Below are 57,096 nucleotides of genomic sequence, written 5' to 3' on the forward strand. Positions count from 1 at the left end.
GACTGCCGTTAGTCTTCCCCACGCCCGTGGGGGTGTTTCCTCAAGAGCCTGCGCGTTGAGCGTGTGGAGTGGGTCTTCCCCACGCCCGTGGGGGTGTTTCTGCGGCACGCGGATCGTCCACCGGGCGAGGGATGTCTTCCCCACGCCCGTGGGGGTGTTTCACCCCACTGCGGTGCGGGTGCCCGTGTTCTACGGTCTTCCCCACGCCCGTGGGGGTGTTTCTTGGCCGGTGTGGTCGTAGGCCTCGACACGATAGTCTTCCCCACGCCCGTGGGGGTGTTTCTGCTGTAAGTACGTTAGGCTCCGACCTGCGACGGTCTTCCCCACGCCCGTGGGGGTGTTTCTCCAGTTCGGGACCAGCGAAGGCCAGGCTCTGGGTCTTCCCCACGCCCGTGGGGGTGTTTCCGTCGCCATCGACGCCGACTCGTGGGCCTGGAGGTCTTCCCCACGCCCGTGGGGGTGTTTCTCAGCGTGGAGATTTCTCGGAACGCGGTATCGAGTCTTCCCCACGCCCGTGGGGGTGTTTCCACGTGACGGACCCAAGCTGGGGGTGGCTGGGCGTCTTCCCCACGCCCGTGGGGGTGTTTCCACGATGACGGCGGAGAGGAAAAGGTTTCTGCGGTCTTCCCCACGCCCGTGGGGGTGTTTCTCCATCGCCAAAGCCATGGGCATGGCCGAAGAGGTCTTCCCCACGCCCGTGGGGGTGTTTCTGACGTCAGAGACGATGTGCTGCCCGAGGCCAGGTCTTCCCCACGCCCGTGGGGGTGTTTCTGCCTGCGAGTCAAACGGCATGGCTTACTCCGTGTCTTCCCCACGCCCGTGGGGGTGTTTCCCCAGAGGGTGGCGGCGGATCGGTCCAGGGGGAGTCTTCCCCACGCCCGTGGGGGTGTTTCCTGCGCAGTTGCCCGCCCAGAGCCGCTTACAGAGTCTTCCCCACGCCCGTGGGGGTGTTTCCAGCGTCCTCAAAGCCCTCCCGCCCGGCGCAGGGTCTTCCCCACGCCCGTGGGGGTGTTTCTGCGCCGCCAGGCCGAGGGCGAGCAGCCATGACGTCTTCCCCACGCCCGTGGGGGTGTTTCCTTTGCAGGCGGCCAAACCGGCTGCTATTTTGCGTCTTCCCCACGCCCGTGGGGGTGTTTCTGTGGTCGGATGAAACCACAGGCGAGTGGGAGTGTCTTCCCCACGCCCGTGGGGGTGTTTCGGTGTTTCTGCCGCAGTGGATCAGAGGATTGACGTCTTCCCCACGCCCGTGGGGGTGTTTCTGTCCTGACTCTTCAGCTTCTCCTCGTCCGCCAGTCTTCCCCACGCCCGTGGGGGTGTTTCCTGAGTTCGTGCCGCGCATAAGCGTATTCTTCGGTCTTCCCCACGCCCGTGGGGGTGTTTCCGCCGTGCGAGTTCTGATTGGTTGTATCCGGCAGTCTTCCCCACGCCCGTGGGGGTGTTTCTTCCGCGCATTCCCCTGGCTGCTGATGGCCCTGGTCTTCCCCACGCCCGTGGGGGTGTTTCCATCGACACGGTGACCGTCTCCGCGGCGGCCTTGTCTTCCCCACGCCCGTGGGGGTGTTTCCTCGATACTCGTCAGCGGTACATGCAGCATGTGGTCTTCCCCACGTCCGTGGGGGTGTTTCTGACTGGCAGCGCCTTTGGGCGATCTTCCTTTGGTCTTCCCCATGTCCGTGGGGGTGTTTCCGAGTTTCGGCGCCAGGCGGCCCGCAAGGGGTAGTCTTCCCCACGTCCGTGGGGGTGTTTCCAGCACCGTGGGCTGGCTGTCTTCCTCCCCGGTGTCTTCCCCACATCCGTGGGGGTGTTTCATCTCTTCTTTTAATCGCCGCTGCTCATCCAATGTCTTCCCCACATCCGTGGGGGTGTTTCATGCGTTCCCTGCACCTGCGGGGATGAACTCGCAGGTGACCTTGCCCGCGTCGGTGGTTATCCTTACTCCAGATTCGGGTCGGACATGCGGGGTGACTCGTGAAATTAGTGGTTCAGGGCGTTCTGCTCATGCTGGCCGCCATAGGGCTGGCTGCAGCCTCGGTGGATCTGGCGGTGTTGGTTTTGTTTGCCGCCCTGGGCGTGATCGTTACGGGCTTGGTCCGGGCGTTGTTGACATAAGTGGGTGTCGGTGGTGCACGGGTTCGAACCGGACATCTCGCGCGGGGCGCTTTGCCTCCCCCAGGGAGGATCACCACCACACCCGATATCGAGCATAGCTTGCGGCCCTTACATGCCTCAACTTCATATTCCACGCCCGTCCGGCCACCTCGTTCAGAGGCAGGTAGTCACCATGGACTTGAGCCGGTCCAGTACCTCAAAGCCATGCATGTCGGGGAGTTCGAGGTCGAGAAAATCAGACGGGGTTTGTAGGCGGCGGCCGGATCGAGTCCAAGCAGCATCGTGATATAAAGTCGGCTACCCAAGCCCTGGGCACTCTCCACCAATGCCGGTGAAAGCGGATACCTAAAGCTGATGAAGATACCCAGGCTGAAAGCACTCAATGGGCTCGACCGCGATCTGCAACAGTCGCTGCTAAGCCAGATCCGCGACCTCTGGACCCACACCTCCACTGCCCTGGAGGGCAACACCCTCACCCTGGGCGAGACCAAGTTCGTCATCGAGGAGGGGCTGACGGTTTCCGGCAAGCCGCTGAAGGATCACCAAGAGGTGATGGGGCATGCGCGGGCGATCGAACTGATCTATCAGGGGTTGGACGGGACAGTCACCGAGTCGTGCCTGTTCGATCTGCACAGGGCGGTGCAATCGGAAGCCGTGGCTGACATCTACAAACCCTGCGGCGCCTGGAAGGTGGAGCCGAACGGGACCTATGCAGTCACCGAGGAGGAGCGCCAGACCTTCATTGAATACGCTGCACCCGAAGATGTCCCCACGCTGATGGCCGAGTGGTTGGCCGAGCTCAATCGGCTCGCCGTCGAACCCTTGAGTGAGACGGACGCGGTCAATGCCTATGCCCGGCTGCACCTGGGGTTCGTGCATTTGCATCCGTTCTGGGACGGCAACGGGCGCATGGCCCGCCTGTTGAGTAACATCCCGGTCTTGCGTTCCGGCCACCCGCCGGTGGTGATCGACGTGCGCGACCGCAAGGAGTACATCGACATTCTGGCCCAATACGAACTGGCGAGCGGGCAGCTCACAGCCGCGACCGGCGTTTGGCCTGCCGAGGCCCAAGGGCGTTCCTTCCGGGCTTTTTGCCGGCGGTCCTATCAGACGACGCGGCACCTGGTCGAACAGGCGAGCGATCAGCAAGCGAGGCGCAATCGTAGGCATAAAGGCGGGGATGCGGGTTGAGGCCTACAAGGCGCGCTCCATCATGGAGGGGCCTCAGTCTGGATGCTTAGATCCAGTCCGGCATCTCGCCACCGCCGTCCCCATCATGGCCTGATCGGTTATCATTGCTGCGTACCTGCCGTAATGGCGCATCACGTGGTATATCCGCCATGTCCCTACCACTGTCTGGTCCCATCCGTCTGGGTCTGATGGCCCCCCTGACCGGGATTGCCGGTCTTTATGGCGAGGAAATTTGCCGGGCGGCCAGGATTGCCGTAGATGAGGTCAACAGGGCTGGAGGTGTCTTCGGTCGTCCTCTGGAACTGGTGATCGAGGACGACGGTAGCCTGCCTGAAACGGCGGTGCCCGCGGCCGAGCGTCTGGTGGATGAACATGGCTGTGTGGCCATGATCGGCAATCTCCTGTCCAATTCCCGTATTGCCGTGGCCTGCCGGGTGGCCACGCCCCGACGCGTGCCCTTGCTGAACTTTTCCTTCTACGAGGGGAGTATTTGCGAGCCCTTTTTCTTCAGTTTTTCCGTCCTGCCCAATCAACAGATCGAGCCGATGGTTCCCTTCATGGCCCGGCGCCATGGTTCGAAGATGTTTTTTGCGGGCCATAATTATGAGTGGCCCCGTGGCTCCATCGATGCTGCCAAGCAGGTCCTGCTCGCATTGGGTGGGGATGTGGTGGGGGAGGAGTACCTCCCCTTCGACGTGAGTGAGCAGGAACTGGCGATTTTGCTGGAGCAGGTCAGCCGCTCAGGTGCCGATGTGTTCGTGCCCTATTTTGCCGGCCAGGATCAGGTCAGGCTGTTCCGACGTTGCGCGGCCATCGGTCTGAATCGGCGCATGGCCCTGGTCTCCGGCCATTTCGATGAAATCATGGCAGGCCAGCTTTCCCGGGAGGCACGCCAGGGGCTTTATGCCGTCAACAGTTATTTCATGTCGGTGGATACCCAAGCCAACCGTGACGTCCTCCAACGCCTGTCTGACTTGCCGGATGTGACCGGCATCTGGCCTCGGGGTAATGGTGTGCTGACCCACTTTGGCGAAGGTGTCTACGTTTGCGTGCATGCCTTCGCTCAGGCGGTGCAGCGAGCCGGCGGACTGACGCCCGAGGCATTGTGCGCAGCCCTGGGGCGGGTGCGGGTGTCGGCGCCCCAGGGTGACGTGAGTATGGACCCGGAGCTTCGCCATGCCCAGGTCAACAGCTACCTGGCGCGCTGCAACGCCAATGGCGGCTTCAGCGTCATTGAAAGCTTTGGCGGGATATCACCGTTGATTCCTGAACGCTACCAGCCATCTTCCCGGCTGCTCGGTTCGCAGCCGCAGACACTGCTTGGGCAGTTTATCTCCGCCCCGGCACCTGATGGCCATGCAGATGCCGGATTGGCACAACACATCCTTGCCTGGGCGGATATCGCCATCCTGACGGCGGATGCGCAGGGGATGCTGACCCACGTCAACCGGCGGGCCTGTGAACTGTTCGGCTATGAGGAGGGAGAGTTGGTCGGGCAGTCGGTGCATCTGCTGGTACCGCCGCATATGCGGGAGCGGCATGCGCAGTTTTACCAGCAGTTCCTTGATGGTCCCGAGGAAAAACGTCGCATGTCGGAACGTGCGGAAATCACGGGATACCACAAGGATGGCAGTTTCCTTTCCCTGGAGGCTTCCATCGCCAAGTTCCATGAGCATGGTGTCTGGAATCTGGTAGTGACCGTACTGGATATCTCGGCCCGCAAGCGGGCGGAGAAAGAGCTGCTCTGGCGTGCCACCCATGACGTACTTACCGGCCTTCCCAACCGGTCCCTGATGCATGAGCGTGTGGGAAATGCACTGGAACGCTCTCGCCGCCATGGCCTGAATGTGGCCATGCTGCATCTGGGGCTGGATGGGTTCAAGCTGATCAATGACAGTCATGACCGGCAGACCGGGGATGCCCTGCTGATGGCGGTCAGTCGCCGCTTGCTGGACCAGGTCCGTCCCGGCGATACGGTGGCTCGGCTGGCCGGGGATGAGTTTGCGATCCTGGCGGAACAGGTGGGGCAGCCGGCGGCCATTGCCGGTCTGGCGGAGCGTCTCAATGAGGCGATGCGTCAGCCGTTCGAGCTCAACGGGGTGCCGGTGGTCGTGACCGCCAGCATCGGGGTGGCCACGGGGCAGGGCAGCACCCACAGTGCCGACGACGTGATGCGTTGCGCGGAGACGGCGCTGCATGCCCTCAAGCAACAGGGGCGTGATGGTTGGCAGTTTTTCAATGACTACCAGCATCATCAGGCCCTGCAGCGGCTGAATGTGACCCTGGGATTGCGGATGGCTATCGACAATCAGGAGTTGCAGGCCCGGTTTCAGCCCATCCTGTCGTCGGATCGTGGACGGATCGTCGGTGCCGAGTTGTTGCTGCGCTGGTTTCCTCCGCAAGGGGAGGTCTCTCCGGCGGTCTTCATTCCCATCGCCGAGATGAGCGGTGTCATTCTGCCCATCGGTCTTTGGGTATTTCGGACCGGGTGTCTGGCCGAGGTGGAGTGGCGCCGTCGCTGGGGGACGGCGGCCCCGTATGTCTCCATCAACCTCTCCGCCCGTCAGTTGAGCGATGAGTCGCTGGTGGATGACATGCGCTGCGTGCTTCAGGAAACCGAGGCCGATCCGGTGCGCATCGTCCTGGAAGTGACGGAGACGGCGTTGATGGCGGATATCGACGCCAATCTTCGGGTGCTTCGCCGGTTGGCGGAACTGGGGTTGCGGCTGGCCGTGGATGATTTCGGCACGGGTTATTCCTCTTTGGCCCAGCTCACCCGTCTGCCGGTGAGCATTCTGAAGATTGATCGTGCCTTTGTGGATGGGATCGAGACCCGTCATGAGAGCCGCGCCGTGGTCAGGGCCGTCATCGGCCTGGGACGATCCCTGGGGTTGGCGCTGGTGGCGGAAGGAGTGGAAACCCAGGGGCAGCATCTGGAGTTGCTGAACGGGGGATGCGGGCTGTTTCAGGGATATCTGTTTCATCCTCCCATGAGGCCGGAGGATTTCGTCCGTCTGATGGATGCGCAGTCCGATTTTGAGCATGGGGAGGATCAGGGTACGGAAAGTTTCGTGCTGTATGTCAGCCGTACCGTCGAACCGTTGGGTGACGAGTCCTTGCAGGCAATTTTGCGGACTGCGCGCATAGCCAACGCCCGGTCCGGCGTGACCGGATTTCTGATCTATCAGGATGGCCAGTTCATGCAGATGCTGGAGGGGCCCAGGGCACAGGTGGAGGCGACGATGGCACGAATCCGTCTGGATCCTCGGCATGAAGATGTCCACATCGTGGCGGAGGGAGATATCCGTACACGGGTCTTCTCGGACTGGAGCATGGGGTTTCAGGACATGTCCCGGTCAAGCGGGGAACCGGATTTCAGCCAGTGGCAGCGGCGCACCATCAGCCTGCTGGAACTGGCCGAGGATGCCCATACCTGCTATGCCTATATATCAGCGTTTGCCGGCAAGGCCGATACCGGTGTGGAGGGAGGGTCTCCGACGGATGCGGAAACATCATGACCAAGGGAGTGTTGCACTCGCTTAGCCAGAGGAGGAATGTTTAGAATAGATATAAATTTTAATGTCAAACGGTTGCTATGCGTGCATGATGACGACAGTGGACGGTTTCCTGCCTGGGGTGTTTTGAGTGAGTCACTCCCGCACCAGCGGGGATCCGGTCACGGGCTGAAAGTTCTGGACTCCCGCCTTCGCGGGAGTGACGCCAGGAGGGTTGTTCAGTATTTCCCTTTTTGGGCCAATGAAGCCCGCAAAGAATACCCGATACTTGCCGAGAAGAGCCTATCCCATGTGGAACAACCTGACCATCCGCACGCGCTTGATCAGTGTTACGGTGATCCTTCTGATTCTGATCGGTGTCGCTGTCTTGTTCATCTCCAGTCAGGGTGCCGGCAGCATGGGATACACGTTGGTGGACCATACCCTGAGGATGAAGATCGAGGGGGACATCTGGTCTGCGGGCAACCACGTTACCAGTGAGTGGGGCGCGCTGCGTCTGGTGGACGGAAAGCTGGTGGATGCCCAGGGCCAGCCGATCAACGATCGCCTTGAGGTGGTGGACAGGCTGAGTCAGGAGTTGGGTGTACTGGCGACGGTATTTGCCCGGGACGGCAGGGACTTTACCCGGGTGACTACCAGCGTTCGTCTGCCCGATGGGCGCCGTGCGGTGGGTACGCAACTGGGACAGGCCAGTTCGGCGTTCGCACCGGTTTCGGCAGGTCAACGCTATATCGGTGAGGCGCAGATCCTGGGGGCGGCCCATCTTACGGTCTATGAACCGATCAAGGATGCCTCCAATCAGGTCATCGGCATCCTGTTCCTGGGCATTCCGCGACAGCAAATCGATGCCATCGTCAGTCAGGGCGTGAACCAGATGGTGGCTCGCCTGGTGCTGGGCATCTTGTTGCTGGTGGCGGGGGGCGTGGTGGTCGCTGTCTTCCTGGCCCGGCTCATCGTCGGCCCCATTGTCCGATTATCCGATGCCCTGCACGATATTTCCCGGGGGGAGGGTGATCTGACCCGGCAGCTGGAGGCGAGAGGGCGGGATGAGTTGTCCGACCTTGCCAGGGCCTTCAATGAATTTGTCGGCAAGATCCGCGACCTGGTCCGGCAGGCAGGCGCCGCCTCCAGCCAGTTGGCGGCGGCAGCAGAGCAACTGTCCAGCACCACGGAAGAGACCCGTGGGCAGGTGCGTCGGCAGCATTCTGAAACCGATCAGGTGGCCACTGCCATGAACCAGATGACCGCCACGGTGCATGAGGTGTCCCGCAATGCTTCCGAAGCGGCGCATGCGGCCGCTTCCACGCGTCAGGAGGCTGTCGCGGGGGAAAGGGAGGTCAAGGAGACGATCCGCGCCATCGAGGCCTTGGCCAGGGAGGTGGAGAATGCCTCCCAGGTCATTACCCGATTGTCCGAGGACAGTGATGATATCGGCAAGGTGCTGGAAGTGATTCGGGACATTGCCGAACAGACCAATCTGCTGGCCCTGAATGCAGCCATTGAGGCTGCCCGGGCCGGTGAGCAGGGTAGGGGCTTTGCGGTGGTGGCCGATGAAGTGAGAACCCTGGCCAGTCGTACCCAGACCTCCACCACGGAGATCCAGGCCATGATCGAGCGGCTGCAGTCGGGCGCCTCGGGTGCCGTGAAAGCCATGGAGGATGGCCGGGGCAAGGCGCGTCAGAGCGTGACCCAGGCCGCCCGGGCCGGTGAGTCGCTCAAGGCCATCAGCGGCGCCGTCAATAACATCAATGACATGAATGCCCAGATCGCCAGTGCCGCCGAGGAGCAGTCGGCGGTGACCGAGGAGATCAACCGCAATATCATCAATATCGCCCAGGCCGTGGAACAGACTTCGTCCGGTTCCGATCAGATCGCCCTGGCCAGCGACGAGTTGGCCAGGCTGGCGGCGGAACTGCAGAGCCTGGTGGGGCGTTTCAAGGTTTGATCATTTACGCGGCAATACCGGGATTGCCGTCCACACCCTTGAGTACCGGTTCATTGAGGTCGGTGATGCGCACGGTCTGATGATCCCGCAGATAATCGGCCACCACGTCCCAGATCTTGCGGCCGGTGTCACCCATCGGCTGTTCCTGCACGCTGGCCCAGCCCGCCACCACGTAGGTGCCGTTCGGGTCGACGGGCTTGCCGTCCAGTTCCATGGCCGTGATGCGTTCGCCGATCTCCCGGGTGGGGTCGATGGCGTAGCGCAGCCCGCCCACGCGCACCATGTCCCCGCCCTGTTGGTAGAACGGATCCTTGTTGAACAGGTTGTCGGCCACGTCTTCCAGGATGGTCTTGATCATCTCGCCGCTCATCTCGTTGCGGGTCACCGCCGGGTAGGTGAGGCCGGTCTGGTCCATCACGTGTTCGAAGGTGATGGGCATGCCCGGCAGCACGGTGGTGCCCCAGCGGAAGCCGGGAGAAAACGAGATCTGGGCATCCACCTGTTCCATCAGGGCATCGCAGATGAGCTGGTCGAAGGTGCCGTTGAAGTTGCCCCGGCGGTAGAGCAGATCGTCGCTGACGGCCAGTGTCTCGCCGAGCTTGTCCGCCATGCGGAAGGTGTCGCCGTCGTAGGTGACGGTGCGGTTGCGCAGGTTGTCGATATACCGGCCCATTTCCGGGTCGGGGTCGATCAGGTCGGCGAACACCGGCAGCAGGTGGTAGCGGTAACCCTCGATCCGGCCGTTGGCGAAGTTCAGGTCCAGGATGGCGAGGAATTTGCCGTTGGAGCCGCCGTTGGTGACCAGGCAGGTGCCGCCGTCGGGGGTTCTGACCTCCAGGGGGGCGGGGACCGCGTCATGGGTGTGGCCGCCCATGATGGCGTCGATGCCGTTGACCAGGCCGGCCATCTTGATGTCCACGTCCATGCCGTTGTGGGACAGCACCACCACCACCTCGGCCCCCTCGGCGCGTGCCTGATCGACGCTGTCCTGCATCTCCCGGTGCCGGATGCCGAAGGACCACTCCGGTATCAGGTGTCTGGGGTTGGCGATGGGGGTGTAGGGGAAGGCCTGGCCGATCACTGCCACGTTGACACCGTTGATCTCGCGGATCACATAGGGTTTGAAGACCCGCTCCTCCCAGTCCACGTCCACCACGTTCTGGGCTACGAAGTCGATGCGGCCGGCAAAGTCGTTCCGCAGGATCTCCTGGACTCGCTCGGCACCGAAGGTGTATTCCCAGTGACCGGTCATGATGTCCACCCCAAGCAGCAGTTGGGCGTCCACCATGTCCTGGGCTCGGGTCCAGACTCCGGTGCCTGAGCCGCCGCCCCAGGTATCGCCGCCATCCAGCAGCAGGGTGCCGGGACGCTGGGCGCGGATGTGCTTGACCAGGGTGGCCAGATGGGCGAATCCGCCGACGCGCCCGTACTGTTCCGCCAGACGGGTAAAATCCAGGTGGGTATAGGCATGGGACCAGAGGTTGGGGTGTTCCAGGCCGTAGTGATTCAGCAGATGCCGGCCCACCAGGTGAGGGGGGCGGCCCTGCATTTCGCCGATGCCCAGGTTGACGTGGGGCTCGCGAAAGTACACGGGCAGCAACTGGCCGTGGCAGTCGGTGTAGTGCAGCAGCGAGACATTACCGTAGGGGCGCAGCTCATAGGGGTTGCCGGTGGTATCCGCTTGCGGCAGGGCGGCGCCGTTGCCGCGGCCGCACGCGGTCAGGGCGAAGCCGGCCATGCCCGCGGCACTCAGTATCTGGAGAAATTCTCTGCGGGTCAGGTTCATGCCTTCTCCTCACACGATGATTGAACGTGGGCCGGCGGGTCCCGGCCAAAAGAAAGCCCGGCTTAACCGGGCATGCTGAATCTGGCAGGTGTTGTTTAAGGACGCACTGAACAAGTTCCCTTCCGTCACTCCCGCTCTCCACGTCACTCCCGCGAAAGCGGGAGTCCAGGGCTTGCCACCCTGCGACTGGATTCCCGCTTGCGCGGGAATGACCTATTCAGAACATCTTTAGGTGTTCCTGCTTGGACCTGTGCCGGTCACCCGGGTCTGGTCTCTACTGCTCCTCTTTGGTGGTGGTCCCGATCAGACCGGGACCCTTGGCGCGACAAACCTCCTGCGTACTGCGTTTTTTTTATGGCTGATCTTCTGTGTATCAGCTGATGCGGACTTCGGTGGTATCCGATTCGCCGTTGTTGTCTACCCAGGACAGCGTCAGGGTATCGCCGGCGGCGGCTCCTTCGAACTGGAAGGACAGATAGGGATTGCGGGAAATGGCCGGACCCCAGTTGGCGGTCAGTACGTGCTTGCCGTTGCACTCGGCCTTGACCTCGGTAATGAAATGGGCCGGAATCGTGTTGCCCCCCTGGTCGCGGCGCTGGCCGGTTTCCATGGGGTGACTGATGAGGGCGCGTACATTGGTGACGCCGCCTTCGATCTGAGCTCGGACTCGGATGCTGGACATGGTGCTTTCTCCTGCGAATTCGCCTTGATGCCGCGGTTGTCGGGCGCTCTTAGCCGCCGCAACCGCCGATGGTGACCTTGACCTCTTTGGTGCCGCTGTAGAGCTGGCCGTTGGCCTTGAGTACTGCGACGATATCGGAGGTTTCGCCCATCTTGATCCGGGTGGCGACGAAGGCCCTGGTGCCTTCACCCAGCTTGTAGCTGGAGGTCAGGGGGGCATTGTTGGCGACCGCCAGGATGGCAATGTCGGTGACACCGGTCAGGCTGGATTCTACGGTGATCGGGACCACCGCACCGTTTTCGGCGATATCCGGTGCACGGATGGTGATGTCACCACTGCTGTGACTGTCCGAGCCTAGGGCGGATTTCAGGGCATCGCTCAGGGAGTTGGCCTGAAAGGCGGCCTTGGGCCAGTCGGCGAGTACGGTACTTGGGGTCAGCAGGCCGGCGCCCACGGCGACACCCACGGTGCCCGCCGCGAGGGTGCCCTTGAGAAACACTCGACGCTTGCTGTTCATGCGGTCTCCTCCACTCACACTCACGACTCTTTACATGGTTGGAGATGCCCTGTTTCGACGCGGGGTCTTGCCGCGGGCTCTCTGGGGATACAGCCTACCTAACTAAATCTTTTTTACAAGTACTTTTTGGTTATATGGGGCTTGATGTGCCTCAATGCTCAAGCCCCGGCTCAGCGATCGTCCACAAACCGTAACGCGATGGTGCGTTTGCTCCTGACCCGCTCTTCCGCGTGGGGGGTCAGATCCCGCGCAGTCAGGGCCATGTCCAGTTGCCTGACGGTCTCACGATATTGACCATGATGGAAATAATATTCCGCCATACTTTCATGACTGACCGCATCCCGGCCCAGGCGTGAGGCGGCATCGGCCTTGAGGCGCAGCAGCTCGGGGGCCTTGGCCTCGGCCGATAGCAGGCCATCGGCCACCTGTACGGCCCGGCTGTACTCTCCGGCCCCGATCAGGGCCTGCACATAGGTCTGGGTGATCGGCAGGTGCCTGGGGTAGATGTCGTCCAGTCTTTTCAGGATCTCCAGGGCAGCACGGTGGTTCGCGGGTCTGGCCGCCATGTGTGCCTCTGCCCGGGCCAGTTCCAGAAAGAGATCCGCGCCTTCCTGTCCTGATACATCCTGGAGTGCCTTGATGGCCTGTTCGGTCTGGCCGCGCTGGATGAGCGCGATGGCATGGCCGTAGACCCTGGCTGCATCACTGCTGTTACCGTTCCGATCGCGGGTGTAGAGATCAATGATCCGACCCGGGTCCTGCAGGGCCTGGACCCGGGCACGGATCATGCGAAAGGCCTGGGCATCGGTGCGAAAGTCGCCTTCATATTGGTCGGCCCTGAGCCGACTGTCGGTGATGCGATTGCTGGTGACGGGGTGGGTGCGCAGATACTCCGGTACCGCCTCTCCGGCACCGCCGCTGAGTTGCAGCATGCGTTCGAAGAAGCCGGGCATGGCCTGGGGGTCGTAGTCTGCCGCCGCCAGAATGCCGATGCCGATCCGGTCCGCTTCTTGTTCGTTGGCTCGGGTGAAGTTGATCCGGGCCTGAACGCCGCCGGCCATGCCGCCGATGATGGCCGCCTGGCCCACTTCCGGGGCATAGGCACTGGCGATGATGCCGGCCAGAATCGCTAACCCCGTGGCCAGGTCGATACGGGTGCTGCCCGCATAGGCCCGGGCGATATGGCGCTGGGTGACATGGGCGATTTCATGGGCGATGACCGCGGCCAGTTCCCCTTCGTTGCGGGCGGCGTCGATCAGCCCGGTGTTGACGCCGATGATGCCCCCCGGCATCGCGAAGGCGTTGATGCGCGGATCTTCCACCACCAGGAAGGTGAAATTGGGGTGGGCATCGGGGGCACTGGAGACCAGACGTTGCCCGAGGGCTTCCACATAGCCCAGCAGGACCGGGTCTTTGCTCAGAGGCAGGGTGCGGCGCACTTCCCTGAGCAGGGTGCGTCCCAGTTGCTGTTCCTGGGAGGGTGAGAGCAGGGCGGATGAGGGATCCCCGATCTCCGGCAGATTGATGCCCGCCCGGACCGGGGCGATGATGATGAGCAGGAGCAGGCAGAGCCCCGCGGCCATGAGCCCACGCCAGCCGTCGGCTCCCGATTTGCGGTTGGGGGCCGATCGGTCCGGCATGGGGGGCGAGCCTGCTACTTGCCCAGGCCGGGGGCCGAGGCGTAGGCGTTCATGGTGGTGCGGTTTTCCCATAGTTTCGGCATAAGCATGGCCTCCGGCAGCATGAAACGCTTGGACTGGTCCACCGGGATGGTCCGTGCAATCCGAACCACATCCCCATAGCGGATCTTGAACAACTGCCCTGAGTGGGGGCCGTCAGTCCGGCGCGCGATCATGCTGTCATCAAAGAGCCGATGCACGTAGAGGTTGGCGGGGCGCAGGCGCCGATGTTCGTCACGCAAGGTGACAGCATACTGGGTATCGGCGGCAAAATGCTTCTTGTCCACGATGAGGGCTCCTCCGCTTTGGGCGGCCGGGCTGGTGTTGGGGAACACTATCATGCGTGTTTCCGGTGAGACAGCGGCCTGATTTCTTCGTTCAGTGGTTGTGGGAATTGTTCTCATATTCTTCTTTTCGCATAAGCTGGAAGTTTAGAAGAATATAGCTATATTGTTATTGATGATAAGCAAATAATTTTATGTCCGCCCCGGGGTGTCCTATCAAGGGACGGCTTGAACTGGCCATTCCCGTGTAAGCGGGAATCCAGCGGCGGACTAGAAGCCCTGGACTCCCGCTTTCGCGGGAGTGACGAGGTAGGAGGGGCGGGAGCGGCGTGGATTTTCGCGGGAGTGACGGCAGAGGAGGAACTTCCCCAAGTCGTTCTGGTAGGCGGATAAAAAATACTGAAGTTTTCCCTGTCCGATAACGGGAAATTTCGTGAGATGATCGGGGCGGGCGCCGGCAGGACCCCATCGGGGGCGTCGGCGAAGAGACCCCAGACCACTTGATAGACGAGGAGAAAATCGAGATGTCCGATTTTGACCAGGAACTGGATGCCTCCGGGCTGAACTGCCCCCTGCCCATCCTGCGTGCCAAGAAATCCCTGGCATCCATGGACAGCGGCCAGGTATTGCGGATCATCGCCACCGATCCGGGTTCCGTGAAGGATTTCGAGGCCTTTGCCAAGCAGACCGGCAATGAATTGCTTGAACACCGGGATGAGGGCGGCAAGTTCCTGTTCCTGATACGTAAGTCCTGATCCGCGGCGCCGTCCTGCCGCGCCCCGGCTGCGGCAGGACGTACACCTCGGGCTTTATCAAGGCATAACGGAGGGGATGCCTCGTGTCTGAGAAGAAGTTGGCCATCATCGCCACCAAGGGGACCCTGGACTGGGCCTACCCGCCTTTCATCCTGGCTTCCACCGCAGCCGCCCTGGGTTACCAGGTGCAGGTGTTCTTCACCTTTTATGGCCTACAACTGCTCAAAAAGAGCCCCGATCTGAAAGTGACCTCATTGGGTAATCCCGGCATGCCCATGCCGTTGCCGATGCCGGTCCTGCTGCAGGCCCTGCCCGGTATGCAGGCCATGATGACCTACATGATGAAGCAGAAGATGAAGTCCAAGGGCGTGGCCGGCGTGGAAGAACTGCGCGCGATGTGTCAGGAGGCGGACGTCAAGATGATCGCCTGCCAGATGACGGTGGATCTGTTCGACATGTCTCGGGATGACTTCATTGATGGCGTGGAATACGGCGGTGCCGCCACCTTCTTCGAGTTTGCGGGCGAGTCCGACATCTGTCTGTTCGTCTAGCCGCGATCCTTTGTACTCCCTGTGGGCGCGGTCCTCGGCCGCAGGCGGGGGCGGGACACTGAACCGAATCCATTGACGTCGGTGGGTCGGGTTCCCGCACCGGAGGCCCGTGATCGGCGCGTCAACGAGAAAATGAACTACACTCGCTGAACGCTAATGGTTGACAATTTTGCTTGGGTGTAAGGATATCTCTCCGGGCAATGAAAGACGAGGTATGCCATGGCTACTTACGCCGAAATGCAACAGGTATTCGACGACATCCGCAGCGATTTTCGCTACGACCATGAGCTCAACGGGTGTCTGAACTGCGGGATCTGCACCGCCACCTGCCCGTCGGCACAGTTCTACGACTACAGCCCCCGGGAGATCGTGCAGCTTCTGTGGACCGAGAACGTGGAGCAGGTGTACGACGCCATGCAGGAGAAGATCTGGGCCTGTGCTCAGTGCATGACCTGCGCCGCCCGCTGTCCCTTCAAGAATTCTCCCGGTGGCCTGGTGGCCATCATGCGGGAGGTGGCCATCAAGCACGAGATGCAGTCCGCCAAGGACGTACTGAGGCCCTTCGGTCGGGTGATGCTCAAGCTCATCACCACCGGCAACCAGCTCTCCCCGGACATGATCCAGCCGGATCACTTTCCCGACTGGGGTCCGAACATCCAGAAGGTGGACGGCGACCTGCGCATCCTGCGCAAGGCCATCCCCATGAAGACCCTGCAGACCACGGACACCGCCTGGGAAATCTCCCTGAAGACCTCGGTGGAGATGTACACCATTTGGGAGATGACCGGGGTACTCAAGTCCCTGGAACTGATGGATGAGAACCTGTTTGACGTGATTGAGGACTTTATCGAAGAGAAGAGGGAGGAATACGAGGAATGGCTCGAAGAACAAGAAGAAGACTGAGCCGGACCGGTGGGAAGTTCTGAAAAAGCCCTCGCCGTGATTCCGTCAAGGTTTCTTGCCGTGATTCCCGTGAAGGCCCTTTACCGTCACTCCCGCGAAGGCGGGAGTCCAGGGTTTTCAGTTTGTCACTGGATTCCCGCTTTCGCGGGAATGACGGGCGAGGGGTTGCGGGAATGACGTGCGGGAGGGTGCGGGGATGACGCGCGGGAGGGTGCGGGGATGACGCGCGGGAGGGTGCGGGGATGACGGGCGGAGGATTTGCGAGGGTGACCTATGCGGAGTTTATGCGAATGACTTATTCGGAATATCCCTTGCCTAAGTACCAAAGTCGAGCGTAGTAGAGGAGTGGCACACATGACTTCCAAGAAGAAAGATCATACCCCCGGCGGGCATAATGCCTCCGCCGAGGGGACCGGCCCCGGGGCCATGAAGCCCGGGTTTCACAATACCGACGGCCAGGGCGTGGCCGGCCACGGCGCCTTCTTCCAGCAGACCCAGCTGTCCCGCGATGAGGCCGTCCAGGCCACCGACTGGGTCCGCAAGCACGTGGCCCGTCGCACCGTCGACCTGGGTGATCGCATGGACGATGTGCGCGAGCACATGTATGAGTTGGAAAAGGAAGGCCACATCATCATCCACCGGGTGGAGGACCAGCATGACCCCAAGATGGTCAAGACCCTGTTCGGCTGGGACAAGAAGATTCCTACCCGCCAGCTCTGGCACCACAAGTCCTGCGGCCAGTGCGGCAACATCCCCGGCTACCCCACCTCCCTGCTGTGGTTCATGAACGAGTTCGGCTTCGTGCCCGGCAAGGACTACCTGGACGAGACCGACCAGACCTCCTGCACCGCCTGGAACTACCACGGTTCCGGCATCGGCAACGTGGAGTCCCTGGCGGCGGTGTTCCTACGCAATTTCCACCAAGCCTATGTCTCCGGCAAGCCCCATGGTCACGGGCCGGGTCATTTCTATCCCCTGGTCCACTGCGGGACTTCCTTCGGCAATTACAAGGAGATCCGCAAGTACCTGGTCGAATCCCCCCAGTTGCGGGAGAAGGTCACGAAGATCCTGGACAAGCTGGGGCGGCTGGTGGACGGCAAGCTGGTGATCCCCGAGGAGATCATCCACTACTCGGAATGGGTACACGTGATGCGTCATCGCATCGCCTCGGAGCTGCAGAAGATTGATGTCTCACATATCCGCACCACCGCCCATGTGGCCTGCCATTATTACAAGATGATCCACGAGGATGCCGTCTACGACGCCGACGTCCTGGGCGGCAATCGTACCGCCATCATCACTTCCATGGCCCAGGCCCTGGGCGCCCAGGTAATCGACTATTCCACCTGGTACGACTGTTGCGGCTTTGGCTTTCGGCACATCATCTCCGAGCGGGAGTTCACCCGTTCCTTCACCATGAACCGCAAGATCCGCGTGGCCCGGGAAGAGGCCAATGCCGATGTCATGCTGGCCAACGACACCGGTTGTGTCACCACCATGGACAAGAACCAGTGGATCGGCAAGGCCCATGATCAGGACTTCCAGATCCCCATCATGGCCGAGGTGCAGTTCGCCGCCCTGGCCTGCGGGGCGGACCCCCTCAAGATCGTGCAGCTGCAGTGGCATGCCTCACCCTGTGAGGACCTGGTGGAGAAGATGGGCATTTCCTGGTCCGAGGCCAAGAAGAATTTCCAGGCCTATTTGAAGGAAGTCGAGCAGGGCAATATCGAATATCTCTACAAACCCGAACTCGCTTATGGGGGTAACGCGTGATGCAGGATACCGTTCTGATCGTCGGTGCGGGACCGGCCGGCCTGTCCGCGGCGGCCCAGGTGGCCGGTGTCGGTTACAAGGCCGTGCTGGTGGAAAAGGAAGACGTGCTGGGCGGCGCCCCTATCATCTCCGGCTATGCCCGGCTGGTCCCCTCCGGTGAATGGGCCAAGGACGCCATCGGGCGCATGGTCAAGCGGGTGGAAGATGATGCCAACGTCGCCATCCACAAGGGCACCAAGGTGACGGAGTTGAACGGGGAGCCGGGCAAGTTCACTGCCAAGCTGAGCAACGGCAAGAGCGTCAAGGCCGGTGCCGTGGTGCTGGCCACCGGTTTCACCCACTTTGATTCCGTGAACAAGCCCGAGTGGGGCTTCGGCACCTTCCCGGACGTGGTCACCACCACCCAAGTGGAGCAGATGGTAACCGCCGGCAAGATCGCCTGTCCCTCCGATGGCCGTACCCCGGAGCGGGTGGCCATCCTGCTGTGCGTGGGCTCCCGCGACCGGCAGATCGGGCGCGAGTGGTGTTCCAAGATCTGTTGTACCGTCTCGACCAATCTGGCCATGGAGATCAAGGAGCTCTCGCCCAAGACCCAGGTGTTCGTTTATTACATGGACATCCGCACCTTCGGCCTTTACGAGGACCGCTTCTACTGGAAATCCCAGGAGGAATTCCGCACCAAGTTCATCAAGGCCCGTATTGCCGAAGTCACCGCCGCGCCCGATGGCCGGCTGCTGTTGAAGGGAGAGGACACCCTGGTGAAGCGCCCCATCGTCATTCCCTTCGACATGGTGGTGCATGCGGTGGGCATGGACCCCAACATGGACAATCCGGAGATCGCGGAGGTGTTCGGCGTGAGTCTGGAGAATCACGGCTTTATCGAACGCGGCGAGCATTACACCAATACCTGCGGCACCACCCGTCCCGGCATCTATTCCTGCGGGGCCGCCTACGGACCGGAGACCATCGATGACTCCATCTCCCAGGGCATGGCCGCCGGTGCCCGCGCCATTGCGGACCTGCATGGTCTGACGCGCAAGGCGGGCTGAGGTGCTGATGAATCAGTCCATCACCCCGGCGCCCCTGTCCATCCGCCTGGATGAGAAGGTGGCGGCCGTCAAGCTGGCGGCCCTGCTGGAGGACATGAGCGAGCGGGGCGGGGTGGAGAACTACCTGACCGCCCTGGGCAGCAAGCATGCCCTGTTCGCCCAGGCCCTGCCCCGGGTCCGTCCCGCGGCCCTGGTTCCGGAGCTGCCCCTGCTGTTGTTGGAATGTGTCTTTCCGGCCCGGCGGCGACTGGGGCCAGTGTTGCGGCAGATGCCTCGGGAGGCCCTGGCCGGGGCCGTGCTGGAGCTGGTTTACGGCCGAGGCGGTCTGCTCAGGCGCCTGGAGGGCTTCTGTGACCGTCTGCCGGTGCCGGAGCGCAAGCTGCGGCGGGCGGCCTGGGACCTGGGGGCGGAACTGCTGCATTTCCGGGAACCGGAAACGATCCCCCTCATGACCCGCTGGGTCTGGGACACCCAGACCATGAGCGGTGCGGTGCGGGAGTTCGTGCCGGGCAGCGACAGTCTGCAGACCCTGCCCCTGGCGATGACACCGGAGGCCCTGGAGGGGGTGCGTCAGTGGTTTGCCGCACACCTCTCCGCCAGCGGTTTCTACCGGGATCTACCCTTCATCACGGACCTGATCCTGGCTCGGGCCTACGCGGACTACGTGCGTTCCGTTTCCGGGGGGCTGGGCATCCTGCAGGGGGACTTCGGCGCCAGACAGGACCCGATGGAACTGGTGGTCAAACTGCTGGGTATCGACGAGCGGCGCGGCGCGATGGCCGCCGCGGGTCAAGAGACTTGGCATCAGGCGGGTCCGGCCTGACCCATGATGCATGAAGTGTTGCGGAGAAAAGCATGGCGATTCACGAAAAATCCCTGATCGAACCGGAGCGGCTGCTCCGCCACGATACCCTGGTGGTGGACGGTGTGGATGTTTCCGGTCACTGGAATACTATGATCACGCCCCGGACCATCACCGATTACGATGATGACTTCGAGGCCGTCATCCAGCGCTACCCGGGTGCCGAGAACGTACACCGCTGCTGGCAGTGCGGTTCCTGCACCAATTCCTGCACCATGTACGCCCAGAACGTGCAGTTTAATCCCCGCTACTGGATCTATGCGGTGCGTACCGGACTCAAGGAGGAGATCATCAAGGACAAGGACATCATCTGGCAGTGCGTATCCTGCAACAAGTGTACGAGCATCTGCCCCAAGGACGTACGCCCGGAAGGGGTGATGAAGGCCCTGTCACACTGGCTGGAGGACGAGGGCCACACGCCCAAGTCACCGTCCCGGGTCTTCGACGAGGAGTTCACCGAGCAGATCTATGCCCGTGGCCGCATCGAGGACAGTCTGGTGTTGCTGAATTTCTTCAGGAAAACCGGCCAACCCCTGGTGCCCCAGTGGCTGCGTGTGTTCGGTGTGCGTCTGATGCGGCATCTGCCGGTAGGTCTGGGGATGCGCTTTGCGCGCAATTTCTTCTTTGCCCCCAGAACTCGGTCCTGGGGACGCACCGGCGAGGTGCTCAAGCAGTATGTGCGTGAACAGAAGGAGGCCACCCATGGCTAAGGCTAAGGTTGCGTACTATCCCGGCTGCGCCCTGGAAGGCTCCGCCGGCCCCTATGACAAGTCCACCCGGGTGCTGGTGAAGGCGCTGGACATGGAGATGGTCAACCTCAAGGACTACAACTGCTGCGGTGCCATGGAGGTGAAGAACATCCATCCCATGCTGCAGACCTATCTGTCCGCCCGCAATCTGGCCATCGCCACCGAGCAGATGGGGCTGAACACGGTGATGGCCCCCTGCAACGGCTGTTACCACAACCTGAAGAAGGCCGAGTACGAGACTGCTACCTCCGAAAAAACCATGGAGACGGTGCAGGACCTGGCCCGCAAGGCGGGCGACCCGGTGTACAAGGGAGATGTTCGCACGGTGCATCTGTTGGAGTGGCTGATGGAAGAGAAAGGGCCTGAAGGCATCAAGGACCGGATGAAGAAGAGCCTGAACGGCATTCGCATCGCCAACTACTACGGCTGCATGTACACCCGTCCCCGGCAGATCTTTCCGGAGAAGGATCAGGGGCCGGGTTCCGAGTCCACCTACAAGCCGCATTTCATGGATGACCTGCTGGAGGCCGTTGGTGGGGCGAACATGGATTTTCCGCTGAAGACGGCCTGTTGCGGCGGTGCGCATACCTTGTCGGATTCCGACACCTCCACCCAGTTGGTGCTGAATCTCTTGCAGGCGGCGGAGGATTCGGGGGCCGAGGTGATCGCCACTGAATGTCCCACCTGTCACTCGGGCCTGGAGATGCACCAGGTGCGCGCGGAGACCGAGTTTGGTATCAAGACCCATGTGAAGATCGTCTACTTCACCCAGCTGCTGGGCCTGTCCATGGGGCTGTCCCCGCGCAAGCTGGGGATTCACGAGAATGTCAGTGATTCCATCGGTTTTCTGAAGGACAAGGGAGTCATTTAGGGTTTATGGATTGCAATGGCTGCGAGTTCCATCCGGATCTTTACTACGACGATGAGTACCAGGTCTGGCTGCGCCGGGAACCGGGAGATATCCTGACCGTCGGCATGACCGACCTGTCCCAGGCCATCGCCGGCAAAATCCTGCACGTGCGGGTGCGTCGGCCGGGCAGCCGGCGTCCCCCCGGCAAGCCGGTGGCCACCATCGAGAGCGGCAAGTGGGCGGGGCCTGTCCCCAACTTTGTGGACTGCACCATTTTGGAGATCAACGAGGCGGTGATGGCGACCCCGGCCCTGCTGAACCAGGACCCCTTCGGGGCCTGGATTGCCCGGGTGGCGGTGCATGAGCCCCTGGATGCCGCCCTGCGGCGTTTCGTGACCGGGGAGGCGGCGAGGGCGGGTTATTGTGCCCGCGCCGAACGGGACGACATCCACTGCGGGCGTGAGTAAGGAACATGGTGCAGACACCATCGGCAACACCGGATGATGTGGAGGCAGACCAGACCGTGGTCTTCATCATGACCAGCGGTCCTTCCTCCCCGGCGCGCTGTGCCACCCCTTTCTATCTGGGGTCGGTGCTGGCTGCCATGGATGCCCGGGTACACATCTTTTTCACCATGGAGGGGGTGAGACTGATGCAGACGGGGGTGGCGGAGTCGCTGTGTGCCATGCCGGGTGGGCGTCGCATCATCGAATTCATCCGGGACGCCAAGCGGGCCGGGGTAGTGCTGCACGTCTGTGAGCCGGCGATGCCCGGCTATGACATGGACCCGGATGCGGACCTGATCCCGGAGGTGGATCACGTGGCCCGTGCCAGTGATCTGGCGGATCTGGTGCTGGACTGTGACAAGCTGATCACCTTCTGAACGGGCAGGGTGGCAGGTCTTGACCTGCATCACCTCGGGGCCATCGCCGTCGCCGGGAGACTCGATATACTGCAATGGGTAATATTCAAATACTCGAAAAGGAGATAATCATGGGCGCAGTCAAGGGCTGTGATCTGCCGGAAGAGCTTCAGTACAGCATCGACAACAACGTCTGGGTGCGCCGGGGCGACGACGGCAACGTGACCGTGGGCATGACCGCCTACGCTTGTGCCCTGGCGGGGCAGGTGGTGTCCTATACCCCGAAGAAGGCCGGCAAGGATGTGAAGAAGGACAAGTCCTGCGCCACCGTGGAATCCGGCAAGTGGGTGGGTCCCGCCAAGACCCCGATCAGCGGCGAGGTGGTGGCCGTCAATGATGCCGTCTCCGCCAGTCCGGGTCTGATCAACCAGGATCCCTACGGCGAAGGCTGGCTGGTGAAGATCAAGCCCGCCGACTGGGATGGCGATGCCGTCGACCTCAAGACCGGCGCCGATGCGCTGGCGGCCTTCCAGGCCAAGATGGACGCGGACGGCTTCAAGGGCTGTGCCTGATCGGCGGCGGCTGACCCAGTGCCCCTCTCCCTCGGGGAGAGGGGTTGGGGTGAGGGGAGTGCGGGATGTTCGCCGCAAAACCTGCCAACAGAACCACCGTCAAGCAAGGATTCCCATGACCGACTGGTACCCGCTGGCCGCCCGTATCGAGGCCCTGGAAGAGCTGTCCCTGAATCCTGATCTGGTGCGCCGTCTCCAGGCCCGGCATCCGGCCGACGGGTTGGCTTCGGATGCCCGCATCGACTTCTACACCCCCAGCTTCAAGTCCTACCAGACCACCGAGATCAGCCGCTGTGCCGGCCATGCCTGGCCCGCGGTGTCCATCACCGGGGGCGATTGCAAGCTGCAGTGCGACCACTGCAAGGCCAAGCTGCTGGAGCCCATGATCCCTGCCCGATCCCCGGAGGCCCTGTGGGCGCTGGTGAACCGATTGCTGGAGGAGGGGGGGCAGGGGATGCTGCTGACCGGCGGTTCCAACCACCGCAATGAGGTGGAGTACGGCCCCTATTACGACATCATCCGCCGCATCAAGGATGAATTTCCCCAATTTCGCATCGCCCTGCACACGGCCCTGGTGGACGAGGATGGCGCCCGCTGCATGGCCGATTCGGGCATCGATGCCGCCATGATGGATGTGATCGGTGCCCAGGAAACCATCACCCAGGTCTATCACCTGCGCCGCCGCGTGGAAGATTTCGAGGCCACCCTGGAACACCTGGTGAAGACCCCCATGAAGGTGGTGCCTCATATCGTCATGGGGCTGCACTACGGACGCTTTCTGGGAGAATGGGATGCCCTGGCGATGCTCCGGCGTCACACTCCCGATGCGGTGGTGCTGGTGGTGGTGATGCCTTTTCATGCCAATCCGAAACGGCCTTTCGAAACGCCGAGCCCGGATGCGGTGGGCAGGTTCTTTCTGGATGCCCGCCAGGCCCTGCCCGGGACACCGCTGTTGCTGGGGTGCGCCCGCCCCCCGGGGGAGGTGAAGGCGATGATCGATACCTATGCGGTGATGGCGGGTATCAACGGACTGGCCCACCCGGCCGAAGGCACCGTGGAACTGGCGGCACGGCTGGGGTATCGGGTTCGGGTCATTCCTTCCTGCTGCTCCATGGCCGTGGGCGAGGAGGTGCTGGGCGATGACCAGGCCGGTCTGGAACTGGATCTGGAAGCCATCCTGGCGGACGAGCACCGGCGCCGGACACCTCGGGGGCTGGCCGGCATCCCCGTCGTCGCCCAGGCACCGGCCGCCATGGCGCGTTCATGATCCCGGTTAAGCCCCTCACCCCTTGTGGGAGAGGGGTTGGGGTGCCGGGTGAATATCAAGCATGAATGGGAGTGGACCGATGTCGGAAAAGATCAATCTCAGAGTCCTGGACACCGGTCTGCGCCGGGCCGCCGAGAATATGGCCCTGAACCGGACTCTGTTGGAGTGTCATCAGGCGGGGCATAGCCCCCATACCTTGCGTTTTTTGCGCTTTGAGCCCTGTGCCCTGGTGGGCTTCCACCAGAACGTGGCGCAGGAACTGCGGATCGATCGCTGTCTTGCCGAGGGGATCGACATCCAGCGCCGCATCACCGGCGGTGGTGCCATCTATTTCGATCCCGGTCAGATCGGCTGGGAGCTGTACGTGGATCGGCGCTTTCTGGGCACCGCCGACATGGGGAAGATCGCCCGTCGCATCTGCGAGGCGGCGGCGGACGGCATCCGCCGTCTGGGCGTGGACGCCCGCTACCGCCCCCGCAACGACATCGAGGTGGCGGGACGCAAGATCTCCGGCACCGGCGGGGCCTTTGACGGCAACTCCATCATGTACCAGGGCACCCTGCTCATCGACTTCGATGTGGAACGCATGCTGAGGGTTTTGCGCATCCCGGCAGAAAAACTCTCCGACAAGGCCATTGCCTCGGCCCGGGAGCGGGTAACGAACCTGCGGGAACTGCTGGGCGAGCCGCCGCCCCTGGCGCGGGTCCAGTCCGCTTTGGCCGAGGCCTTTGCCGAGGCCTTCCAGGTGGATCTGGTACCGGCGGATAACCTGAATTCGCGGGAGCAGAACCACTTTGCCCAGGCCCTGGCGGAGATCGACAGCGAAGAATGGGTTTACCAGCGCAATCGCCCGGAAGGGGGCATGCCCCTGCTGGAGGCGGTGCATCGCTGCCAAGGTGGTCTCATGCGTGCCGGGGTGATGCTGGATGAGGCCCGGGGCATCATCCGTCAGGTCTGGATCACCGGGGACTTTTTCATGAACCCCCGGCGCATGCTGGTGGATCTGGAGGCGTCTCTCAAGGAGACGCCGGTGGCGGAGTTGGAGGCGAATATCCACCGCTTCTTCGATGCCTATCGGGTGGAGATGCTGATGCTCTCCCGGGAGGATTTCCTGCAGGTCCTGCGCAAGTCCCTGGACTCCCGTGACCCGGCGTCTGCAAGGGCAGAGCCCCGTGTTTCCGGTTGACGTGCTGGTGGTGGGGTTGGGGCCGGGGGGGGGCAGCGCCGCCCGGATCGCGGCCGAGGGCGGCGCCCGGGTGCTGGCGGTGGAGCGTCGGGCCGCGGTGGGAGAGCCGGTGCAGTGCGCCGAGTTCATTCCGCTGCCCATGGGGTGTCATGCCCGGGATGCGGCCGTGTACTGTCAGCCCATCACCGGGATGAGCACCTATCTACCCTCGGGCGTTCGCCACGACAGTGACTTTCCCGGGATCATGATTCATCGGGGTGCCTTTGACCGGGCCATTGCCCGGCAGGCCGAGCGGGCCGGCGCAAGGCTCTGGACCGGCACGACCCTGGTGGGACTGGACCCGGTGGCCCGGGTGGCCCGGGTTCGGCAAAGAGGCGGGATGACATCCGTCACCTACCGATTGCTGGTGGCGGCGGATGGCCCCCATTCTTCGGTGGCGGCCCATCTGGGGCTGCCAGCCCTGGAGTTGGTGCAGACCCGACAGTACACCGTGCCACTGCTCAAGGTTCATGCAGAGACGGACATCTGGTTGTCCGGGGACTATCCCGGCGGCTACGCATGGCTCTTTCCCAAGAAGGGCGAAGCCAATCTGGGTCTGGGGATCGATAAGCGCCTGACCCCGGATCTGAAGGCACCCCTGGATGCCCTGCATCGCACCTTGGTGCGGGAAGGGCGGGTCGGGGCAAAGATTTTGCGCCGTACCGGCGGGGCCATTCCCGTGGGCGGCCTGCGAGGTGTCCTGGTCCATGGTGAGGTGCTGTTCGTGGGCGATGCGGCGGGCCTGACCCATCCCATTACCGGCGGCGGCATCGCCCCGGCAGTGATCTCCGGCGAACGGGCCGGGGGGGCCGCTGTGGCATATTTGCAGGGCGAGGATGGGGCCCTGGTCGACTATGACGAGGAGATCCGCGACCTGTATCAGCCCGGCCTGGACCGCGCCGTGGCCCGGCGTCGCGAGCTGATCGCCGCCTGGCGGGTGTCGGCGCTGGATCAGGATGCCCCCCACCGTCGCGGCTGGATCGCCTTCCCCGAATACCTGCAGGACCCTCCTGCCCGCGAGCCGGGATCACACACACCAGCACCGACCACCGAGGAGCGGATACCCATATGAGCACCCCCGCCGATGCCCGGGACATCCCGGTCAATTTCTATCGTCCGGATCCGTACATCAAGACGCCCCGGATGCGTTCCCCGGAATATGTGCAGATGTCCACTGCCGCCGCCATCACCCTGGGACTGGTCAAGGGCTGGATGCACCGTACCCGCTGCACCCATTGCCTCAATCTGCTGGTCACCTATCCGGAAGGCTGTCGGGCCAACTGTAGTTACTGCGGCCTGGCCCGTCACCGGGAGGAATCCCGCGACTATGCCGACCGTAACTTCATCCGGGTGGACTGGCCCACGGCTCGCTATGATGACGTGATCGAGCGCATTCGCAACGGGGCCGACCAGGGACGGTTCGAGCGCATGTGCATCTCCATGATCACCCATCCGGATTCGGACGAGGACACCGCCATCCTGCTGGATAAGTGGGTGCAGGCGGTGCCCCATATCCCGGCCTCCATCCTGTCCAACCCCACCACCATGGGCTACGACGACCTGGTGCGACTGCGGGACATCGGCGCCCAGATCTTCACCGTCGCCCTGGACGCCGTCACGCCCGAAGTCTTCGAGCGCACCCGGGGGGCGTCGGTGGACAGCCCCCATCGTTGGGGGACCTACTGGCAGGCCCTGGAATGGGCCGCCGAGATCTACGGCCCGGAGCGTTTCGGTGCCCATCTCATCTGCGGCATGGGGGAGACGGAGCGGGAGATGCTGGAGGTCTGCCAGCGCATCTGCGACATGGGTGGGCACAATCATCTGTTTGCCTTCTTCCCGGAACAGGGTTCCCTGATGGAGGACTGGTCGCCGGCGCCCCGGGACCAGTGGCGGCGGGTGCAGCTGGCCCGTTTCCTGATCGACTATCGCGGGGTGCGGGTGCAGGACATGGGTTTCAACGGGCAGGGGCGGGTGGTGGATTTCGGTCTGGATCGCCAGGAACTGGAGGCCCTGATCGCTTCCGGTCGTCCGTTTCAGACCTCCGGTTGCCCCGGGCATTCCGATGACGAGATCTCGGCCTGCAACCGTCCGTATGGGGATTCGAGTCCCACGGACATCATGTCCTTCCCGTTTGCCTTGTCGGACCAGGATGTGGCCTTCGTGCGACGTCAGATGGCGGGGGAGGATATCGGTACCTTCGACCATGAAGGTGACGCATAGGTGTGACCTGTGTTGAGGCGCCCGCGGGGGGAGATGCATGGGAGACTTGACCTTTCATGGAATAAGTCTAGAGTTAAAGGCTATGAGGGGAGTCAGGATTGTCCCGGTCAGTGATATCCGCGAGGAGTCGGCGCACAGTGATGTCTACTTCAGGTACTTTTCGTGAACAGACCGGTAGCCGCCGGCCTACCATTCAATCCCGTCTGGATCGCAGGTTCATCGTCATGACCGCTCGGGAGTCGCTGCTGTCCGATCTGGACATGGTGGCCCCCATCGGCTGGACCCGGGTGGTGGCCACGGAGCTGGCGGAACTGGGAGACTGGAACGACATCCTGCTCCATCGCTTCGTGCTGCTGGACCTGGAAGGGGGCGACGCCTTCGATCCCCTGGACGTGATCCGGATGCTGAGGACGGAGTATCAGATCAACATCCCGGTATTCTGCTTCGGCGGGGACGAGGATCTGCAGGACCAGATGCGTCTGGCCCGGGCTGATCGATTCTTTACCCGGGATGAGATGCTGGACATGCTGCCCGACTTCTTCGAGCAATACGGCTGGGGCGGGTAGGGCGCAATCACCCCACCCGGTCTGTTCCCGGACGTTCAGGCGGATATCCCGGCCGAACGGCGGGGCACGCCCCCGGGTCTGCGTTGCGCGTAACAAAACCTTTCCATGTCCCCTGTACCAAGCGCGGGTGGTCCCGGCGTGTGCCCGGGTCCACCCGACTGCGGCTTTCCGGTTTCGACATCGGCAACTTCGGCGGGGGAAAACGATCCGAATGGTGAAATTCATGCCCCGACATATTATGATCGAGCCTTTTCCCCTTCGTTCCGCGGTCAAACTCTTCAGGGGGTTGTCCCGGGGCGTAGTTAGCCCAGAGCAGGCAAGCTTCTTATGCAGCAGGAGACCAAGACCGTGGAATTGACCGGTGCCGAGATTTTCGTCCGCTGTCTGCAGGAGGAAGGTGCTGATCTGATATTCGGGTACCCCGGCGGCTCCGTACTCCATATCTACGACGCCCTGTACCGACAGGATAAGGTCAAGCATATCCTCGTGCGACATGAGCAGGGGGCGGTGCACGCCGCCGAAGGGTTTGCCAAGTCCACCGGCAAGCCCGGTGTGGTCCTGGTGACTTCCGGCCCCGGTGCCACCAACGCCGTCACCGGTATCGCCGATGCGTACATGGATTCCGTGCCTATGGTGATCTTCACCGGCCAGGTACCCACCAGCCTGATCGGCAACGATGCCTTCCAAGAAGTGGACACCGTGGGTATCACCCGCCCCTGCGTGAAGCACAACTTCCTGGTCAAGGACGTCAAGGATCTGGCCACCACCATCAAGAAGGCCTTCTACGTGGCTACCACCGGTCGCCCGGGACCTGTGGTGGTGGACATCCCCAAGGACATCACCGCCGCGCGCTTTGAGTTCAGCTACCCCAAGAGCATCAAGATGCGCTCCTACAACCCCACGGTGAAGGGGCATCCGGGACAGATCCGCAAGGCGGTGGACCTGATCCTGTCCGCGAAAAAGCCCATGCTCTACACCGGTGGCGGCGTGATCCTGGGCAATGCGGCCAAGTCCCTGACCGAACTGACCCGGCTGCTGAACTACCCCATTACCAATACCCTCATGGGGCTGGGCGGCTATCCGGCCTCCGATCGTCAGTTCCTGGGTATGCTGGGCATGCACGGCACCTATGAGGCCAACATGGCCATGCACCATGCGGATGTGCTCATCGCCATCGGTGCCCGCTTCGATGACCGGGTCACCGGCAACATCGAGAAGTTCTGCCCCCATGCCCGCATCGTCCATGTGGACGTGGACCCGGCCTCCATCTCCAAGAACGTGAAGGTGGACGTGCCCATCGTCGGCCAGGTGGATCAGGTGCTCAAGACCATGATCAAGGAGATCAAGGCTAGCGGGGCTCGGCCCGATCCGGATGCCCTGGCCGATTGGTGGAAGCAGATCGACGAATGGCGGGCCATGGACTGTCTCAAATACGACAAGACCAGCGAACTGATCAAGCCCCAGTACGTGCTGGAGACCCTCTGGCGCCTGACCAAGGGGGATGCCTTCGTCTGCTCCGACGTGGGTCAGCACCAGATGTGGACGGCCCAGTTCTACGGCTTTGACAAGCCCAACCGCTGGATCAATTCCGGCGGCCTGGGCACCATGGGCTTCGGTCTGCCGGCGGCCATCGGGACCCAGATCGCCCATCCGGACGAGACTGTGGTCTGCGTCACCGGCGAAGCCAGTATCCAGATGTGCATCCAGGAGTTGTCCACCGCCCTGCAATATCATCTGCCCATCAAGGTGGTGACTCTGAACAATCGCTACATGGGTATGGTGCGCCAGTGGCAGGAGTTCTTCTATCAGGGGCGCTATGCCATGTCCTATATGGATGCACTGCCTGATTTCGTGCAGCTCGCCGAGGCCTACGGTCACGTGGGCATGCGCATCGAGCAGCCGGGTGACGTGGAAGGTGCCATCCAGGAAGCCCTGAAGATGAAGGATCGCCTGGTGTTCATGGACTTTATCACCGACCAGAGCGAGAACGTCTACCCCATGGTTCCGGCCGGTGCAGGCCAGAACGAAATGATCCTCCTGTGATGCGACCATGAGACACATAATCTCAATCCTGATGGAAAACGAGTCCGGCGCCCTGTCCCGGGTGGCCGGGCTGTTCTCGGCCCGTGGCTACAATATCGAGTCCCTCACCGTGGCCCCCACCGAGGACCCGACCCTGTCCCGCCTGACCCTGGTGACCCGCGGGTCGGATGAGGTGATCGAACAGATCACCAAGCAGCTCAACAAGCTGGTGGACGTGGTCAAGCTGCTGGATCTGACCGAGCACCGCCACATCGAGCGCGAGATGATGATGGTGAAGCTCAAGGTCCAGGACGGTGAGCAGCGGGCCGAGGTTGTGCGCATGACCGAGATCTTTCGCGGCCACATCATCGATGTGAGTGCCACCGCCTATGTGGTGGAACTCACCGGCGACAGCCCCAAGCTGGATGCCTTCATCGACGCGGTACGCGGTTTTGAGGTGGTTGAAGTGGTACGCTCCGGCGTCATGGGCATTGCCCGCGGCGACGTGGCCCTCAGGCTTTGATCCCATTTTCCTTAATCTGAAATCTGAACCTTTACTCTTTATCCGTATTTCGGGGATACCTACCATGCAGGTCTATTACGACAAAGACGCCGATCTCTCCATCATCCAGGGGATGAAGGTGGCCATCATCGGTTACGGCTCCCAGGGCCACGCCCATGCCAACAACCTGAAGGATTCCGGTGTTGACGTGACCGTGGGCTTGCGCCCCGGCTCGATCTCCGCCAAGAAGGCCGAAGATGCCGGTCTGAACGTCAAGAACATCGAAGTGGCGGTCAAGAATGCCGACCTGGTGATGATCCTGGCCCCCGACGAGCACCAGGCCGCCCTCTACCGGGAACTGGTGGAGCCCAACCTGAAGGAAGGCGGTGCCCTGGCCTTCGCCCATGGTTTCAACGTCCATTTCGAGCAGATCCAGCCCCGTGAGGATCTGGACGTGATCATGATCGCACCCAAGGGTCCCGGCCATCTGGTACGTTCCACTTACAAGCAGGGCGGCGGTGTGCCCAGCCTGATCGCCGTCTACCAGGACGCCAGCGGTCGTGCCCGTGACATCGCCCTGTCCTACGCCTCCGCCAACGGCGGCGGCCGTGCCGGTGTGATCGAAACCACCTTCAAGGACGAGACTGAAACCGACCTGTTCGGTGAGCAGGCCGTGCTCTGTGGTGGCGCCTCCGCCCTGGTCCAGGCCGGTTTCGAAACCCTGGTGGAAGCCGGCTATCCGCCGGAAATGGCCTACTTCGAGTGTCTGCACGAACTCAAGCTGATCGTCGACCTGATGTACGAGGGCGGCATCGCCGACATGCGCTACTCCATCTCCAACACGGCGGAGTACGGCGACATCACCCGTGGCCCTCGGGTGGTCAACGAGCAGACCAAGGAAGAGATGCGCAAGATCCTGCGCGAGATCCAGACCGGTGACTTTGCCCGCGAATTCATCCTGGAAAGCGCTTCCGGCAATGCCAAGCTCAAGGCCAGCCGCCGCATCGCCCGCGAGCATCCCATTGAAGTGGTGGGCTCCCGTCTGCGCGACATGATGCCCTGGATCAAGGCCAACAAGATCGTGGACAAGTCCAAGAACTGATCTTTCATGGTGTTGTGATGACAGGGGCTGCGCCTGGCGCAGCCCCTGTCTTGTGTGCAATCCAGCCCGAGAGTGAACCGCCTTTCGGGCCTGTCGTCCGGGATACATCCATGCTCCCCATCGCTCCGGAAGGACGTCCCTATCTGGCCCAGGTCGCCGTCCTGGTGGCCCTGGCGCATTTTTTTCTGGGTTTCTGGGCCTTCCCGACCTGGTTATTGCTGATCGCCGCACTGGTGATGTTCCGTGACATGCCGCGCAAGACGCCGCCCAATCCGTTGGCGGTGGTGAGCCCCGTGGATGGGGTGGTGGCCGATGTGCGTGAATGCCATGACCCCTTTCTGGATCGCCGGACCACCCGGGTCATCTTGCATCAGCGTCGTTTCGGGGAGTTCAATATCCATAGCCCGGTAGAGGGCAAGTTTCAGCAATACTGGGCGGGTGGCGAAGGGCAGGCAGTGGCGGAAGCCGAAGGCCGTTTTGCCATCTGGCTGCAGACCGACGAGAAGGAGGACGTGGTGCTGGCCACGGACCGTCGCCGCTGGCCCCATCGCCTGAGCATCCTGGCGCAGGCCGGTGAGCGATTAGGGCAGGGGCGGCGCTGCGGGTTCCTGGGCTTCTGGCGCCCGATGGAACTCTATCTGCCGCACAATGCCAGAGTGGACGTGAAGCCCGGTCAGACGGTCCTGGCGGGGACCGACGTGATTGCCACTCTGCTGCATAGAAAAGAGCCGACGGGAGGTTCATGATCATGGAGGGGCAGCCGGAACATCCCAAAGGGCGCAAGGGGATTTATCTCCTGCCCAATCTGTTTACCACGGCGGCGCTGTTCGCCGGCTTTTTCGCCATCATGGCGGCCATTAATGGGGATTTCATCGCGGCAGCAGTGTCGGTTTTCATTGCCATGGTGCTGGATGGCGTGGATGGGCGTGTGGCGCGATTGACCCATACCCAAAGCGCCTTCGGCGCTGAGTATGATTCCCTGGCCGACATGGTGTCCTTTGGGGTGGCGCCGGCAGTGGTCATGTATCTGTGGGTTCTGAACGGACTCGGCCAGCTGGGGTTGGTGGCCACTTTCTTCTATACCGCTGCCGCGGCCCTGCGCCTGGCCCGGTTCAATACCAAGCTGGGCGTGGCGGACAAGCGGTTTTTCCAGGGATTGCCCAGTCCGGCTTCCGCGGCCGTCATGATGGGCCTGGTCTGGGTTTGGAACGACCTTGAGTTTTCCGGCGCCGGCATGATGCTGCCCGCATTGCTGATCACCGTCCTCTGTGGTGCGGCCATGGTGAGCAATCTCACCTACTTCAGTTTCAAGGACATGGATTTTCGCCATCGGGTCCCCTTTTTCGTGGTCATCGCGGTGCTGCTGGCGGTGATGCTCACGGCCATCGATCCGCCGAAGGTGTTATGGCTCGGTTTTGTCGTTTATGCCTTGTCGGGGCCCGCGTTGATGCTGTTCCGCTGGCGGCGTCGGCGTCTGCAGCGGGTGTCGGGGGAGGACTGATCTCTTGCCCCGGGCCAACGGGGTGTGGGCGTGTGGCGTAAAGTTAAATACGGGATTGACGGTGTCACCGCTTATGCGTAATATGTGCGCCTTCGGCATCGCCATTGACTGCACGCGATGCTCGGGAAATCCGGGGTATAGCGCAGTCTGGTAGCGCGCCTGCTTTGGGAGCAGGATGTCGGGGGTTCGAATCCCTCTACCCCGACCATTTGAAACCGCCAGGCGGCAGGATCCAGGCGCCCGTAGCTCAACCGGATAGAGCATCGGCCTTCTAAGCCGAGGGTTGCAGGTTCGAGTCCTGCCGGGCGCGCCAATTGTATGGTTTGATGCAGTAGCTGTTTTGTTTATGGTGGCCGTAGCTCAGATGGTAGAGTCCCGGATTGTGATTCCGGTTGTCGCGGGTTCGAGCCCCGTCGGCCACCCCAGATTACCAAGGATGACCGTGCAGGCATTCTCAGGATGCCGCGTCAGGGAAGCGTAAAGCGAAAAGTCGTGTTCCTGGGCCGTTAGCTCAATTGGTAGAGCAGTGGACTCTTAATCCATTGGTTGTAGGTTCGATTCCTACACGGCCCACCAATGTGTCCGGATATGCAGGAGGCCCGACGATTGTCGGGCCTTTTTGCATTGTGGGGCAGGGTTATGAACCTGCGGGCGTGCCTGTATAATGCCCTGCTACATCCGGCAGTGGCGGTGTTTGGCGAAAGTGGCGGAATTGGTAGACGCGCTGGATTTAGGTTCCAGTGGGGTAACCCGTGAGAGTTCGAGTCTCTCCTTTCGCACCATGTTCAAGCCATCGGCAATGCGTGTCCGGCAGACACACTCTCAGGGACTCGGCGATGTGCCGGGAGACATGGCGGGCGCACACACGGCGCTCTCGGTCCCCGGGTCTTGCCCGGTCCAAGAATTCTGAAATAGACGCGAACGACGCGAAGAGGTTTTCAGTCCATGCAAGTATCAGTGGAGTCCTTGAGCAGCCTGGAACGGCGCATGACGGTTCAGGTGCCTGCCGAGCGGATTCAGGAAGAAGTGGATCGTCGTCTCAAATCCCTGGTGAAGCGGGTGAAGATTGATGGCTTCCGCCCCGGCAAGGTGCCGCTCAAGGTGGTCCAGCAGCGTTATGGTGACGGGGTGTACCAGGAGGTCCTGGGTGAACTGATGCAGTCCTCCTACCAGGACGCCCTGAACCAGGAAAGCCTGATTCCCGCCGGCCCGCCGGATATCGAACCCAAGTCCGTCGAGGCGGGTGAGGCGCTGGAATACGTGGCTGTTTTCGAAGTCTTCCCCGACGTGGTGCCCGCCGACATGAGCGGCGTGGAGATTGCTCGCCCTCAGGTGGACATTGCCGATGCGGATGTGGACAAGGTCATTGACTCCCTGCGCAAGCAGCGCCGTCAGTGGTCCGACGTGGAGCGCGAGTCGGCCAAGGGCGACCGCATCGTCATCGACTTCACCGGCACCCTGGACGGCGAGGCCTTTGAAGGCGGCAGCGCTGAGGATGCCAATCTGGAACTGGGCGAAGGCCGCATGATCCCCGGTTTCGAAGAGCAACTGGAAGGACTCAAGACCGGTGATGAGAAGACCATTTCCGTGACCTTCCCCGAAGACTACCCGGCGGAGCATCTGGCCGGTCGTCCGGCTGAGTTTGCCGTCAAGGTCAAGGCCGTGCAGGAATCCGTGCTGCCTGAAGTCAATGACGAATTTGCCAAGGATTTCGGTGTCGAAGACGGTGGTGTGGAAAAATTGCGTGAAGAAGTGCGCAAGAACATGACCCGCGAAATGGAACAGGCTGTCAAGGCCAAGGTCAAAGAGCAGGTGATGCAGGCGCTGTTCGACCGCAATCCGGTGGATCTGCCCAAGGCCGTGGTCAAGGACGAGATCAACCGTCTGCGGGAGCAGGCCATCTCCCGCTTCGGTCGTAGCGCCCAGGGGGTGCCGGACCTGGCGGACGAGCTGTTCGAGGAAGAGGCCCGCCGTCGGGTGGCCCTGGGGCTGGTGATCCGCGAGATCATCCGTCGCGATGAGATCCGCGTGGATCAGGCCCGTGTCACGGCAGAGCTGGACGCCATGTCCGCCGGTTATGAAGACCCGGAACAAGTGGTGAAGTACTATCGCAGTAACAAGCAGGCCATGAGTGGCCTGGAAGCCATGGTTCTTGAGCAACAGGTGGTGGATCAGGTGCTGGAACAGTGCCAGGTCAAGGATGAGTCCATCAGCTTCGACCGTCTCATGAACCCATCGCAGGAGACTGAAGTCTAAATGAGCGATCGTGGGTTTGCAGCAACGGGCGGTGCCCTGGATACCCGGGCACTGAATCTGGTCCCCATGGTGGTCGAGCAGACCGCCCGGGGGGAGCGTGCGTATGACATCTATTCCCGACTCCTCAAGGAGCGGGTGATCTTCGTCGTGGGTCCGGTGGAGGACTACATGGCGAACGTGATCGTGGCGCAGCTCCTGTTCCTGGAGTCTGAAAACCCCGACAAGGACATCAGTCTCTACATCAATTCCCCCGGCGGTGTGGTCACCGCCGGGCTGGCCATCTACGACACCATGCAGTTCATCAAACCTGATGTCAGCACCCTTTGCATCGGTCAGGCCGCCAGCATGGGCGCCGTCCTGCTGGCCGGCGGGGCTGCGGGCAAGAGATACTGCCTGCCCCATTCCCGGATCATGATTCACCAGCCCCTGGGCGGATTTCAGGGGCAGGCGACGGATATCGACATCCATGCCCGCGAGATCCTCAAGGTTCGTGACCAGCTCAACGGCATCCTCTCCCATCACACCGGCCAGCCGGTGGAGCGCATTGAGCAGGATACCGAGCGTGACCGCTTCCTGAGCGCCACTGATGCCCAGGAATACGGCATCATCGACAAGGTCCTGGAGACCCGGAGTTTGCTCCAGGGTTCCTGATCCGGAAGGTTCCGGACGGCAGGGAAACCGCGTCCGGCTGCGGCTTGCATCTTGTCCCGAAAAGGGGCAAGGTGTAACCGAATGGTATTACTTGAGGTCCGCTCATGAGCGACAAGAAAGGCAAGGATTCGGACAGCGGCAAACTGCTCTACTGTTCCTTCTGCGGCAAGAGCCAGCATGAGGTGCGCAAGCTGATTGCCGGTCCGTCGGTATTCATCTGCGATGAGTGCGTGGAGCTGTGCAACGACATCATCCGCGAGGAGATGCAGGAGCAGGGCGCGGTCGCGGGCAGCAAGTTGCCTCGTCCTCATGAGATCAAGCAGATCCTGGATGAATACGTCATTGGGCAGGAGCGGGCCAAGAAGATCCTGTCCGTAGCGGTGTACAACCACTACAAGCGCCTGGAGGCTCGTGGGGGCAAGGATGAAGTCGAGCTGGCCAAGAGCAACATCCTGCTCATCGGTCCCACCGGTTCCGGCAAAACCCTGCTGGCCGAGACCCTGGCACGCCTGCTGAACGTGCCCTTCACCATCGCCGATGCCACCACCCTCACCGAGGCGGGCTACGTGGGCGAGGATGTGGAAAACATCATCCAGAAGTTGCTGCAGAAATGCGACTACGACGTGGAGAAGGCCCAGACCGGCATCGTCTACATCGACGAGATCGACAAGATTTCCCGCAAGTCCGATAACCCCTCCATCACCCGGGATGTCTCCGGCGAGGGTGTGCAGCAGGCCCTGCTCAAGTTGATCGAAGGCACCGTCGCTTCGGTCCCGCCCCAGGGTGGCCGCAAGCACCCCCAGCAGGAGTTCCTGCAGGTGGATACCCGCAACATCCTTTTCATCGTGGGCGGTGCCTTTGCGGGGTTGGAGAAGGTCATTCGCGACCGCACCGAGAAGGGCGGCATCGGTTTTTCCGCCGAGGTCAAGAGCCGCAACGACGCCCAGTCTTCCAATCAGCTGCTGTTCGGTGTGGAGCCGGAAGACCTGATCAAGTTCGGGCTGATCCCCGAGTTCGTGGGCCGTCTGCCTCTGGTGGCGACGCTGGAAGAACTGGATGAGGACGCCCTGGTGCGCATCCTCACCGAGCCCAAGAATGCCCTGACCAAACAGTATCGCAAGCTGTTCGATATGGAAGGGGTGGAGATCGAGTTCCGGGAAGATGCCCTGCGCGCCGTGGCACGCAAGGCCATGGAACGCAAGACCGGTGCCCGTGGCCTGCGGACCATCCTGGAGCAGGTGCTGCTGGACACCATGTACGAGATCCCTTCGGTGGAAGGTGTTTCCAAGGTGGTGGTCGATGATGCCGTGATCATGGGTGATGCCAACCCCTATCTGATTTACGAAAATTCCGATTATCAGAAGGCCGCCTCGGACTGAGTGCCCGCCCCCTGGTCCTCGGATGCGTTGCTTTCCGACGGATGTCAGGGTGGTATCCGGACTATGACGCAGCGCCATGCCCCACTCCCGGCGTGGCGCTGTGTCGGTTGCTAGCCTGTCTTGATTGTTTCTCCCTCCCTTTACTCGATTTGCAGCCTTTTGTCGCCCGGCGCCTTGATTTCCCGGGGAACATACCCATCAAATAGGTTATGGCGGATTGCCAATCCCGGGTCGGCCCCGGTCTTGGTGAAATCTATCACCAAATCCTTATTGAGAGACGAACACCATGGATAATGATCAAAAACCCCAGGCAGCCATGGACGACCCGATTCAGACCGTTCCCGTGCTGCCCTTGCGTGATGTGGTGGTCTATCCCCACATGGTCATCCCCCTGTTCGTCGGTCGGGAGAAGTCCATCCGGGCCTTGGATACGGCCATGGCTGCGAACAAGCAGATCCTTCTGGTGGCCCAGAAGAGTGCCGAGGTGGATGAGCCTTCGGCAGAGGAGATCCATCGCGTAGGAACCCTGTCCTCCATCCTGCAATTGCTCAAGCTGCCCGACGGCACCATCAAGGTGCTGGTGGAGGGCTCCGAGCGTGCCCGTGTGATCGAACTGACGGATGCCGAGGAACACTTCACCGCCCAGATCACTCGGGTGGCACAGTTGCCGGGCGGGGATGAGCGGGAGATGGAAGTGCTGACCCGTTCGGTCCTGAACCTCTTTGATCAGTATGTGAAACTGAACAAGAAGATCCCGCCGGAGATCCTGACCTCCCTGGCCGGCATTGATGACGCAGCACGGCTGGCGGATACCATCGCCGCTCATATGTCGCTGAAGATCGAGGAGAAGCAGAAGATCCTCGAGATCGATGACGTGCGTGCCCGCCTGGAACACCTCATGTCCATGATCGAGGGCGAGATCGACATCCTCCAGATCGAGAAGCGCATCCGCGGTCGCGTGAAGCAGCAGATGGAGAAGAGCCAGCGGGAGTATTACCTCAATGAGCAGATGAAGGCGATCCAGAAGGAGCTGGGTGACATGGAGGATGCCCCCAACGAGCTGGAGGACCTGCAGCGGCGTATCAATGACGCCGGTATGCCCAAGGAGGCCAAACAGAAGGCCCAGAACGAGCTCAACAAGCTCAAGATGATGTCCCCCATGTCCGCCGAAGCCACCGTGGTGCGCAACTACGTGGAGTGGCTGGCCAACATGCCCTGGAAGAAGCGCAGCAAGGTGCGCAATGATCTGGCTGAGGCCCAGCGGGTGCTGGATGAGGATCACTACGGTCTGGAAAAGGTCAAGGAACGGATTCTGGAATACCTGGCCGTGCAGCAGCGGGTGCGCAAGCTCAAGGGCCCGATCTTGTGCCTGGTGGGGCCGCCGGGGGTGGGCAAGACCTCCCTGGGGCGCTCCATCGCCCGGGCCACCAATCGCAAGTTCACCCGCATGTCCCTGGGCGGGGTGCGTGACGAAGCCGAGATCCGCGGCCATCGTCGCACCTATATTGGCGCTTTACCCGGCAAGATTGTGCAGAACCTCTCCAAGGTGGGCACCCGTAACCCCCTGTTCCTGCTGGACGAGATCGACAAGATGGCCATGGATTTTCGCGGCGATCCGGCCTCGGCTCTGTTGGAGGTGCTGGACCCGGAACAGAACAGTACCTTTGCGGATCATTATCTGGAAGTGGATTTCGATCTATCGGATACCATGTTCGTGGCCACGGCCAACAGCCTGAACATCCCCGGCCCCCTGCTCGATCGCATGGAAGTCATTCGACTGCCCGGCTATACCGAGGACGAGAAGACCAATATCGCCCATAACTATCTGTTGCCCAAGCAGATGAAGAACAATGGCCTCAAGGATGGGGAACTGGTGGTCAATGAGGGCAGCATTCGTGACATCATCCGCTTCTACACCCGGGAGGCGGGGGTGCGTAACCTGGAGCGGGAGATTTCCAAGATCTGCCGCAAGGTGGTCAAGGAGCATCTGCTCAAGGGTACCGAGCGCAAGACCCAGGTGACGCCGAAGAATCTGGATAAATATCTGGGTGTGCGGCGCTTCCGTTACGGTCTGGCCGAGGAGCATGACCAAGTGGGTCAAGTCACCGGCCTGGCCTGGACCGAGGTGGGTGGTGAGTTGCTGACCATCGAGGCCGCCGTGGTCCCCGGCAAGGGCAAGTGCCTGCATACCGGCAAGCTGGGTGATGTGATGCAGGAGTCCATCCAGGCCGCCATGACCGTGGTACGCAGTCGTTGCCGTACCCTGGGCATCGCCGAGGATTTCTACGAGAAGAAGGATATCCATATCCACGTGCCGGAAGGGGCGACACCCAAAGATGGTCCCAGTGCCGGTATCGGCATGTGCACGGCCATCGTCTCGGCCCTGTCGGGTGTCCCGGTGCGGTCCGACGTGGCGATGACCGGCGAGATCACGCTGCGGGGTGAAGTCCTGCCCATCGGCGGTCTCAAGGAGAAGCTGCTGGCCGCCCATCGGGGTGGTATCGAGACGGTGATCATTCCCAGGGAGAATGAGAAGGACCTGGTGGATATCCCCAAGAATATCAAGAGCAAGCTGGAGATCCGCGCGGTACGCTGGATCGATGAGGTGCTGGCCATTGCCCTCAAGGAGCGCCCGACGGCAGATGAAGGGGATAAGCCGAAAAAGCCTGAGGTGGTCTCCAAGGGGGCGGAGGAGGCCACGAAGCGAGGAGGGGTGCCCCACCATTGAGTCCGTCCGACTGATGGAGGGCACGGCAGGCAGGTCATAAGGCGCGGCGGCTGGAAGAGTCATGTTCTTCCGGCCGCCGGTTTCCGTTCCGGAACCTTCTGGAGCGCCGTCTGCCGACCGTTTCAGCGCAGGATGAAGCCTTGTTGACAGGTCCGAAATCCGCTTGGTATAAAGTCCGCGTTCTTGTCGCAGCACCCATAACTATACCTAGAACCTTTCATTGCCCGAGTCATGGCGCCGACCACGAGAGTCAGGCGCATCCGTACGTGTTTTTCTCCAGACTCGCGCGACTCTCACACCACTTCTCCACCCTCTGCCCAAGCGAAGGTAAAACTGAATGAATAAATCCGAACTGATTGACGCCGTAGCCAGCTCCGCCGATCTTCCCAAGGCAGCGGCTGCGCGCGCGGTGGATTCCATGATCGACGTGATTTCTGCCACCCTGCGTCAGGGTGATCAGGTGACGATCGTCGGATTCGGGACCTTCCTGGTGCGCAAGCGTGAAGCCCGTAGCGGCCGCAATCCCCGCACCGGCGAGACCATCGAGATCGCGGCTTCCAACGTTCCGAGTTTTAAGGCTGGTAAAGCGCTGAAGGATGCTGTAAACTAGCGTGCTTTAGATGGGTGCTTAGCTCAGCTGGTAGAGCGTCGCCCTTACAAGGCGAATGTCGGGGGTTCGATCCCCTCAGCACCCACCAAGGTTCTTTACAGCAGTATCTGGAGCGGTAGTTCAGTTGGTTAGAATACCGGCCTGTCACGCCGGGGGTCGCGGGTTCGAGTCCCGTCCGCTCCGCCATCTATCGAAAAGGGCGCCTCAGGGCGCCCTTTTTTATTGCCCCGTCTCTGCATGTCCGCCCCGCTTATCCGGTATCATGTCGGTCATTTTCCCAATGGCAGACTGATAGCTTCTTCTCATGCTCCTGAAAATTCGCGACAAAGCCAGCGGCTGGTTGGCCTATGCGATCATCATCATGATCGCTATTCCCTTCGCCCTTTGGGGTGTGCATGAATACTTCGGCGGTGGCGCCCGTCTGGTGGCCGTGGAGGTGAACGGGGTGGAGATCACCACCCGGGCCCTCCAGCGAGAGGTACAGCAGCAAAGGCAGCAGGTGGCTCAGTTCTTCGGCGGGCGACTGCCGCCGGAGTTGGTGGATGACGAACGCCTCAGGGAAAATGCCCTGCAGACCCTGATTCGTAGGGAGCTGATGCAGCAGGCAGTGGCCGCTCAGGGTTTCCGGGTCAGCCAGCAGGCCGTCGCCCGTGAACTGGCGGGCTTTGAGGCATTCCAGCGGGACGGTGTCTTTGACCCGGTCCGGTATACCCAACTCCTGGAGGCCCAGCGCATCAGCCGTGGTGCTTTCGAGCAGGATGTGGCCATGGGGTTGCTGATGGAACAGTTCGAGGGCGGGGTCAGGATCTCCGCCTTTGTGACCGATGCCGAGGTGCGCGAATATCTGCGTCTGCGGGATCAGGAACGGGATCTGAGCTATTTCGTCATCCCGGCGGCGGAATATGCCGCGGGCGTGGAGATCAGCGACGAGGACGTTCAGGCCTACTATGCGGCCCATGGTGACCGCTTCCGGACGCCGGAGCGGGTGCGTCTGGAGTATCTGCTGCTGGATCTGGAGCAGTTGGAGGCCCGTATCACGCCCAGCGAGTCTGAACTGCGCCGCCACTATCAGCAGCAGATCGACCGCTTCACGACCCCCGAGGAGCGGCGTGCCGCCCATATCCTGGTCCGGGTCGGCGCCGACGCCGACGCCGATGCGGTGGCCGATGCCCGTGCCCGTGCCCAGGCACTGCGCGCCCGGGTGAGCGGTGGTGAGGATTTTGCTCGGGTGGCCGCGGATGCCTCGGAAGACCGCCTGACGGCAGCGCGGGGAGGGGATCTGGGTTATGTCCAGCGGGGTGATCTGGGGCCGGCCCTGGACGGGGTGCTGTTCACCCAATCCGTCGGTGACCTGAGTCAGCCGGTGCGAACCAGCGAAGGCTTTCATCTGATCCTGCTGAGCGATATCGAACGGGCCTATTCGGAGCCGTTTGAGAATGTGCGCGAGCAGGTGGCGGAGGAGCTGCGTGCCCGGCAGGTGGAGTCTCGTCAGATTGAGCTGATGGAGCGCCTGCTGACCGAGAGCTATGAGCACCCTCGCAGCCTGGATGCGGCCGCCGATGCCACGGGTCTGGAGATCCGTCGTTCCGACTGGATGACCCGTGACCAAGGGCAGGAGCTGGGCAGCTTCCCCATGGTGCGGCAGGCCGCCTTCAGCCAGGAGGTGCTGCAGGAAGGGCGTAACAGCGATCTGATCGATCTGCCCGATGGCCGTTCCGTCGTGGTGCGCGTGTCGGCGCATGAGCCGGCTGCACCCCGTGCCCTGGCTGAGGTAGCAAACGAGATCCGGGCGCTGATCCGGCGTGAACAGTCAGGCCGTCTGTCCCGGGAGGCCGGTGAGCGGGTGCTGGAAGCCTTGCGTGATGGTGGGGATCTGACCACGGTGGTGGAAGGACTGCCGGGTAGCCTGGAGCAGCATCGCACCATCACACGGGACAGTACCGATGTGCCGGGAGGGATCATCACGGCAGCCTTCGGTCTATCGGCCTCGGGCGCGGCGGGTATGTCCCTGGATAGCGGGGATTATGCCCTGGTGAAATTGCATGCAGTGAGGGATGTGGAACCTGGACGTGCCGAACTGGCACGGGCCCGGAGTCATCTGGAAGGGCTGTATGGGGCGCTGGACTTCGAGGCCGTGTTGAACGCCATGGAGGCCGAGGCCAAGATCAAGATCCATCGAGACAATCTGTGAGTCTGACCCCTGTTCGCCGGCAAGCCGGCGAACAGGGGTGGGTGGATCAGACCTCCGCCGGACCCAGGCCCAGGGTGCTGTAGCCGGAATCCACGTAGGTGATCTCGGCCGTGATGCCTGATGCCAGGTCCGAGCACAGGAACGCAGCGGCATTGCCCACCTGCTCGATGGTCACGTTACGTCGCAGCGGCGCGTTCTTTTCCACGTGGTCCAGGATCTTGCGGAAGTCGCCGATGCCGGCGGCCGCCAGGGTGCGGATGGGGCCGGCGGAGATGCCGTTCACCCGGATGCCTTCCGGACCCAGGGTGTAGGCCAGGAAGCGCACATTGGCCTCCAGGCTGGCCTTGGCCAGGCCCATCATGTTGTAGTTGGGCATGGAACGCACGGCGCCCAGGTAGGACAGGGTGAGAATAGCCCCTTCACGACCCTGCATCATGGGGCGGGCGGCCTTGGCCAGGGCGGCCAGGCTGTAGCTGCTGATGTCATGGGCGATGCGGAAGGCCTCTCGGGACATGCCTTCCAGGAAATCGCCTTCCAGGGCTTCCTTGGGTGCGAAGGCCACCGAGTGTACCAGCCCGTCCAGCCCGTCCCAGTGCTTGCCCAGTGCCTCGAACAGACCGGTGATCTCTTCGTCGCTGGATACGTCGCAGGGCAGCACGATGCTGGAATTGAATTCCGCCGCCATCTTCTCGACCCGCTCCTTCAGGCGATCATTCTGATAACTGAAGGCGAGCTCGGCACCCTGACGGGCCATGGCCTTGGCAATGCCGTAGGCGATGGAGCGATTGCTGGCGAGGCCGACGATCAGTACACGCTTGCCTGTCATGAAGCCCATGCTGTGGTCTCCTGATGATGTTGTGATTAGGTTTTTCAAGGCGGGCATGATACTACGACTGCGTGCCCGCCGGGTCCTGATCGGGAAACTTGTGGGACCCACCGCAATCTCTATACTCTGGACCGGTCACGCACCCCGAGAAGAAACCTCGATCCATGGAAAAGCGCTTCACGTCCAAAGATGTCGTCCTGATGGCCTTCCTGCTGGGGATCACCTTGCTGGTGGTGCTGCTCATGTACCAGGTGGATCGGCAGTGGAACCGGCTGTCCGAAATGCAGCGGTCCATGCAGGAGCAGGCCGACGACATGCGGCGCATGCGAGCGGTGATGCAGTCCTTGGATGCACGGCTCAGGGCAGGGGTCATTGCCGCCCAGGACGGCGGTCCGGATGCCCACGCAGAAGTGCCGCCCGCCTTCGAGCGGGCCTTGGCCGCCGCCCGGCAGCCGGACTATGCCCAAGGCGACTGGCTGGTACGGGCCTTCGGCACCGGCCTGGCCACGCTGACCCCGCTGGTGTCCTCCGACGCCTATTCCGCAGAGGTGCAGAGCTATGTCCTGGAGTCCCTGCTGGTCCGTGACCCGGACACGCTGGAATGGCAGGGGCTGCTGGCCCGGGACTGGTCCTTCAGCGAGGACGGCCTGACCATCACGTTCCAACTTCGGGAGGGGATCGAGTTCTCCGACGGTGAGCCGCTGACCGCAGCGGACGTGGTGTTCACCTACGATTTCATCATGACCGATGCCATCGCCGCCCCCCGGGCGCGGGCCTTCCTGGAAAAGCTGGAGAAGGTGGAAGCCCTGGGACCCCATGAGGTGGCCTTCACCTTTTCCGAGCCCTATTTCAACAGCCTGTCCCTGGCGGGCGGCCTGCAGATCCTGCCCCGGCATTTCTACGCCCCTTTCCTGGAGAATCCCCAGCGGTTCAATCAGTCCCGTGGCCTGCTGATGGGCTCCGGTCCCTATCGGCTGGCGGACCCCAGGGGCTGGACTCCGGACCAGGGCCTGGTGGAGCTGGAACGCAATCCCCGCTACTGGGGACCGGTGGACCCGCCCTTCAACCGCCTGCTGTGGCGGGTGATCGAGAACGACAGCGCCCGTCTGACCACCTTCCGCAATCAGGAACTGGATGTCTATGGCGCCCGGCCGCGGGAATATGAGCAACTGCTCAATGATACCCGCCTGCGCCAGCGCACCCACCACTTCGAGTACATGAGCCCCACCGCCGGCTATTCCTACATTGGCTGGAACCAGGAGCGGGACGGCCTGCCCACCCGGTTTGCCGATCAAAGGGTACGCCGGGCCATGAGCCATCTGACGGACATCCAGCGGGTTATCGACGAGATCATGCTGGGCTATGCCGAGCCGGCGGTGAGCCCCTTCAATCCCCGCAGCCCCCAGCATGACCCCAACCTTGAGCCCTATACCTTCGATCTGGAGCGGGCACGCGCCCTGCTGCGGGAGGCGGGCTACGAGGACCGCAACGGGGACGGCATCCTGCAGGATACGGATGGCAAGGCCTTCGAGTTCGACCTGGTGTTTTTTCAGGACAACGAGGATACCCGCCGCATGGTGCTGTTCCTGCGGGATCTCTATGCCCGTGCCGGCATCTTGATGCGGCCCCGGCCCACCGAGTGGTCGGTGATGCTGGACCTGCTCAACCGCAAGGACTTCGATGCCATTACCCTGGGTTGGACCAGCGGGGTGGAGACGGATATCTACCAGATGCTCCATTCCAGCCAGACCGTGTCCGGGGGGGACAACTTCATCAACTATCGCAACCCGGTGCTGGATGCGGTGATCGAGCGGGCCCGGGCCTCGGTGGATGACGAGGAACGCATGGCCATCTGGCACGAGGCGGAGCGCATCCTGCACGAGGATCAGCCCTATACCTTCCTCATGCGCCGCATGACCCTGGCCTTCATCGACGAGCGTATCACCAACCTCCAGGAGACCCGGCTGGGCCTGAACCTGACCAGCATCCCGGTGGAGATCTACGTGCCGGCGATCCAGCAGAAGTACGCCCGCTGACCATGCCCCGCGGCATCCACGCAGACCCCGGGGCCCGGCCATGCTGACCTATATCGTCCGTCGCCTACTGCTCATGTTTCCCACCCTGATCGGGATCACCGTGGTGGTGTTCGTGGTCATGGCGGCCGCCCCCGGCGGCATCAGTGCCCAGTCCCTGGTAGACGGCATGAACCTGGAACCTCAGGCCAAGAAGGCCCTGGAGGACTATTACAACCGCATGTACGGCCTGGATCAGCCGGCGCCGGTGCAGTATCTACGCTGGCTCAACAATGTCTCTCCGGCGGGTTTCACCTTTGATGGGGAGGGCGCGGTGAGCGGCTTTTCCCTGTTCAAGGGTTCCGAACTGGGGACCAGTTTCCGCTACGGGCGCCCGGTGGGGGATCTGATCGCCGAGCGTCTACCCATCACCCTGCTGCTCAATATCCTGTCCATCCCCATCATCTACGTGATCGCCATCGCCGTGGGGGTGCAGGCGGCCACCCGCCGCGGGAGCAGCTTTGATACCGGCTCCGGGATGGTCCTTCTGGGTCTGTGGTCCGTGCCCACCATGTTGGCTGGGGTGCTGCTGATCGGGTTCTTTGCCTCGGAACAGTTCTGGCGCTGGTTTCCCACCGGCGGCATCAATCGTCGCGAGGCCCTGGACATGCCGTTCCTGCCGCACTGGACGGTGGCGACCGACCTGCTCCTGCTGTTCCTGCTGGCCGGGCTGTGTGCCGCATTGATGATCTGGGTGGCCCTGAAGTCGGCCCGTCACTGGCGCATCCCGGCCGGGGCGATCCTCGGCGGTGGGCTGGGCGTGCTGATGGCCGCCGGGGTGTCGGCCTCCGGCTTCGGCCTGCCGCATCTGGTCATGATGGTGCTGGTGGGGGGGCTGGTAGGCCTGGTGGCGGCTTCCGGTTTCACCGGTTTGCGGGTCGGCATCCTGGGTCTGCTGGGTATGGGCGTGGGGATCGGTCTGGCGGCGGAGCTGGCCCAGGGGGAGTTTGTCCGGGGGTTCCTGCTGGATCGGGCCTGGCACCTGATCCTGCCGGTGCTCTGTCTGTCTTACGGCGGTTTCGCCTTTCTGGCCAAGTTGACCCGCGCGGCGGTGCTGGAAAACCTGCTGTCCGACTATGCCCGCACCGCCCGGGCCAAGGGCGTGGCGGAAAAGGATGTGCTCTGGCGCCATGTGTTTCGCAATTCCCTGCTGCCCCTGATCACCGTCTCAGCCACCCTGCTGCCCAGCCTGCTGGCGGGATCGGTAATCGTCGAGACCATCTTCTCCATTGACGGTATGGGCAAGCTGGCGGTGGAGGCGGTACAGACCCGTGACCGGGAACTGGTGTTGTCGGTCACCCTGATCAGCGGCGTGCTGACGCTGGTGGGCTATCTGCTGGCGGATCTGTGCTACGCCATTGCGGACCCGCGGGTGAGCTATGACTGACACGGTGCCGGACAAGATGCTGACGCCTCCCGCCCGCCGCTCCCGCAGCTACGGGGCCCAGGTGGCCAGGGAGGTCCTGCTGCGCTGGGGTGCCCGGGTGGGGCTGGCCTGGATCGGCATCCTGGCGGCGGCGGCGGTGTTTGCCCCCTTCCTGGCCAGCAGCCATCCCTGGCTGATCCTGGAGCAGGGCATCTGGTCCAGCCCGGTGCTGCGCTATCTGACCGCCACCGACGTGACCTTGATGGCGGGCTTCTGCACCGGCCTGGTGCTGTTGTTTCTGAGTATGTCCCTGTCACGGAAGCTGCTGATCCTGTCGGGGGTGCTGGTGCTCAGTGGCGGACTCAGCGCCTTCACCGTTTCGCCACCCAAGCTGGTGATCTATGAGCAGTACCGGGAGGCGGAGGCGGCCGGGCAGTACGACCGGGTGCTGCGTGCCCCGATCCCGTATTCGCCCAAGGACTATTTGCGGGACTTTGGCGATACGGGTCTGGAGTCGCCCCTGGCCGATGAGCGACGCCGACACTGGCTGGGTACGGAGGAAAACGGCGCCGATGTGCTGTCGCGGATGGTCCATGCCTCACGCATTGCCCTGGCCATCGGCTTCATCGCCACCGGCATCGCCCTGGTGATCGGCGTCATCGTGGGCGGTCTGATGGGGTACTTCTCCGGCATCGTGGACATGATCGGGATGCGTATCGTTGAGATCTTCGAGGCCATCCCCACCCTGTTCCTACTGCTCACCTTTGTCGCCTTTTTCGGCCGCAGTCTCTACATGATGATGATCATCATCGGCATTACCTCCTGGTCCGGGTATGCCCGTTACGTGCGCGCCGAGTTCCTCAAGCTGCGGGAGCAGGACTATGTGCAGGCGGCGGTGGCCTGTGGCCTGCCGCTGCGCTCCGTGCTGTTCCGACACATGCTGCCCAACGGCGTGGCCCCCATCCTGGTGGCGGCCAGCTTCGGGGTGGCCTCGGCGATCCTGGCGGAGGCCACCCTGAGCTTCCTGGGGCTGGGGCTGGTGGATGACCCCTCCTGGGGGCAGATGCTCAACCAGGCGGTGCAGTCCTCTTCCTTCAACTGGTGGATGGCCGCCTTCCCCGGCGGGGCCATCTTCCTCACCGTGTTTGCCTACAACCTGGTGGGCGAGTCCTTGCGGGATGCCCTTGATCCCTATCTGAAGAAGAAGGCCTGAACATGCTGCTGGAGGTCAAAAACCTGCAGACCCATCTCCAGGCCGGCGGCCGGACCGTGACGGCCGTGGATGAGATCAGCTTCGGTATCGAGCGGGGGGAGACCTTCTGCCTGGTGGGGGAGTCGGGCAGCGGCAAGTCGGTCACGGCCCTGTCGGTGATCCAGTTGCTGCCCCGGGATATCAGTCATCACCCCGGCGGGCAGATCCTGTTCCAGGAGCGCCGTGCGGACGGCAGCCAAAGGACCGTGGACATGCTGCGTCTGCCCGAGGCAGAACGCCGCCGCATCCGCGGTGCCCGCATGAGCATGATCTTCCAGGAGCCCATGACCTCCCTGAATCCGGTGTTCACGGTGGGCGAGCAGATCATGGAAGTGCTCAGGCTGCACCGTTCGGACCTGTCGGAGGCCGAGACGCGGGAGCGGGCCATCGAGGCCCTGGCCCAGGTGCAGATCCCCCATCCTGCCGAACGGGTGGATGAGTTTCCCCATCGTCTTTCCGGCGGGCAGCGCCAGCGGGTGATGATCGCCATGGCCATGGCCTGTGAGCCGGATCTGCTGATCGCCGACGAGCCGACCACAGCCCTGGATGTGACGGTGCAGGCGGAGATCCTGCGTCTGATGCGGGAACTGCAGGATCGTAACGGCATGGCCATGCTCTTCATCACTCATGATTTCGGCGTGGTGGCCCGGATGGGGCACCGGCTGGGCGTGATGCGTCTGGGCCGGCTGGTGGAAGAGGGGACCGTGCAGCAGGTCCTGCACCGGCCGCAGCATGCCTATACCCGGCAACTCATCGATGCCCTGCCGGAGAACCTCAGCCGGCGCCGGGCTGCTCAGGGGCCGGCCCGGGCTGCCGGGAAAACGCCGGAGGCGCCGCTGATCCGTCTGCAGGACCTGCAGATCCATTTCCCGGTGCGCAAGGGACTCATGCGTCGGGTGGTGGATCATGTGCGGGCGGTGGACGGGGTGAGCCTGGATATCCCCAAAGGGCAGGTACTGGCCCTGGTGGGGGAGTCAGGCTGCGGCAAGACCACCCTGGGTCGGGCGATCATCCGGTTGCTGGAACCCACCGGCGGACGCATCCTGTTTGCCGGGGAGGACATCACTCGTCTGCCGGCCTCGGCTATGAAGCCCTACCGCCGGCGCATGCAGATCATCTTTCAGGACCCCATGTCGTCCCTCAATCCCCGCCTGACCGTGGCGGCCACCCTGACCGAACCCATGGCCGTGCACGGGATCGGCAAGGATCGGGAGGAGCGGCTGGCCATGGCGGCCCAGGTGCTGGAGCAGGTACAACTGCCGGTGGAAAGCCTGTGGCGTTATCCCCATGAGTTTTCCGGGGGGCAGCGCCAGCGTATCGGCATTGCCCGCGCCCTGGTACTGGAGCCGTCCTTCATCGTCTGTGACGAGGTGACCAGTGCCCTGGATGTCTCCGTGCAGGCGGAGGTGCTGCAGATCCTGAGCCGCCTTACCCGGGAGCGGGGGCTGACCCTGCTGTTCATCACCCACAATATCGGGGTGGTGGAATACCTGGCGGATACCATGGCGGTGATGTATCAGGGGCGGGTGGTGGAGCAAGGGGAGGCCCGCCGGATCTGTCGGCAACCCGAGCATGAATACACAAAGAAGCTGCTGTCGGCGGTGCCGCGGGTAACCCTGGACTGAGGCGGGCGAACGAGGTGTGCCTGCCACTGAGGACGTGCGCGCTTACCGGGTCGGCATCTCGATGTTGACCACCATGCGGACACCCGCCACTTCCAGCAGGTCGTCCTGTTGCAGCGGGTGCCGACCATGGCCCTCGACCGGCCGGTGATTGATCAGAGGCGGGCCCAGTTCGGCTTCCAGGGGCTGCAGGAATAGCTGTCCTTCATCGCGGATCAGTGCGACCACCTGTCGTCCCGGTTCACCCAGGGCATTCACGGCCGACAGCAGATCCAGATGTCTGCCTTGGTTGCGTCCACTGAGGATGCGCAGGGTGACGCGTGGCGCCGCCATGTCCATGTGCTCGTCGTCGGACGATGAGGCCGCCGCCTGTGCCCGGGTGCCGCGGATCTGGTGACTGATCTCACGGCCTGCCAGGATGGGCGGCATCCCCGGTGTCGCCAGGCGCAGGATATAGGTGCCGTCATCCGGGGATTGCGCCTCCGGTTCCTGTTGCGAGGCCTGCCGGCTCAGCCGGAAACGGAGACGATATTTGCCGATGATGATGAAATCACCATCCTGGATCGTGGCTTCCCGGATCTTTTCGCCGTTGACGAAGGTACCGTTGGTGCTTTCAAGATCGTGCAGGGTGGCGATGCCTCGGTAAAACCGGAGGCGGGCGTGGTGGCCGCTGACCGAACGGTCATCCAGGCGGATCAGATTGCCCTGCCGGCGACCGATGGTCGTGGTGCCTTCCTGCAGCGGATATTCGCCGGCGGGCCGGCGGTTGATGTATGCCTGTAGATAAGCCAAGGAATCCTCCTCGCAGGTCCCCCGTCCAGATGATGGCCAGGGGCTTTTTCAGAACTTCCCTAATTCATCATGAATTCCATGCGTACTCCCGCGACGTCGATGATGTCATGGTTTCTGAGCGGGCGCGCCTGGGTGGTGAAATCGGTACCATTGAGCCGGGGAGGGGTTTTTCTGGAGCCGCCCTCAACGTGCGTGATGTAGTAGTCCGTGCCGCGACGCAGGATCGCTGCGACTTGCACGCCGGGATGACCCAGGGTGGTCACGGACTTGGTAATGGGCAGTTCACGGCCTGCGTTGGCGCCGCTGAGTATCTGAACCCTGGCCTTGCACAGGGTCAGGGTGGGATGCGTGACGAGCGTTTTCCGGCCGGTGACGGGGGCGTCGGCCGTAGCCTGGTTGACAGGGGTCGGGGATGGGAGGGGGGCCGAGGTAAGGATCAGTGTCTCGTCACCGCTATGGCGGTTGTCTTCCCTGGGCGCGCTGACCTGGGTAAAACGGATCTGGTAGTTCCCGATGGCGATGACGTCCCCTTCCTGCAGTACCCGCTTGCGAATCCGGATGCCATTGACCAGGGTGCCGTTGGTGCTGCCGAGGTCTTCCACCAAGGCATCATTGAGCAGGCTGATCACCTGGGCATGGTAGCCGCTGACGGCCAGGTTATTGAGCCGTATGTCGTTGTCCGGTCGACGGCCGATGCTGAGGGTTTTCTGTCCCATGGGATACTCACCGATCAACGTATCGCCACAGGAAAGACAGAGTCTGGACATGGTTGACGCCTGCGCCTCCTGCAAATCAACGCCAGAATTTGATCACGCGTCGGTACCAGGGCATCCGACGGGTGAGCGGCAAGGCGGGTTTTGCCAGTACGACGGAGATGTTGTCCCGCCCGCCGTGTTCGTTGGCCTTTTGCACCAGCAGGTCGGCCGCCTGCCCCAGGTCGGAAGGGTGCTGGCGCAGGACATCCTCGATGAAAGCATCTTCCAGCATGTCGTTCAGGCCGTCGGAGCACAGCAGGTAAATATCACCGGGTAGCACCATTTCATCCCGGATATCCACGGCCACGGTGCTGTCGATGCCCAGCGCACGGGTGACCAGGTTGCGGTTGACCGATACCCGTGCCTCCTGATGGGAATAGAAACCCCGATCCACCATTTCCTGGATCAGGGTGTGGTCCGTGGTCATCTGCTCCAGGCGATCTTCCCGAAAACGATAGATTCTTGAGTCACCGACGTGGGCCAGGATCACCCGGTGGTGATTGAACAGGGCCATGACCAGAGTGGTGCCCATGCCGGCATGACCGGCATGGTCCCTGCCCGCCTGCTGGATGGCCATGTTGGCATTGATGATGGCCCGCCGGACGGCGAGGCTGCGATCCAGAGCGACAGTATCCCCGGTTCGGTGGTCGGGGGCGGTTTTTTTGAGGCACTGCTTGAGATTCTGCAGCACCGTGTCCACCGCCAGACGGCTGGCGACCTCGCCCGCCAGGTGGCCACCCATGCCGTCGGCGACCACGACGATACCCAGTTGAGGGTCTTCTCCGATGCAGTCCTCGTTATGGGGCCGGATTTTCCCGGGATGGGTGCGGCCGACGATCTGGAGGGTTTCGGAAGAGTGCATGGCGGCTGCTGGGTGCATCGGGCAAAGGGGGAAGTCCGTGTCCCCAGATCATAGGCGGGCGCGCTTCCAGATGCTATGTGTCTTGCTCCGAAAGGTATCGGCATGCCGCTGAAGCCGCCTCGGCGGGCGGCGTCGTCAGCTTTCCTGCGGATGGCCATCCAGGTGGAGATGAAGCTGCTGACCGGGGCGAATCAGATGCCCATCCAGTTGGTTCCAGACCTGGATATCGCTGACCCGAACCCCGAAGCGCCGGGAAATGGAGGACAGTGAATCGCCGGGACGAACCGCATAGGTCAGGGTGTTTCCGCGGGCGGCGCCGGTTGCCATCGCTGCGGGTTGCGCTGCCGCCGTGGTCGTCCCCGCCTGCCGTATCAGCAGGGTCTGGCCCGGGCGCAGGGTGGCGTCACTGCTGATGCGGTTCCAGGCCGCCAGCTCCTGCAAAGAAACGTCATAGGTCCTGGCGAGGGCCCAGAGGGTGTCACCCGGTTGTACCCGGTGATGGAGGGTGTTGTGGGTCCGTGAAACCGACCGGCCCTCGTCCTGCCGGGCCGTAACAGTCTCGGGGGAGGGCTCTGCGGTGGGGATGAGGAGATGATCCCCGACCCGGATTATGTGGCTCCGCAGTTCATTGGTCCGTTGCAGGAGCGCGATGGTGGTGTTGTAGCGGGCGGCGATGTGTCCCAGTGTCTCACCGGGCTGAACCCGGTGCCGCAGCCAGGATACGCGCTGTTCCCGGGGCAGGGCGGCGAGGGCGATCTGGAAGGGCTCCACGCGATCCAGCGGCAGGAGCAGGTGATGGGGGCCTTCCGGGTCCGTGGCCCAGCGGTGGAACCCGGGGTTGAGTTGCGTGATGTCATCCAGGGACAAGTCAGCCAGTTCCGCGGCGATGCTCAGTTCCAGTTGTCCGCCCAGTTCCACCAGTCCCAGACGTGGCTCGTCCGGCACGGGCCAGAGGCCGACCTGGTAGTGCTCCGGGTCGGTCACGATGGCCTGCAGGGCCAGCAGTCTGGGGACGTAGTGCTGGGTCTCCCGCGGCAGGTCCAGATTCCAGTAGTCGGTGGGCTGTCCGAGTGATTCATTGCGGGTGATGGCCCGGCTGACGGTGCCTTGTCCGGCATTGTAGGCCGCCAGGGCCAGCAGCCAGTCGCCGTTGAAGCGCTCGTGCAGTTGGGTGAGGTAGTTCAGGGCCGCGTGGGTGGAGGCATGAATGTCCTTGCGGCCGTCATACCACCAGTTCTGATGGAGACCGAAGTGACTGCCCGTTGAGGGGATGAACTGCCAGATGCCCGCTGCCTGCCCCGAGGAATAGACATCGGGGCGATAGGCACTTTCCACCACCGGCAGCAGCAGCAGTTCGGCAGGCAGATCCCTGGCCTCGATTTCTTCCAGGATATAGTGGAGGTAGGGTTCAGCTCTGGCCAGGACCTGGCCCAGATAGTCGGAGTTGGCTTGGTGCCACTGGATGTAATGCAGCACCCGTTCGTGGTCCCGCTCATCCGGCAGGGCAAAGCCTTGACGCACCCGGCCCCAAAGCCCTTCGTCCACGGCCGGCGCCGGCGAGGTGTGGGTAAGCGGCCTTGCAACCTCGATACGGGGCTTGGGCTTGGTGGCCGCCCCCCGGGAAGGGGTGGCCGTGGTTGTCTGACTGGTCTTGGCGGCAGGGTCTGCCCCGGTGAGAACCGGGCCGTCCTGAGCGGAGGGTCCTCCATCCATGCTGGCACAGGCCGACAGTAACAGCGCCGCTGCCCCCAGCAGGGCGCCCCCAAGACCTTTCGGCTTGTTCTTTTTCATAGGGGAGCTAGGATAGCGGGGCATCCCCGTGCCCTCAACCCTGCGGGACACTTATTATCACTGGCCATGTCCCCCCGGAAAACTCTATGCTCCACTCATGTCGTTACCCAGAACTTCATGTGCCCGGCAGCGGGAATGCCTGCGAGTCTGGTATGGGTCTGCGCCGGGGCAAGCCATGCAGGCTGCCTTGCAGTCCCACCTGGACCGCTTTGTGCCGCAACTGTTCGGCTATCATGCTCTGCAGATAGGGCACTTGAGCCCGGATCATGATCTGCTGAGCACCAGCCGGATTAATCATAGGGTGCGCCTGGAGTGTGAGCCCGGCCAGGGGGATCTCAGTGCCCTGGCCGACGCCCTGCCCATTCTTACGGACAGCATGGATCTGGTGTTGCTGGTGCATTGCCTGGAGCAGGTGGAAGATCCCTATCAGGTTCTGCGTGAAACGGACCGCATCCTGGTGCCCGAGGGGCATGTCCTGATTATCGGTTGCAATCCCCTGAGCCTGCCGGGACTGTGGGGGCAGCTGCCCGGGCGCTCCGGCAGCAAGGGAGGGCCTTGGTCCGGTCATTGTCATGCGACGGGGCGGGTGAGGGACTGGCTGTCCCTGCTGGGTTTCGAAGTCCTGGCGCGTGCCTACGCGGGCTTTCGCCCCCCGGAGGGGCGTTCCGGGTTCCGGGTTCGCCTGCGGGTGGTAGAGTCTCTGGGGGGGCGTCACCTGCCCTACCTGGGTGGCGCCTACGTGATCCTGGCCCGTAAGCGCGTGGCCAATGTGATGCACTTGCGGACACGCTGGCGGCCGTCCCGAAGCATGGTGCCCAGTGGCCTGGCCAGTCCCTTTTGTCGGAGAACGGATCGTGACTGATGTGGTGGAAATCTTTACCGATGGTGCTTGTCGTGGGAACCCGGGGCCCGGCGGCTGGGGGGCATTGCTGCGTTTCGGGGGCCATGAAAAACGGCTCAATGGGAACGAGCCCCAGACCACCAATAATCGCATGGAGCTGATGGCCGCCATCGCTGCGCTGGAATTGCTCAAGCGCCCTTGCGTGGTGGATCTGACCACCGATTCCCAGTATGTCAAAAACGGGATCAATCAGTGGCTGCCCAACTGGAAGCGGCGCGGCTGGCGTACCGCGGCCGGTGAGCCGGTGAAGAATCAGGACCTTTGGCAGCGCCTGGATGAGGCGGCCTCACGGCATCAGGTGCGCTGGCACTGGGTGCGGGGGCATACCGGACATCCCGAGAACGAGCAGGCCGACCGCCTGGCCAACGAAGCCATTGATGCCCTGCGGGTGAAGTGAGGAAAGATCGTGAGTCTGCAAGCCAATGACCGGATCGTGATCCTGGATACGGAGACCACCGGCCTGGATCCGTCCGATGGTCATCGCATCATCGAGATCGGCTGCGTGGAGATGGTGCGGCGTCGTCATACCTCGTGCCACTATCATCAGTACCTGCAGCCGGACCGGGAAGTGGATGCCGGTGCGGTGGAAGTCCATGGCATCACCAATGAGTTTCTCGTCGATAAGCCGCGCTTTGCCGACGTGGTGGAGGACTTCATCGAGTTCGTGCGCGGGGCGGAGCTGATCATCCACAATGCCCCCTTTGACGTGGGCTTCATCAACCACGAGCTGTCGCGACTGGAGGGTGACCGGGGGCGGCTGGAAGATTACTGCACCATCACCGACTCCCTGGTGATGGCGCGCAAGATGCATCCAGGCCAGCGCAACAGCCTGGATGCCCTGTGCAAGCGCTACCAGATCGACAACTCGGGCCGGGAACTCCACGGCGCACTGTTGGACGCCCGCATCCTGGCGGAGGTCTACCTGGCCATGACCGGCGGGCAGAAAAGCCTGTCCCTGGGCGTGGAGTCGGAGGGGCAGGGGACCCGGACCGCAGACACGCGCATCCGCCGCCTCCCGGCCGATCGGCCGCCGCTGGCGGTCATCCGTCCCGGTCAGGGGGAGCTGGAGGCCCATGAGGCCTATCTCAAGGTGCTGGCCAAGGCCGGGGAGCTCCCGAACTGGTAACTCCCCTCGGTGGAGGATCGGTCACGGCGCTAGCGCGTCACGGTCTTGACCACCCGCGCCTTCTCCCGCTGCCAGTCCCGTTCCTTGGAAACGGCCCGCTTGTCGTGTTCCTTCTTGCCCTTGGCCAGGCCGATTTCCAGCTTGGCGCGGCCGCGTTTCCAGTACATTGCCAGCGGCACCAGCGTATAGCCCTTGCGCTCCACCTGCCCGATGAGCTTGTTGAGCTCCGCCCGGTGCAGCAGCAGCTTGCGGGTGCGCATGGGGTCCGGGTGGATATGGGTGGATGCCGTGGTCAGCGGGGTGAGATGGGCACCGAACAGCCAGGCCTCTCCGGCCTTGATCAGGACATAGCTCTCGCTGAGCTGCACCCGTCCGGCCCGCAGGCTCTTGGCCTCCCAGCCCTGCAGGGCCAGACCGGCCTCGAAACGCTCCTCGATGAAGTATTCGTGCTTGGCCTTCTTGTTCAGGGCGATGGTGCTGCCGCCCGGGGCATTTTTTGATTTTTTGCTCATCGGGCGATTATAAACGAGCTGTTTCATCCAATGGACTGTCATCCTCATTTTCCCACGCACGCTTCGCCGCCTGCGACAGGCGGAAAATTGACGATCCGGGGGAGGTAGGCTGTTGAGCCGTGGCGGTAAATTCCGCAAAATGCGTCGATCGCGTGGGGGGGAGACCATCAATGAGAAGAGAAAGCTCGATTCATGGCCAGTGGTCCTCGAAGCTGGTGTTCGTGCTGGCGGCCACCGGGTCGGCGGTCGGTCTGGGTAATATTTGGCGCTTTCCCTATATCGCCGGAGAGAACGGCGGCGGCGCTTTCGTGCTCATCTATCTGGCCTGCATCCTGCTGATCGGCCTGCCGATCATGATGGCGGAA

General features: G+C 62.5%; 50 protein-coding genes, 7 tRNA genes and 1 CRISPR repeat array (1 of these 58 only partly in view). Of the genes, 46 read left to right on the forward strand and 11 right to left on the reverse strand.

Going from position 1 to position 57,096, the window contains the following annotated elements:
• The first annotated feature begins 11 nt into the window (after positions 1-11).
• A CRISPR array of direct repeats spans positions 12-1,869; the repeat unit is 28 nt; unit sequence GTCTTCCCCACGCCCGTGGGGGTGTTTC.
• A gap of 99 nt (positions 1,870-1,968) precedes the next feature.
• The 4 genes from LQ952_RS01840 to LQ952_RS01855 all read left to right on the forward strand — a co-directional run bounded on the left by LQ952_RS01840 (position 1,969) and on the right by LQ952_RS01855 (position 8,760).
• Positions 1,969-2,109, forward strand: coding sequence for a hypothetical protein (locus tag LQ952_RS01840; RefSeq protein WP_238620936.1), 141 nt, complete (start codon positions 1,969-1,971; stop codon positions 2,107-2,109).
• 354 nt (positions 2,110-2,463) lie between these two features.
• Positions 2,464-3,300 carry a Fic family protein gene (locus LQ952_RS01845; protein ID WP_238620938.1) on the forward strand — a complete coding sequence of 279 codons (837 nt, stop codon included), beginning with the start codon at positions 2,464-2,466 and terminating at the stop codon, positions 3,298-3,300.
• A gap of 149 nt (positions 3,301-3,449) precedes the next feature.
• A complete protein-coding gene (locus LQ952_RS01850; protein ID WP_238620940.1) occupies positions 3,450-6,818 on the forward strand; it encodes an ABC transporter substrate-binding protein in 3,369 nt (1,122 codons plus the stop codon).
• Positions 6,819-7,104: 286 nt separating this feature from the next.
• Positions 7,105-8,760, forward strand: a complete 1,656-nt coding sequence (locus LQ952_RS01855; protein ID WP_238620941.1) for a methyl-accepting chemotaxis protein — start codon at positions 7,105-7,107, stop codon at positions 8,758-8,760.
• 4 nt (positions 8,761-8,764) lie between these two features.
• Here LQ952_RS01855 and soxB read toward each other — a convergent pair whose 3' ends face one another.
• The 5 genes from soxB to LQ952_RS01880 form a co-directional block, all read right to left on the reverse strand.
• Complete coding sequence (soxB, locus tag LQ952_RS01860; protein WP_238620943.1) at positions 8,765-10,546, reverse strand: thiosulfohydrolase SoxB; 1,782 nt, start codon at positions 10,544-10,546, stop codon at positions 8,765-8,767.
• 373 nt (positions 10,547-10,919) lie between these two features.
• Positions 10,920-11,228, reverse strand: coding sequence for a thiosulfate oxidation carrier complex protein SoxZ (gene soxZ, locus LQ952_RS01865; protein WP_238620945.1), 309 nt, complete (start codon positions 11,226-11,228; stop codon positions 10,920-10,922).
• Positions 11,229-11,277: 49 nt separating this feature from the next.
• Positions 11,278-11,745, reverse strand: a complete 468-nt coding sequence (soxY, locus tag LQ952_RS01870) for a thiosulfate oxidation carrier protein SoxY (protein ID WP_238620947.1) — start codon at positions 11,743-11,745, stop codon at positions 11,278-11,280.
• Between the two features lie 170 nt (positions 11,746-11,915).
• Positions 11,916-13,385 (reverse strand): M48 family metalloprotease, encoded by a 1,470-nt coding sequence (locus LQ952_RS01875; RefSeq protein ID WP_238620949.1) that lies wholly within the window; start codon positions 13,383-13,385, stop codon positions 11,916-11,918.
• 14 nt (positions 13,386-13,399) lie between these two features.
• On the reverse strand, positions 13,400-13,711 hold the full coding sequence (locus LQ952_RS01880; RefSeq protein WP_238629135.1) for a hypothetical protein: 312 nt from the start codon (positions 13,709-13,711) through the stop codon (positions 13,400-13,402).
• A 521-nt stretch (positions 13,712-14,232) separates the two neighbouring features.
• Here LQ952_RS01880 and LQ952_RS01885 point away from each other — a divergent pair.
• The 34 genes from LQ952_RS01885 (at position 14,233) to LQ952_RS02050 (ending at position 42,854) form a co-directional block, all read left to right on the forward strand.
• Complete coding sequence (locus LQ952_RS01885) at positions 14,233-14,463, forward strand: sulfurtransferase TusA family protein (RefSeq protein WP_238620953.1); 231 nt, start codon at positions 14,233-14,235, stop codon at positions 14,461-14,463.
• 83 nt (positions 14,464-14,546) lie between these two features.
• Positions 14,547-15,014 (forward strand): sulfur carrier protein DsrE2, encoded by a 468-nt coding sequence (gene dsrE2, locus LQ952_RS01890; protein ID WP_238620955.1) that lies wholly within the window; start codon positions 14,547-14,549, stop codon positions 15,012-15,014.
• A gap of 237 nt (positions 15,015-15,251) precedes the next feature.
• The gene (locus LQ952_RS01895) at positions 15,252-15,917 is read left to right on the forward strand and encodes a 4Fe-4S dicluster domain-containing protein (RefSeq protein WP_238621020.1); all 666 of its coding nucleotides are present in this window, start codon (positions 15,252-15,254) and stop codon (positions 15,915-15,917) included.
• 354 nt (positions 15,918-16,271) lie between these two features.
• Entirely contained in the window at positions 16,272-17,690 is a 1,419-nt protein-coding gene (locus LQ952_RS01900; RefSeq protein ID WP_238620957.1) for a heterodisulfide reductase-related iron-sulfur binding cluster, read from the forward strand.
• Positions 17,690-18,739, forward strand: a complete 1,050-nt coding sequence (locus tag LQ952_RS01905; RefSeq protein ID WP_238620959.1) for a CoB--CoM heterodisulfide reductase iron-sulfur subunit A family protein — start codon at positions 17,690-17,692, stop codon at positions 18,737-18,739. The genes LQ952_RS01900 and LQ952_RS01905 overlap by 1 nt, the downstream gene beginning before the upstream one ends.
• A 7-nt stretch (positions 18,740-18,746) precedes the next feature.
• Positions 18,747-19,562 (forward strand): hypothetical protein, encoded by an 816-nt coding sequence (locus LQ952_RS01910; RefSeq protein WP_238620961.1) that lies wholly within the window; start codon positions 18,747-18,749, stop codon positions 19,560-19,562.
• 32 nt (positions 19,563-19,594) lie between these two features.
• Positions 19,595-20,311 (forward strand): 4Fe-4S dicluster domain-containing protein, encoded by a 717-nt coding sequence (locus LQ952_RS01915; protein ID WP_238620963.1) that lies wholly within the window; start codon positions 19,595-19,597, stop codon positions 20,309-20,311.
• Entirely contained in the window at positions 20,304-21,221 is a 918-nt protein-coding gene (locus tag LQ952_RS01920) for a CoB--CoM heterodisulfide reductase iron-sulfur subunit B family protein (RefSeq protein WP_238620965.1), read from the forward strand. Before LQ952_RS01915 ends, LQ952_RS01920 begins: the two co-directional genes overlap by 8 nt.
• Positions 21,222-21,226: 5 nt before the next feature.
• Positions 21,227-21,667, forward strand: coding sequence for a biotin/lipoyl attachment domain-containing protein (locus LQ952_RS01925; protein ID WP_238620966.1), 441 nt, complete (start codon positions 21,227-21,229; stop codon positions 21,665-21,667).
• A gap of 5 nt (positions 21,668-21,672) precedes the next feature.
• Complete coding sequence (locus LQ952_RS01930) at positions 21,673-22,083, forward strand: DsrE family protein (RefSeq protein WP_238620968.1); 411 nt, start codon at positions 21,673-21,675, stop codon at positions 22,081-22,083.
• 110 nt (positions 22,084-22,193) lie between these two features.
• Positions 22,194-22,634 carry a glycine cleavage system protein GcvH gene (gcvH, locus tag LQ952_RS01935; protein WP_238620969.1) on the forward strand — a complete coding sequence of 147 codons (441 nt, stop codon included), beginning with the start codon at positions 22,194-22,196 and terminating at the stop codon, positions 22,632-22,634.
• A gap of 115 nt (positions 22,635-22,749) precedes the next feature.
• On the forward strand, positions 22,750-23,901 hold the full coding sequence (locus LQ952_RS01940) for a radical SAM protein (protein ID WP_238620970.1): 1,152 nt from the start codon (positions 22,750-22,752) through the stop codon (positions 23,899-23,901).
• Positions 23,902-23,980: 79 nt separating this feature from the next.
• Positions 23,981-25,087 (forward strand): lipoate--protein ligase family protein, encoded by a 1,107-nt coding sequence (locus tag LQ952_RS01945; RefSeq protein ID WP_238620971.1) that lies wholly within the window; start codon positions 23,981-23,983, stop codon positions 25,085-25,087.
• Complete coding sequence (locus LQ952_RS01950) at positions 25,074-26,198, forward strand: NAD(P)/FAD-dependent oxidoreductase (RefSeq protein ID WP_238620972.1); 1,125 nt, start codon at positions 25,074-25,076, stop codon at positions 26,196-26,198. The genes LQ952_RS01945 and LQ952_RS01950 overlap by 14 nt, the downstream gene beginning before the upstream one ends.
• Positions 26,195-27,346 carry a radical SAM protein gene (locus LQ952_RS01955; protein WP_238620973.1) on the forward strand — a complete coding sequence of 384 codons (1,152 nt, stop codon included), beginning with the start codon at positions 26,195-26,197 and terminating at the stop codon, positions 27,344-27,346. The genes LQ952_RS01950 and LQ952_RS01955 overlap by 4 nt, the downstream gene beginning before the upstream one ends.
• A 140-nt stretch (positions 27,347-27,486) precedes the next feature.
• Entirely contained in the window at positions 27,487-27,912 is a 426-nt protein-coding gene (locus tag LQ952_RS01960; RefSeq protein WP_238620974.1) for a hypothetical protein, read from the forward strand.
• 327 nt (positions 27,913-28,239) lie between these two features.
• On the forward strand, positions 28,240-29,955 hold the full coding sequence (locus tag LQ952_RS01965) for an acetolactate synthase 3 large subunit (protein WP_238620975.1): 1,716 nt from the start codon (positions 28,240-28,242) through the stop codon (positions 29,953-29,955).
• A gap of 7 nt (positions 29,956-29,962) precedes the next feature.
• On the forward strand, positions 29,963-30,457 hold the full coding sequence (ilvN, locus tag LQ952_RS01970; RefSeq protein ID WP_200172700.1) for an acetolactate synthase small subunit: 495 nt from the start codon (positions 29,963-29,965) through the stop codon (positions 30,455-30,457).
• A gap of 64 nt (positions 30,458-30,521) precedes the next feature.
• Positions 30,522-31,538, forward strand: a complete 1,017-nt coding sequence (gene ilvC, locus LQ952_RS01975; RefSeq protein WP_238620976.1) for a ketol-acid reductoisomerase — start codon at positions 30,522-30,524, stop codon at positions 31,536-31,538.
• A gap of 110 nt (positions 31,539-31,648) precedes the next feature.
• The gene (locus LQ952_RS01980; protein ID WP_238620977.1) at positions 31,649-32,284 is read left to right on the forward strand and encodes a phosphatidylserine decarboxylase; all 636 of its coding nucleotides are present in this window, start codon (positions 31,649-31,651) and stop codon (positions 32,282-32,284) included.
• Entirely contained in the window at positions 32,281-33,039 is a 759-nt protein-coding gene (gene pssA / locus LQ952_RS01985; protein ID WP_238620978.1) for a CDP-diacylglycerol--serine O-phosphatidyltransferase, read from the forward strand. Before LQ952_RS01980 ends, pssA begins: the two co-directional genes overlap by 4 nt.
• 131 nt (positions 33,040-33,170) lie before the next feature.
• Positions 33,171-33,247 (forward strand) — tRNA-Pro (locus tag LQ952_RS01990).
• Between the two features lie 28 nt (positions 33,248-33,275).
• Positions 33,276-33,352 (forward strand) — tRNA-Arg (locus LQ952_RS01995).
• Positions 33,353-33,388: 36 nt separating this feature from the next.
• A tRNA-His gene (locus LQ952_RS02000) sits at positions 33,389-33,464 on the forward strand.
• Between the two features lie 75 nt (positions 33,465-33,539).
• A tRNA-Lys gene (locus LQ952_RS02005) sits at positions 33,540-33,615 on the forward strand.
• Positions 33,616-33,736: 121 nt separating this feature from the next.
• Positions 33,737-33,821 (forward strand) — tRNA-Leu (locus LQ952_RS02010).
• Positions 33,822-33,984: 163 nt separating this feature from the next.
• Positions 33,985-35,295 (forward strand): trigger factor, encoded by a 1,311-nt coding sequence (gene tig / locus LQ952_RS02015; protein WP_238620979.1) that lies wholly within the window; start codon positions 33,985-33,987, stop codon positions 35,293-35,295.
• On the forward strand, positions 35,296-35,946 hold the full coding sequence (gene clpP, locus LQ952_RS02020) for an ATP-dependent Clp endopeptidase proteolytic subunit ClpP (RefSeq protein ID WP_238620981.1): 651 nt from the start codon (positions 35,296-35,298) through the stop codon (positions 35,944-35,946).
• A 104-nt stretch (positions 35,947-36,050) separates the two neighbouring features.
• Entirely contained in the window at positions 36,051-37,325 is a 1,275-nt protein-coding gene (gene clpX / locus LQ952_RS02025) for an ATP-dependent Clp protease ATP-binding subunit ClpX (RefSeq protein WP_238620982.1), read from the forward strand.
• Between the two features lie 286 nt (positions 37,326-37,611).
• Positions 37,612-40,053, forward strand: coding sequence for an endopeptidase La (gene lon / locus LQ952_RS02030; RefSeq protein ID WP_238620983.1), 2,442 nt, complete (start codon positions 37,612-37,614; stop codon positions 40,051-40,053).
• 337 nt (positions 40,054-40,390) lie between these two features.
• Entirely contained in the window at positions 40,391-40,663 is a 273-nt protein-coding gene (locus tag LQ952_RS02035; protein WP_238615876.1) for an HU family DNA-binding protein, read from the forward strand.
• A 12-nt stretch (positions 40,664-40,675) separates the two neighbouring features.
• Positions 40,676-40,751, forward strand: a tRNA-Val gene (locus LQ952_RS02040).
• 21 nt (positions 40,752-40,772) lie between these two features.
• Positions 40,773-40,849, forward strand: a tRNA-Asp gene (locus LQ952_RS02045).
• A 118-nt stretch (positions 40,850-40,967) separates the two neighbouring features.
• A complete protein-coding gene (locus LQ952_RS02050) occupies positions 40,968-42,854 on the forward strand; it encodes a SurA N-terminal domain-containing protein (protein ID WP_238620984.1) in 1,887 nt (628 codons plus the stop codon).
• Between the two features lie 46 nt (positions 42,855-42,900).
• Here the strand turns inward: LQ952_RS02050 and LQ952_RS02055 are convergent, their stop codons facing one another.
• Positions 42,901-43,689, reverse strand: coding sequence for an enoyl-ACP reductase FabI (locus tag LQ952_RS02055; RefSeq protein WP_238620985.1), 789 nt, complete (start codon positions 43,687-43,689; stop codon positions 42,901-42,903).
• A gap of 155 nt (positions 43,690-43,844) precedes the next feature.
• On the opposite strand from LQ952_RS02055, the gene LQ952_RS02060 reads away from it, so the two are divergent.
• The 4 genes from LQ952_RS02060 to LQ952_RS02075 are packed head-to-tail and all read left to right on the forward strand — an operon-like array spanning position 43,845 to position 49,995.
• Positions 43,845-45,716 carry a peptide-binding protein gene (locus LQ952_RS02060; RefSeq protein WP_238620986.1) on the forward strand — a complete coding sequence of 624 codons (1,872 nt, stop codon included), beginning with the start codon at positions 43,845-43,847 and terminating at the stop codon, positions 45,714-45,716.
• 40 nt (positions 45,717-45,756) lie between these two features.
• A complete protein-coding gene (locus LQ952_RS02065; RefSeq protein ID WP_238620987.1) occupies positions 45,757-47,139 on the forward strand; it encodes an ABC transporter permease in 1,383 nt (460 codons plus the stop codon).
• The gene (locus LQ952_RS02070) at positions 47,132-48,331 is read left to right on the forward strand and encodes an ABC transporter permease (RefSeq protein WP_238620988.1); all 1,200 of its coding nucleotides are present in this window, start codon (positions 47,132-47,134) and stop codon (positions 48,329-48,331) included. The genes LQ952_RS02065 and LQ952_RS02070 overlap by 8 nt, the downstream gene beginning before the upstream one ends.
• Positions 48,332-48,333: 2 nt before the next feature.
• Positions 48,334-49,995, forward strand: coding sequence for an ABC transporter ATP-binding protein (locus LQ952_RS02075; protein WP_238620989.1), 1,662 nt, complete (start codon positions 48,334-48,336; stop codon positions 49,993-49,995).
• A gap of 42 nt (positions 49,996-50,037) precedes the next feature.
• Here LQ952_RS02075 and LQ952_RS02080 read toward each other — a convergent pair whose 3' ends face one another.
• The 4 genes from LQ952_RS02080 to LQ952_RS02095 all read right to left on the reverse strand — a co-directional run bounded on the left by LQ952_RS02080 (position 50,038) and on the right by LQ952_RS02095 (position 54,192).
• Complete coding sequence (locus LQ952_RS02080; protein WP_238620990.1) at positions 50,038-50,784, reverse strand: FHA domain-containing protein; 747 nt, start codon at positions 50,782-50,784, stop codon at positions 50,038-50,040.
• Between the two features lie 59 nt (positions 50,785-50,843).
• On the reverse strand, positions 50,844-51,551 hold the full coding sequence (locus tag LQ952_RS02085; protein ID WP_238620991.1) for an FHA domain-containing protein: 708 nt from the start codon (positions 51,549-51,551) through the stop codon (positions 50,844-50,846).
• A gap of 25 nt (positions 51,552-51,576) precedes the next feature.
• Positions 51,577-52,401: a Stp1/IreP family PP2C-type Ser/Thr phosphatase gene (locus LQ952_RS02090; protein WP_238620993.1), complete on the reverse strand. Its 825-nt coding sequence runs from the start codon at positions 52,399-52,401 to the stop codon at positions 51,577-51,579.
• A gap of 135 nt (positions 52,402-52,536) precedes the next feature.
• The gene (locus tag LQ952_RS02095) at positions 52,537-54,192 is read right to left on the reverse strand and encodes a LysM peptidoglycan-binding domain-containing protein (protein WP_238620994.1); all 1,656 of its coding nucleotides are present in this window, start codon (positions 54,190-54,192) and stop codon (positions 52,537-52,539) included.
• A gap of 175 nt (positions 54,193-54,367) precedes the next feature.
• Here LQ952_RS02095 and LQ952_RS02100 point away from each other — a divergent pair, with 175 nt between their 5' ends.
• From LQ952_RS02100 to dnaQ, 3 genes are read left to right on the forward strand one after another with little or no spacing between them, the layout of a single operon-like run.
• Positions 54,368-55,054, forward strand: a complete 687-nt coding sequence (locus LQ952_RS02100) for a class I SAM-dependent methyltransferase (protein WP_238620996.1) — start codon at positions 54,368-54,370, stop codon at positions 55,052-55,054.
• Positions 55,047-55,490 (forward strand): ribonuclease HI, encoded by a 444-nt coding sequence (rnhA, locus tag LQ952_RS02105; RefSeq protein ID WP_238620997.1) that lies wholly within the window; start codon positions 55,047-55,049, stop codon positions 55,488-55,490. Before LQ952_RS02100 ends, rnhA begins: the two co-directional genes overlap by 8 nt.
• Before the next feature lie 9 nt (positions 55,491-55,499).
• On the forward strand, positions 55,500-56,219 hold the full coding sequence (gene dnaQ / locus LQ952_RS02110) for a DNA polymerase III subunit epsilon (protein ID WP_238620998.1): 720 nt from the start codon (positions 55,500-55,502) through the stop codon (positions 56,217-56,219).
• Positions 56,220-56,248: 29 nt separating this feature from the next.
• Here dnaQ and smpB read toward each other — a convergent pair whose 3' ends face one another.
• A complete protein-coding gene (gene smpB, locus LQ952_RS02115; protein WP_238620999.1) occupies positions 56,249-56,731 on the reverse strand; it encodes an SsrA-binding protein SmpB in 483 nt (160 codons plus the stop codon).
• A 170-nt stretch (positions 56,732-56,901) separates the two neighbouring features.
• On the opposite strand from smpB, the gene LQ952_RS02120 reads away from it, so the two are divergent.
• Positions 56,902-57,096, forward strand: the 5' portion of a protein-coding gene (locus tag LQ952_RS02120; protein WP_238621000.1) for a sodium-dependent transporter. 1,197 nt of this gene lie beyond the right edge of the window; 195 of the gene's 1,392 nt are visible here — the first part of the coding sequence; its start codon is at positions 56,902-56,904; the stop codon falls past the right edge of the window.

The organism is Ectothiorhodospira lacustris (assembly GCF_022227785.1).
GTDB lineage: Bacteria > Pseudomonadota > Gammaproteobacteria > Ectothiorhodospirales > Ectothiorhodospiraceae > Ectothiorhodospira > Ectothiorhodospira lacustris.

Excerpts from the sequence above, each read along its gene's own strand:
- LQ952_RS01845 (WP_238620938.1), top strand. The coding sequence starts at position 2,464 with ATGAAGATACCCAGGCTGAAAGCACTCAATGGGCTCGACCGCGATCTG.
- LQ952_RS01850 (WP_238620940.1), top strand. The coding sequence starts at position 3,450 with ATGTCCCTACCACTGTCTGGTCCCATCCGTCTGGGTCTGATGGCCCCC.
- LQ952_RS01855 (WP_238620941.1), top strand. The coding sequence starts at position 7,105 with ATGTGGAACAACCTGACCATCCGCACGCGCTTGATCAGTGTTACGGTG.
- soxB (WP_238620943.1), bottom strand. The coding sequence starts at position 10,546 with ATGAACCTGACCCGCAGAGAATTTCTCCAGATACTGAGTGCCGCGGGC.
- soxZ (WP_238620945.1), bottom strand. The coding sequence starts at position 11,228 with ATGTCCAGCATCCGAGTCCGAGCTCAGATCGAAGGCGGCGTCACCAAT.
- soxY (WP_238620947.1), bottom strand. The coding sequence starts at position 11,745 with ATGAACAGCAAGCGTCGAGTGTTTCTCAAGGGCACCCTCGCGGCGGGC.
- LQ952_RS01875 (WP_238620949.1), bottom strand. The coding sequence starts at position 13,385 with ATGCCGGACCGATCGGCCCCCAACCGCAAATCGGGAGCCGACGGCTGG.
- LQ952_RS01885 (WP_238620953.1), top strand. The coding sequence starts at position 14,233 with ATGTCCGATTTTGACCAGGAACTGGATGCCTCCGGGCTGAACTGCCCC.
- LQ952_RS01895 (WP_238621020.1), top strand. The coding sequence starts at position 15,252 with ATGCAACAGGTATTCGACGACATCCGCAGCGATTTTCGCTACGACCAT.
- LQ952_RS01900 (WP_238620957.1), top strand. The coding sequence starts at position 16,272 with ATGACTTCCAAGAAGAAAGATCATACCCCCGGCGGGCATAATGCCTCC.
- LQ952_RS01905 (WP_238620959.1), top strand. The coding sequence starts at position 17,690 with ATGCAGGATACCGTTCTGATCGTCGGTGCGGGACCGGCCGGCCTGTCC.
- LQ952_RS01910 (WP_238620961.1), top strand. The coding sequence starts at position 18,747 with ATGAATCAGTCCATCACCCCGGCGCCCCTGTCCATCCGCCTGGATGAG.
- LQ952_RS01915 (WP_238620963.1), top strand. The coding sequence starts at position 19,595 with ATGGCGATTCACGAAAAATCCCTGATCGAACCGGAGCGGCTGCTCCGC.
- LQ952_RS01920 (WP_238620965.1), top strand. The coding sequence starts at position 20,304 with ATGGCTAAGGCTAAGGTTGCGTACTATCCCGGCTGCGCCCTGGAAGGC.
- LQ952_RS01925 (WP_238620966.1), top strand. The coding sequence starts at position 21,227 with ATGGATTGCAATGGCTGCGAGTTCCATCCGGATCTTTACTACGACGAT.
- LQ952_RS01930 (WP_238620968.1), top strand. The coding sequence starts at position 21,673 with ATGGTGCAGACACCATCGGCAACACCGGATGATGTGGAGGCAGACCAG.
- gcvH (WP_238620969.1), top strand. The coding sequence starts at position 22,194 with ATGGGCGCAGTCAAGGGCTGTGATCTGCCGGAAGAGCTTCAGTACAGC.
- LQ952_RS01940 (WP_238620970.1), top strand. The coding sequence starts at position 22,750 with ATGACCGACTGGTACCCGCTGGCCGCCCGTATCGAGGCCCTGGAAGAG.
- LQ952_RS01945 (WP_238620971.1), top strand. The coding sequence starts at position 23,981 with ATGTCGGAAAAGATCAATCTCAGAGTCCTGGACACCGGTCTGCGCCGG.
- LQ952_RS01955 (WP_238620973.1), top strand. The coding sequence starts at position 26,195 with ATGAGCACCCCCGCCGATGCCCGGGACATCCCGGTCAATTTCTATCGT.
- LQ952_RS01960 (WP_238620974.1), top strand. The coding sequence starts at position 27,487 with ATGTCTACTTCAGGTACTTTTCGTGAACAGACCGGTAGCCGCCGGCCT.
- LQ952_RS01965 (WP_238620975.1), top strand. The coding sequence starts at position 28,240 with ATGCAGCAGGAGACCAAGACCGTGGAATTGACCGGTGCCGAGATTTTC.
- ilvN (WP_200172700.1), top strand. The coding sequence starts at position 29,963 with ATGAGACACATAATCTCAATCCTGATGGAAAACGAGTCCGGCGCCCTG.
- ilvC (WP_238620976.1), top strand. The coding sequence starts at position 30,522 with ATGCAGGTCTATTACGACAAAGACGCCGATCTCTCCATCATCCAGGGG.
- LQ952_RS01980 (WP_238620977.1), top strand. The coding sequence starts at position 31,649 with ATGCTCCCCATCGCTCCGGAAGGACGTCCCTATCTGGCCCAGGTCGCC.
- pssA (WP_238620978.1), top strand. The coding sequence starts at position 32,281 with ATGATCATGGAGGGGCAGCCGGAACATCCCAAAGGGCGCAAGGGGATT.
- tig (WP_238620979.1), top strand. The coding sequence starts at position 33,985 with ATGCAAGTATCAGTGGAGTCCTTGAGCAGCCTGGAACGGCGCATGACG.
- clpP (WP_238620981.1), top strand. The coding sequence starts at position 35,296 with ATGAGCGATCGTGGGTTTGCAGCAACGGGCGGTGCCCTGGATACCCGG.
- clpX (WP_238620982.1), top strand. The coding sequence starts at position 36,051 with ATGAGCGACAAGAAAGGCAAGGATTCGGACAGCGGCAAACTGCTCTAC.
- lon (WP_238620983.1), top strand. The coding sequence starts at position 37,612 with ATGGATAATGATCAAAAACCCCAGGCAGCCATGGACGACCCGATTCAG.
- LQ952_RS02035 (WP_238615876.1), top strand. The coding sequence starts at position 40,391 with ATGAATAAATCCGAACTGATTGACGCCGTAGCCAGCTCCGCCGATCTT.
- LQ952_RS02050 (WP_238620984.1), top strand. The coding sequence starts at position 40,968 with ATGCTCCTGAAAATTCGCGACAAAGCCAGCGGCTGGTTGGCCTATGCG.
- LQ952_RS02055 (WP_238620985.1), bottom strand. The coding sequence starts at position 43,689 with ATGGGCTTCATGACAGGCAAGCGTGTACTGATCGTCGGCCTCGCCAGC.
- LQ952_RS02060 (WP_238620986.1), top strand. The coding sequence starts at position 43,845 with ATGGAAAAGCGCTTCACGTCCAAAGATGTCGTCCTGATGGCCTTCCTG.
- LQ952_RS02065 (WP_238620987.1), top strand. The coding sequence starts at position 45,757 with ATGCTGACCTATATCGTCCGTCGCCTACTGCTCATGTTTCCCACCCTG.
- LQ952_RS02070 (WP_238620988.1), top strand. The coding sequence starts at position 47,132 with ATGACTGACACGGTGCCGGACAAGATGCTGACGCCTCCCGCCCGCCGC.
- LQ952_RS02075 (WP_238620989.1), top strand. The coding sequence starts at position 48,334 with ATGCTGCTGGAGGTCAAAAACCTGCAGACCCATCTCCAGGCCGGCGGC.
- LQ952_RS02085 (WP_238620991.1), bottom strand. The coding sequence starts at position 51,551 with ATGTCCAGACTCTGTCTTTCCTGTGGCGATACGTTGATCGGTGAGTAT.
- LQ952_RS02090 (WP_238620993.1), bottom strand. The coding sequence starts at position 52,401 with ATGCACTCTTCCGAAACCCTCCAGATCGTCGGCCGCACCCATCCCGGG.
- LQ952_RS02095 (WP_238620994.1), bottom strand. The coding sequence starts at position 54,192 with ATGAAAAAGAACAAGCCGAAAGGTCTTGGGGGCGCCCTGCTGGGGGCA.
- LQ952_RS02100 (WP_238620996.1), top strand. The coding sequence starts at position 54,368 with ATGCAGGCTGCCTTGCAGTCCCACCTGGACCGCTTTGTGCCGCAACTG.
- smpB (WP_238620999.1), bottom strand. The coding sequence starts at position 56,731 with ATGAGCAAAAAATCAAAAAATGCCCCGGGCGGCAGCACCATCGCCCTG.